General features: G+C 45.3%; 62 protein-coding genes and 1 tRNA gene. 53 read left to right on the forward strand and 10 right to left on the reverse strand.

What is annotated here, in order from left to right; genetic code table 11:
* The 4 genes from LBL30_03435 to LBL30_03450 all read right to left on the reverse strand — a co-directional run.
* Positions 1–1,255 (reverse strand): hypothetical protein (locus LBL30_03435; protein ID MDR1032142.1); only part of this gene is annotated, 1,255 nt, incomplete at its 3' end.
* A 15-nt stretch (positions 1,256–1,270) separates the two neighbouring features.
* Positions 1,271–1,765: a hypothetical protein gene (locus LBL30_03440; GenBank protein MDR1032143.1), complete on the reverse strand. Its 495-nt coding sequence runs from the start codon at positions 1,763–1,765 to the stop codon at positions 1,271–1,273.
* Between the two features lie 451 nt (positions 1,766–2,216).
* The gene (locus LBL30_03445; protein MDR1032144.1) at positions 2,217–2,798 is read right to left on the reverse strand and encodes a hypothetical protein; all 582 of its coding nucleotides are present in this window, start codon (positions 2,796–2,798) and stop codon (positions 2,217–2,219) included.
* Positions 2,770–3,126, reverse strand: coding sequence for a hypothetical protein (locus tag LBL30_03450; protein MDR1032145.1), 357 nt, complete (start codon positions 3,124–3,126; stop codon positions 2,770–2,772). Before LBL30_03450 ends, LBL30_03445 begins: the two co-directional genes overlap by 29 nt.
* Before the next feature lie 370 nt (positions 3,127–3,496).
* Here LBL30_03450 and LBL30_03455 point away from each other — a divergent pair, with 370 nt between their 5' ends.
* From LBL30_03455 to LBL30_03490, 8 genes are all read left to right on the forward strand, one after another.
* Positions 3,497–4,690, forward strand: a complete 1,194-nt coding sequence (locus LBL30_03455) for a phage portal protein (GenBank protein ID MDR1032146.1) — start codon at positions 3,497–3,499, stop codon at positions 4,688–4,690.
* Between the two features lie 26 nt (positions 4,691–4,716).
* Complete coding sequence (locus LBL30_03460) at positions 4,717–5,331, forward strand: HK97 family phage prohead protease (GenBank protein ID MDR1032147.1); 615 nt, start codon at positions 4,717–4,719, stop codon at positions 5,329–5,331.
* Positions 5,315–6,544 carry a phage major capsid protein gene (locus LBL30_03465; GenBank protein MDR1032148.1) on the forward strand — a complete coding sequence of 410 codons (1,230 nt, stop codon included), beginning with the start codon at positions 5,315–5,317 and terminating at the stop codon, positions 6,542–6,544. Before LBL30_03460 ends, LBL30_03465 begins: the two co-directional genes overlap by 17 nt.
* 88 nt (positions 6,545–6,632) lie before the next feature.
* Positions 6,633–7,232, forward strand: a complete 600-nt coding sequence (locus LBL30_03470; protein MDR1032149.1) for a head-tail connector protein — start codon at positions 6,633–6,635, stop codon at positions 7,230–7,232.
* Between the two features lie 20 nt (positions 7,233–7,252).
* Complete coding sequence (locus tag LBL30_03475) at positions 7,253–7,567, forward strand: hypothetical protein (protein MDR1032150.1); 315 nt, start codon at positions 7,253–7,255, stop codon at positions 7,565–7,567.
* A complete protein-coding gene (locus tag LBL30_03480; protein MDR1032151.1) occupies positions 7,554–7,934 on the forward strand; it encodes a hypothetical protein in 381 nt (126 codons plus the stop codon). Before LBL30_03475 ends, LBL30_03480 begins: the two co-directional genes overlap by 14 nt.
* A gap of 6 nt (positions 7,935–7,940) precedes the next feature.
* A complete protein-coding gene (locus LBL30_03485) occupies positions 7,941–8,096 on the forward strand; it encodes a hypothetical protein (GenBank protein ID MDR1032152.1) in 156 nt (51 codons plus the stop codon).
* A gap of 4 nt (positions 8,097–8,100) precedes the next feature.
* Positions 8,101–8,610: a hypothetical protein gene (locus tag LBL30_03490; protein MDR1032153.1), complete on the forward strand. Its 510-nt coding sequence runs from the start codon at positions 8,101–8,103 to the stop codon at positions 8,608–8,610.
* Positions 8,611–8,621: 11 nt separating this feature from the next.
* Here LBL30_03490 and LBL30_03495 read toward each other — a convergent pair whose 3' ends face one another.
* Positions 8,622–9,512, reverse strand: coding sequence for a DMT family transporter (locus LBL30_03495; GenBank protein ID MDR1032154.1), 891 nt, complete (start codon positions 9,510–9,512; stop codon positions 8,622–8,624).
* An 81-nt stretch (positions 9,513–9,593) separates the two neighbouring features.
* Between LBL30_03495 and LBL30_03500 the strand changes: the two genes are divergently transcribed.
* From LBL30_03500 to clpX, 10 genes are all read left to right on the forward strand, one after another.
* A complete protein-coding gene (locus tag LBL30_03500; GenBank protein ID MDR1032155.1) occupies positions 9,594–11,378 on the forward strand; it encodes a hypothetical protein in 1,785 nt (594 codons plus the stop codon).
* A gap of 113 nt (positions 11,379–11,491) precedes the next feature.
* Entirely contained in the window at positions 11,492–12,460 is a 969-nt protein-coding gene (locus tag LBL30_03505) for a hypothetical protein (GenBank protein ID MDR1032156.1), read from the forward strand.
* A gap of 1 nt (position 12,461) precedes the next feature.
* Entirely contained in the window at positions 12,462–12,857 is a 396-nt protein-coding gene (locus LBL30_03510) for a hypothetical protein (GenBank protein MDR1032157.1), read from the forward strand.
* On the forward strand, positions 12,854–13,282 hold the full coding sequence (locus LBL30_03515) for a cell wall hydrolase (protein ID MDR1032158.1): 429 nt from the start codon (positions 12,854–12,856) through the stop codon (positions 13,280–13,282). The genes LBL30_03510 and LBL30_03515 overlap by 4 nt, the downstream gene beginning before the upstream one ends.
* Before the next feature lie 32 nt (positions 13,283–13,314).
* Complete coding sequence (locus tag LBL30_03520) at positions 13,315–13,848, forward strand: hypothetical protein (protein ID MDR1032159.1); 534 nt, start codon at positions 13,315–13,317, stop codon at positions 13,846–13,848.
* Positions 13,849–13,914: 66 nt separating this feature from the next.
* Positions 13,915–15,048, forward strand: coding sequence for a phosphoserine transaminase (locus LBL30_03525; GenBank protein MDR1032160.1), 1,134 nt, complete (start codon positions 13,915–13,917; stop codon positions 15,046–15,048).
* Positions 15,049–15,210: 162 nt separating this feature from the next.
* A tRNA-Gly gene (locus LBL30_03530) sits at positions 15,211–15,284 on the forward strand.
* 37 nt (positions 15,285–15,321) lie between these two features.
* Complete coding sequence (gene dnaG / locus LBL30_03535; protein MDR1032161.1) at positions 15,322–17,094, forward strand: DNA primase; 1,773 nt, start codon at positions 15,322–15,324, stop codon at positions 17,092–17,094.
* 1 nt (position 17,095) lies between these two features.
* Complete coding sequence (gene rpoD / locus LBL30_03540) at positions 17,096–19,024, forward strand: RNA polymerase sigma factor RpoD (GenBank protein MDR1032162.1); 1,929 nt, start codon at positions 17,096–17,098, stop codon at positions 19,022–19,024.
* A 90-nt stretch (positions 19,025–19,114) separates the two neighbouring features.
* Positions 19,115–20,386, forward strand: a complete 1,272-nt coding sequence (clpX, locus tag LBL30_03545; protein MDR1032163.1) for an ATP-dependent Clp protease ATP-binding subunit ClpX — start codon at positions 19,115–19,117, stop codon at positions 20,384–20,386.
* A gap of 60 nt (positions 20,387–20,446) precedes the next feature.
* Here clpX and hflK read toward each other — a convergent pair whose 3' ends face one another.
* A complete protein-coding gene (gene hflK / locus LBL30_03550; GenBank protein MDR1032164.1) occupies positions 20,447–21,532 on the reverse strand; it encodes an FtsH protease activity modulator HflK in 1,086 nt (361 codons plus the stop codon).
* Positions 21,533–21,712: 180 nt separating this feature from the next.
* On the opposite strand from hflK, the gene LBL30_03555 reads away from it, so the two are divergent.
* Positions 21,713–22,921 carry a hypothetical protein gene (locus tag LBL30_03555; protein ID MDR1032165.1) on the forward strand — a complete coding sequence of 403 codons (1,209 nt, stop codon included), beginning with the start codon at positions 21,713–21,715 and terminating at the stop codon, positions 22,919–22,921.
* Positions 22,922–23,035: 114 nt separating this feature from the next.
* On the opposite strand, the gene secG is transcribed toward LBL30_03555, so the two are convergent.
* Positions 23,036–23,383, reverse strand: coding sequence for a preprotein translocase subunit SecG (gene secG / locus LBL30_03560; protein MDR1032166.1), 348 nt, complete (start codon positions 23,381–23,383; stop codon positions 23,036–23,038).
* A 189-nt stretch (positions 23,384–23,572) separates the two neighbouring features.
* On the opposite strand from secG, the gene LBL30_03565 reads away from it, so the two are divergent.
* Positions 23,573–24,040, forward strand: a complete 468-nt coding sequence (locus tag LBL30_03565; GenBank protein ID MDR1032167.1) for a GNAT family N-acetyltransferase — start codon at positions 23,573–23,575, stop codon at positions 24,038–24,040.
* Here LBL30_03565 and LBL30_03570 read toward each other — a convergent pair.
* Positions 24,033–25,172, reverse strand: a complete 1,140-nt coding sequence (locus tag LBL30_03570) for an ATP-binding protein (GenBank protein MDR1032168.1) — start codon at positions 25,170–25,172, stop codon at positions 24,033–24,035. The two genes, LBL30_03565 and LBL30_03570, sit on opposite strands and share 8 nt — an antisense overlap.
* A gap of 272 nt (positions 25,173–25,444) precedes the next feature.
* Between LBL30_03570 and rpsL the strand changes: the two genes are divergently transcribed.
* Genes rpsL through LBL30_03735 form a run of 33 tightly spaced genes read left to right on the forward strand, consistent with a single transcriptional unit; the run spans position 25,445 to position 45,054 of the window.
* A complete protein-coding gene (rpsL, locus tag LBL30_03575; GenBank protein MDR1032169.1) occupies positions 25,445–25,816 on the forward strand; it encodes a 30S ribosomal protein S12 in 372 nt (123 codons plus the stop codon).
* A gap of 18 nt (positions 25,817–25,834) precedes the next feature.
* Entirely contained in the window at positions 25,835–26,305 is a 471-nt protein-coding gene (gene rpsG / locus LBL30_03580) for a 30S ribosomal protein S7 (GenBank protein MDR1032170.1), read from the forward strand.
* Between the two features lie 6 nt (positions 26,306–26,311).
* Positions 26,312–28,393 (forward strand): elongation factor G, encoded by a 2,082-nt coding sequence (gene fusA / locus LBL30_03585; protein ID MDR1032171.1) that lies wholly within the window; start codon positions 26,312–26,314, stop codon positions 28,391–28,393.
* 38 nt (positions 28,394–28,431) lie between these two features.
* A complete protein-coding gene (tuf, locus tag LBL30_03590; protein ID MDR1032172.1) occupies positions 28,432–29,622 on the forward strand; it encodes an elongation factor Tu in 1,191 nt (396 codons plus the stop codon).
* Between the two features lie 6 nt (positions 29,623–29,628).
* Positions 29,629–29,943: a 30S ribosomal protein S10 gene (gene rpsJ, locus LBL30_03595; GenBank protein MDR1032173.1), complete on the forward strand. Its 315-nt coding sequence runs from the start codon at positions 29,629–29,631 to the stop codon at positions 29,941–29,943.
* Between the two features lie 6 nt (positions 29,944–29,949).
* Positions 29,950–30,618 (forward strand): 50S ribosomal protein L3, encoded by a 669-nt coding sequence (gene rplC, locus LBL30_03600; GenBank protein ID MDR1032174.1) that lies wholly within the window; start codon positions 29,950–29,952, stop codon positions 30,616–30,618.
* A 20-nt stretch (positions 30,619–30,638) separates the two neighbouring features.
* Positions 30,639–31,283 (forward strand): 50S ribosomal protein L4, encoded by a 645-nt coding sequence (gene rplD, locus LBL30_03605; GenBank protein MDR1032175.1) that lies wholly within the window; start codon positions 30,639–30,641, stop codon positions 31,281–31,283.
* A complete protein-coding gene (rplW, locus tag LBL30_03610; protein MDR1032176.1) occupies positions 31,267–31,551 on the forward strand; it encodes a 50S ribosomal protein L23 in 285 nt (94 codons plus the stop codon). Before rplD ends, rplW begins: the two co-directional genes overlap by 17 nt.
* Before the next feature lie 2 nt (positions 31,552–31,553).
* Positions 31,554–32,381, forward strand: a complete 828-nt coding sequence (gene rplB / locus LBL30_03615) for a 50S ribosomal protein L2 (protein MDR1032177.1) — start codon at positions 31,554–31,556, stop codon at positions 32,379–32,381.
* A 9-nt stretch (positions 32,382–32,390) separates the two neighbouring features.
* Positions 32,391–32,669 (forward strand): 30S ribosomal protein S19, encoded by a 279-nt coding sequence (rpsS, locus tag LBL30_03620; GenBank protein ID MDR1032178.1) that lies wholly within the window; start codon positions 32,391–32,393, stop codon positions 32,667–32,669.
* A 3-nt stretch (positions 32,670–32,672) separates the two neighbouring features.
* The gene (gene rplV / locus LBL30_03625) at positions 32,673–33,044 is read left to right on the forward strand and encodes a 50S ribosomal protein L22 (protein MDR1032179.1); all 372 of its coding nucleotides are present in this window, start codon (positions 32,673–32,675) and stop codon (positions 33,042–33,044) included.
* Between the two features lie 4 nt (positions 33,045–33,048).
* The gene (gene rpsC / locus LBL30_03630) at positions 33,049–33,711 is read left to right on the forward strand and encodes a 30S ribosomal protein S3 (protein MDR1032180.1); all 663 of its coding nucleotides are present in this window, start codon (positions 33,049–33,051) and stop codon (positions 33,709–33,711) included.
* An 18-nt stretch (positions 33,712–33,729) separates the two neighbouring features.
* A complete protein-coding gene (gene rplP, locus LBL30_03635) occupies positions 33,730–34,140 on the forward strand; it encodes a 50S ribosomal protein L16 (protein ID MDR1032181.1) in 411 nt (136 codons plus the stop codon).
* Between the two features lie 3 nt (positions 34,141–34,143).
* Positions 34,144–34,335, forward strand: coding sequence for a 50S ribosomal protein L29 (gene rpmC / locus LBL30_03640; protein MDR1032182.1), 192 nt, complete (start codon positions 34,144–34,146; stop codon positions 34,333–34,335).
* Positions 34,328–34,573, forward strand: a complete 246-nt coding sequence (gene rpsQ / locus LBL30_03645; GenBank protein ID MDR1032183.1) for a 30S ribosomal protein S17 — start codon at positions 34,328–34,330, stop codon at positions 34,571–34,573. The genes rpmC and rpsQ overlap by 8 nt, the downstream gene beginning before the upstream one ends.
* Complete coding sequence (gene rplN / locus LBL30_03650) at positions 34,570–34,938, forward strand: 50S ribosomal protein L14 (protein ID MDR1032184.1); 369 nt, start codon at positions 34,570–34,572, stop codon at positions 34,936–34,938. The genes rpsQ and rplN overlap by 4 nt, the downstream gene beginning before the upstream one ends.
* Positions 34,938–35,258, forward strand: coding sequence for a 50S ribosomal protein L24 (gene rplX / locus LBL30_03655; protein ID MDR1032185.1), 321 nt, complete (start codon positions 34,938–34,940; stop codon positions 35,256–35,258). Before rplN ends, rplX begins: the two co-directional genes overlap by 1 nt.
* A 14-nt stretch (positions 35,259–35,272) precedes the next feature.
* Entirely contained in the window at positions 35,273–35,815 is a 543-nt protein-coding gene (rplE, locus tag LBL30_03660) for a 50S ribosomal protein L5 (protein MDR1032186.1), read from the forward strand.
* A 3-nt stretch (positions 35,816–35,818) separates the two neighbouring features.
* Positions 35,819–36,124 (forward strand): 30S ribosomal protein S14, encoded by a 306-nt coding sequence (gene rpsN, locus LBL30_03665; GenBank protein MDR1032187.1) that lies wholly within the window; start codon positions 35,819–35,821, stop codon positions 36,122–36,124.
* Positions 36,125–36,146: 22 nt separating this feature from the next.
* The gene (gene rpsH / locus LBL30_03670) at positions 36,147–36,536 is read left to right on the forward strand and encodes a 30S ribosomal protein S8 (protein ID MDR1032188.1); all 390 of its coding nucleotides are present in this window, start codon (positions 36,147–36,149) and stop codon (positions 36,534–36,536) included.
* A 17-nt stretch (positions 36,537–36,553) separates the two neighbouring features.
* Positions 36,554–37,087 carry a 50S ribosomal protein L6 gene (rplF, locus tag LBL30_03675; protein ID MDR1032189.1) on the forward strand — a complete coding sequence of 178 codons (534 nt, stop codon included), beginning with the start codon at positions 36,554–36,556 and terminating at the stop codon, positions 37,085–37,087.
* A 2-nt stretch (positions 37,088–37,089) separates the two neighbouring features.
* Positions 37,090–37,458, forward strand: coding sequence for a 50S ribosomal protein L18 (rplR, locus tag LBL30_03680; GenBank protein ID MDR1032190.1), 369 nt, complete (start codon positions 37,090–37,092; stop codon positions 37,456–37,458).
* 12 nt (positions 37,459–37,470) lie between these two features.
* Positions 37,471–37,998, forward strand: a complete 528-nt coding sequence (rpsE, locus tag LBL30_03685) for a 30S ribosomal protein S5 (protein MDR1032191.1) — start codon at positions 37,471–37,473, stop codon at positions 37,996–37,998.
* A gap of 8 nt (positions 37,999–38,006) precedes the next feature.
* Positions 38,007–38,366: a 50S ribosomal protein L30 gene (gene rpmD / locus LBL30_03690; protein ID MDR1032192.1), complete on the forward strand. Its 360-nt coding sequence runs from the start codon at positions 38,007–38,009 to the stop codon at positions 38,364–38,366.
* The gene (gene rplO / locus LBL30_03695; protein ID MDR1032193.1) at positions 38,363–38,851 is read left to right on the forward strand and encodes a 50S ribosomal protein L15; all 489 of its coding nucleotides are present in this window, start codon (positions 38,363–38,365) and stop codon (positions 38,849–38,851) included. The genes rpmD and rplO overlap by 4 nt, the downstream gene beginning before the upstream one ends.
* Positions 38,841–40,181 (forward strand): preprotein translocase subunit SecY, encoded by a 1,341-nt coding sequence (secY, locus tag LBL30_03700; protein ID MDR1032194.1) that lies wholly within the window; start codon positions 38,841–38,843, stop codon positions 40,179–40,181. Before rplO ends, secY begins: the two co-directional genes overlap by 11 nt.
* Positions 40,178–40,861 carry a nucleoside monophosphate kinase gene (locus LBL30_03705; protein MDR1032195.1) on the forward strand — a complete coding sequence of 228 codons (684 nt, stop codon included), beginning with the start codon at positions 40,178–40,180 and terminating at the stop codon, positions 40,859–40,861. Before secY ends, LBL30_03705 begins: the two co-directional genes overlap by 4 nt.
* 2 nt (positions 40,862–40,863) lie before the next feature.
* Positions 40,864–41,241, forward strand: a complete 378-nt coding sequence (rpsM, locus tag LBL30_03710) for a 30S ribosomal protein S13 (GenBank protein ID MDR1032196.1) — start codon at positions 40,864–40,866, stop codon at positions 41,239–41,241.
* Positions 41,242–41,265: 24 nt separating this feature from the next.
* Positions 41,266–41,658 (forward strand): 30S ribosomal protein S11, encoded by a 393-nt coding sequence (gene rpsK / locus LBL30_03715; GenBank protein ID MDR1032197.1) that lies wholly within the window; start codon positions 41,266–41,268, stop codon positions 41,656–41,658.
* Between the two features lie 24 nt (positions 41,659–41,682).
* Complete coding sequence (locus tag LBL30_03720) at positions 41,683–42,702, forward strand: DNA-directed RNA polymerase subunit alpha (GenBank protein ID MDR1032198.1); 1,020 nt, start codon at positions 41,683–41,685, stop codon at positions 42,700–42,702.
* An 18-nt stretch (positions 42,703–42,720) separates the two neighbouring features.
* A complete protein-coding gene (rplQ, locus tag LBL30_03725; GenBank protein ID MDR1032199.1) occupies positions 42,721–43,143 on the forward strand; it encodes a 50S ribosomal protein L17 in 423 nt (140 codons plus the stop codon).
* 26 nt (positions 43,144–43,169) lie between these two features.
* Positions 43,170–44,465: a TIGR04372 family glycosyltransferase gene (locus LBL30_03730; protein MDR1032200.1), complete on the forward strand. Its 1,296-nt coding sequence runs from the start codon at positions 43,170–43,172 to the stop codon at positions 44,463–44,465.
* Positions 44,446–45,054 (forward strand): SIS domain-containing protein, encoded by a 609-nt coding sequence (locus LBL30_03735; GenBank protein ID MDR1032201.1) that lies wholly within the window; start codon positions 44,446–44,448, stop codon positions 45,052–45,054. The genes LBL30_03730 and LBL30_03735 overlap by 20 nt, the downstream gene beginning before the upstream one ends.
* A 102-nt stretch (positions 45,055–45,156) precedes the next feature.
* On the opposite strand, the gene LBL30_03740 is transcribed toward LBL30_03735, so the two are convergent.
* Positions 45,157–45,597, reverse strand: a complete 441-nt coding sequence (locus LBL30_03740; protein ID MDR1032202.1) for a hypothetical protein — start codon at positions 45,595–45,597, stop codon at positions 45,157–45,159.
* A gap of 5 nt (positions 45,598–45,602) precedes the next feature.
* Positions 45,603–46,136: hypothetical protein (locus tag LBL30_03745; GenBank protein MDR1032203.1), on the reverse strand; the 534-nt coding region annotated here is incomplete at its 5' end.

Genomic DNA, 46,136 nt, shown 5'->3' on the forward strand with positions numbered 1-46,136 from the left:
CAGCAGTTGAGATTATGCTTTGTGGGGTTTTTGCTGGAGCTCCAAGCAAAGTCTGAGCACTTGTTAAGTCTCCATCCGAGATTCCAGCCACAGCTTCAAGCACCCCTGGGATGTTGTGAGTTACTCCATCCCCAATGCCCAGCACAGTAAGTGAGGTGTTTAAGTGAGTTCCAACGCCTGTGCCATTCAAAGTGACGAGAAGCGCATGAATGGTGTTTGTGCTACTGCCCATCCGAGGCACAATATTACCAACATTAAATCCAGCTGATATATCAACTACACTGACGATTGTTGTTGCACCTGCGCCAAGGCGAGCTTGGGCAGCAGATAGATTGGTTATACCAACAAGCGCATCACGAACTTCAGGAACAGTAGCCGGTACTCCTGCATTAATGAGGGCGGCAGCTGCGGTTAGGTCTATACCTGCAGCAGTTGAGATTATGCTTGGGATTGACGTAGAATCCGAGCCAACCAAGATGGCCGCTTGGGCTAATAAGGGTGGGAATTCGTCTAAGTCGATAGAATTAAGCAGCGCAGGATAAGTGGCTGGGGGCTCTACTGCAAAGAAAATGGCAAATCTCCTCAATGAATCTGAAGTCTGGATGATTGCGTCAAAGAAGGCTGTAAGCGGGCTATTATTAGGTAGGCTAAACATGCTGGCAGCTTGGTTAAGCAATGCAAGATCTTGGTCTGAGACTACGATTCTTCCTGCGTCTTTCAACGTTTGGATTTGCCCTAAAATGTCCGTGAAAGTAGATGGAGTTCCCAGATCTGCACCTAATTGAAGGACTATGCCAGACTGGGCAGCGCGTCTAGCATTATCATTCAAGCCATTTTGGTCTCCCATATTAGTACCAAAGGCATTGTACACAGAGGCTGCTTGACCCGCAAAGCACAGAGCCGCAGCCACAGCAGCAAAGGCGGCCTTGAAGCTCCTCAGGCTCCAGATGTGACGTTTTGAAAACTGCGCTGATTTATTTTTACTCATGTTACCCTCCATTAACGAAACTGTTTTAAGTCGATAAAGTTTGTCTGATGTAGAATAATATCCATCGAGCAGGTCCTGCTGACCTGCGAGCCGCAGCTTCTGCTGCGTATTCTCGGACTTTGCTACAAGTGCTTTGATGATTGTTCTAAGCTTGCCTAAGCGATTAATTAGCGTGTTCATATTTACCTCTTTAACTGAACTGTTCGATGTGTGTTTATTCATGTTGACCGCCCTAACTGAATTGTTGAATGCTTGAATCAAAAACATGTCTATGCCTCTCCTTTAACCAAAAATATTAGATGTTTGCATTGCCAACTGTGTACAGTTGGCTAATTCTCTAAATTGCTGTATTAACTGCGTGTTATTAAATTTCTTAGTTAACCCGCTTAGATATTTAACGAACCGTGGCAACGTCTTATCATATGCGCTTGCAAGCCGCAGCTCCCGCTGCGCCTTATTAGACTGAGCGCTAAATTTACTTAGACGTTTATAAGATTTAGGTAAATTGACTTGATCTGAGCGAGTTGATAGAGAGGACTTTTGCCTTAAAAATGATTTGTTATTGATTATATGATGAACGGGAAGGATGCTAACCTCACAATTGGCGGAATTACTGGCTTTGATCACGGTTTTATTCGTTGTCTTATTTGCAATATCTTGCTTGTTAATATCTATAGTTAGAGCATCTATTGCTTCAGTCTGTCCTTCAGTGAAGGATATACATAATGCTTCGCAGTCTTTTCTCTCACGACTACTTGAAATCTCTGCTCCAGCCATTGCAGTAACTCCTCGCTAAACATCTAGTGCCCAGAGTTTTGCAATAAAGTATTAATTTTTCATTAAGATGACGTGTTTTTTTGAGATGGGCCCTTAGGCTTATCTTTGAAGCCATTTGTGATTTAAAAATATTATTAGCGCTCTACGAAACTAAAAGGGTTTTAGCAAAACCATCTGCTATGTATGAAAGAGGCAAGCTGTAACTGTAAATTAAGCTCTTATTTGAATAAGCTTTACAATTTTAAATTAAAAGAATTTTGATTAAAAGAACTAACAATCGAGAAAGATGTAAAGACTCTCGAGCCGTTATCTTAGCGATGTGCTATCAGATTTACTTAATCATCTGAAAAGTCTTCCTAAAGATAAAGCTATGCCCCCCCCAAAAAAAGGGGGGGGGGGAATAGTAAATACACTTCAGGCGACGAGCCCGACAGCTGAATTTTTGAATACCTCAGCGCACTTGCCGATAAGTGACCCCACAAAATCTCTCTGTAGTGCCTACATCAATAGATTCCCACGACATTCCTCTTTGGCCGGTTAACACTATTCCATACTCACCAACTGCTACAAACGTCCCCGCATTATCACCAGCTACTCCGTAAAGATCAGGATTACCCCTATCTGCTCGCCGCATCACATTAAAGTGTGTGCCATCGTTGGAGTTAAGTGCCCTGCCTTTGTCTCCCACAATAACAAGTGTATCGCCTACACAAGCGACAAAGTTATACGTAGCTTTACGGTTAATAATTTTCTTTTCCCAACCGTTACCATCCACGCTGGTGAATATTGCGCCATGATTTCCTACAGCAACAAATTTTCCCGCTGCCTCAAACCAAGCGACCTGATTAAGATGAGTACCATCAGTTTTAGCGTTTTCTGAATACCGCACTGTCCAAACTTCCCCATCTGGGCCGGCGGCCATAATCTTTTTACCCATCTCATTCCCCCTTGCTCCTACAGCGACGAATTGCCCTGCCCCACAAGCAGCTCCGTAAACATGGAAATCACCTAAGGCTCGTGATATCCAGGTCACCCCCCCCGTCTCGACTGATTAAAATTCCACCATCGTTACCGCTAGTACTCGACATCTCTGGGGCAATATGTACCCCATTGCCATATGCAGTTCCAAAAGGGAATTGAAGCGTATACGCAAAATCAGGGCTGTTTGATGGCACAACCTCCCATGTTCTGCCATCTGAGCTTTTTAGTACCGCCCCCGTCTGATCTTCGCTTGGGCTTCTCTCCATTAAAGCAAAGAAAGCACTAGGCCTAGAAAGAGTCGCATGAGATAAAGAGTTAGTACACAGGCCCAAAACGATAAACGATGAGCAATAAAAAGTACTTTTCAGAAAAGTAAGCATGATTTACCTCGTTATTAAAACAATTAACCAGAATTTAGTTTACGGCACCAAATTTAATTTGCAAAGTTATTTATTAAATAAATCTAAATTCTGATGAAGACAGGCAAATTCTGCAGTTGCGTTCAAATATCCCCAAATTCCGCATCACTAGTCAGCATCATAATTCGCCCCCCCCCCTTCTTCTGTAAAAATTAGAAAGTGAGATTGTCTGGTCAATTTTTTCTAAAATCTTGCCGCTTTCACCACAATTTTCCATTAGAAAAAGTTTATAATTAATTGATTTTTAATGTATTATTAAAAATTGCTTTAATTTTAATGTAAATTTTATTAAAATGCATTATCGATTGATTGTAACAACAGTATAAAACTGATGAACAAATTTACAAAAAGCTTATTGAAGCTAAAGGCAGGATTCAGAAAGTCAAATAGTACAAGCGTTTTGGCTTTTAGCGACGGCATGCCGCCAGTATGGACGCCGCGGGCCTATAAAAATTTAGCCAATGAGGGTTATAAAAAGAACGTGATAGTCTACAGAGCCATCAACCTAATATCCCGCGGTATGGCCGTCGTGCCTTTGAAGCTGTTCAGCTTTGGAACTGCACTGGCAAGCAGTGAACATATTGTGGCTAACCTTTTGGATCATCCCAACAGCGATCAAACCAGGTCAGAGTTCATGGAAACCTTGGCTTGCCACCTGTTGATGTCTGGTAATGCATATATTTATTTGCACTATGAAGACGAGGAATTACCGATAACCATGCATTTGCTTAGGCCTGACAGAGTGAAGGTTAAAGCAGATAAAATGGGCAAGGTGACCGGATATGATTATGGTCAAAATAGACAAATTCCTGCCTATTCAACCAAATTTAAGAGAAAGCAAGTTTTGCACCTTAAATTCTTTAACCCGCTGGATGATTTCTATGGATTGAGTCCCATTGAGGCCGCTGCAATAGCGATAGATCAATATAATGCCGTGTCGTCACATAATTTATCGCTGCTTCAAAATGGGGGGCGGCCATCTGGCTGCCTCATTCTGAAAAACAAAGAGTTTATGACAGAGCAGCAAAAGCAGGCTTTAAGAGCCAGTATAAAGAAGTCGTATGAAGGGGCGCTGAATGCTGGAAAGACAATGGTCCTTGAGGGAGATTTTGAGTTGAAAGAAATGGGCTTGTCGCCTAAAGATCTGGATTTTGTGACCGGGAAAACTTTTTCTGCGCGAGAAATATCGCAAGCCTTTGGGGTTCCGCCTATGTTGGTTGGCGTGCCTGGGGACGCGACTTTCTCAAACTATCGCGAGGCGAGATACCACCTTTGGGAAGATACAATCCTGCCGCTGTTGGATTACGTCCTGAGTCAGCTGAGCGAGGCCCTGATAGATACAGACGATCGCAGCAATCTGGTTATCAGTTACAACGAGGACGAGGTTTACGCCCTTTCGCTAAAGCGAGACAGCGTATGGAAGCGCATTTCGGAAGCAGAATTCTTAACCATTAACGAAAAGCGGCAAGCTTTGGGATTTGGCCCCATCGATGGCGGCGACAGTTTAGGAAAAATGCCAGATTAGGCACAATTTTTAGAAGGAGAAGCTCTATGAAAACATATTTATCACCTAGTACCAACAAGTTTACCTGTGCTCAGGGGCAATTTGCCGTCAAAAGCCTGTCTGCGTCCGGTGAATTTCAAGGATATGCAAGTGTGTTCGATGTAGTAGATCAGCAAGGCGACATAGTTGAAAAGGGTGCCTTCAAAAACTGCCTTGAAAAAGCCAAGGTTCTTGGAAGCTATCCGAAGCTTCTTTGGCAGCATGACCAAAAGAAGCCAATCGGGCGCATTTTAGAGCTTAGGGAAGACGGGCATGGGCTGTTCATTCGCGCTCAGCTTCTGTTGGAGGTAAAGCAGGCAAAGGAAGCTTACGCCTTGCTAAAAAGCAAAGCCATAGAGGGCATGTCCATAGGGTACAGAGTGATCAGGTCGATTAGAGATTCAAAGGTAAGCTCGGTAAGGCGCTTGCTTAAGCTGGATCTTTTGGAAGTGTCGCTTGTAACTTTTGCAGCCAATCCCAGGGCATGCATAACAGATGTGAAGTCCGCTGAGATCAGCGAGGCTGAAGCATGGTTGGCCGCCGATATACATCGCTTAGCGGCCATCATAAGGGGACTGACGTTTAATTCTGATAAGGAGGAAAGACATGAAATCGAATGTTAGCGAGGCGCTGGACGGTCTGTATAGCGCGTTTCATGAGTTTAAAAGCTCAAACAGTGACAGACTTAATGAACTAGAGGAAAAGATAGCCGTCAAAGATCAAGCGGGCGGCCAAATGACAGATAAGACTAAAAAGCTTGACGCTGTCATCAACAAGGCAGAGGCCAAATTACGCGAAATAAGCATGAAACAAAGCGATAGGGAGGAGATCGTCATGAAGCAACAAACCGACAACAACCAAGAACACAAGCAAGCAATAGCAAATTACCTTCGTAAAGGCGACGATGTATGTATAAGGGAAGTCTGCACGAAAGCGGCGCTAAGCTCTGCTACGGACAATATAGGCGGCTTTATTATGCCTGCTGAAATCGTTCATCGAATGAACAAGGCTTTGCTGACAACCTCATCAATGCGGTCAATCGCACGGGTAACAACGATATCGACCAGCGCGCTGGAAGTGCTTATTGAGAAACAGCTGCCAAATACCGGATGGGCAAATGAAACCGACGCCAGGGATCAAACGGATGCCGCTGAACTAGAAAAGATAAGCATAGACGTTCACGCAATTTACGCCAGACCTAAGGCCAGTCAGCAGCTTTTGGACGACAGTAAGATAGACATAGAAGAATGGCTTATGACAACCATTGCCGAAAAAATTGCTGTCATTGAAAACCAGGCATTTGTCAATGGAGACGGTAACAATAAGCCCAAAGGCTTTTTGACTTATGATGGTGTGGATAAAGAATCGTGGGAATGGGGCAAGATTGAGGTCGTTAAGTCAGGCGCCAACGGAACCTTCGGCGATGATCCAGCAGGGCTTATAATTGACGTGCTGGGATCGCTTAAGTCACAGTACTTACAAGGGGCCGTATGGGTTATGCCAAGATCCACGCTGTCCGAGGTTCGCAAAATCAGGGACAGAGATTCTGGCCGCTATCTTTGGACGCCAAATCTAGAGCAAGCTTCGCCTTCCACCCTACTTGGCTATCCGGTTGTGATTATGGACGATATGCCTGCGCTTGCCGGCGGAACCGCAAGTAAATCCATGGCGTTTGGCAACTTTAAATCTGGGTACCAGATTGTCGACAGGCAAGAATTGCAGATCATTCGTGACCCATTCTCAGCCAAACCTTTTGTCGAGTTCTATGTGACAAAGCGCGTAGGCGGCGCAGTTGTTGACTTTGATGCAATCAAGGTCGTGAATTTTTCAGAGTAGTGTTTTTACAGCGGTGTATTCGGCGTTCTGTGAACGCTTAGGGCGCGGATACACCCTTTGTTAACCATGTTTGAGAAGGAGGATGACCGTGTCATTAAAATTGCTGCAAAAGCCAGAGTTAGAACCAATCAGATTGGATGACATAAAAAGCTTCCTGCATCTTGAACATGACCTGGATGACAACTTGCTGAATGTGCTGATAACAACGGCAAGAGAGCTGGTAGAGAAGTTCCTCGGCAGATCTTTGATAACTCAAAAATGGCAATACCAAAATCGGATGGATATTTGCGCTGAGCCAGCCCGGCCTTTGAACGTAGCGGAGGTTTATCCTTTTGGTATGAATGTGAATATAGCGCTTCCTAACGCCCCGATTATCGAGGTTACCAACCTGATGTGTAATAGGGTAAGGGTCGAGGAGCCTGATTTTAAACTGACAACAGTTGACGGCAGGGAAGTTCTATCGCTACAGGCCAAAAAATGTACAGGCCAGTCTTTGGATATCTCGGCAGAATATACTGCCGGTTACGGTGATCAGGCCGAGGATGTGCCGTCAACCATTCGACTGGCGATTATGCTGGTTGTCGGCCGTATATACAAAGATCGCGACTTAATGTCAAATGGGCAAGAAAATTTATTAGACGGCGTTAAACACTTGCTTTGCGCCTATCGGATCAATCAGGACATCTAGGTGAAATAAGGGGTTGAGCCATGAAAAGAAAAATATACTCGCCAAATGAAAAGGTGAAAATAGAGGTATATCAGCTAACACCAGATGGTCTGGGTGGTTTTAAAAAGTCATGGCAGCTGTGGCGAGAAACGACTTGCCGCATGCAACAGGTTTTTAGCAGATCAAAGCGAAAAATAGATTTTATGTTGAGCTTCAGCTGGACGCCAAACTTCCCGAGCAACATCAGGATTGTTAACAAAAAGGGTGAGCCGCTTTATCCAATAACAATGCCTTTGGAAAACGGCTTCGAGTCAATATCAATCACAGTAAGGAAAGGCGGCAATGAGCAACTGTAACTGGCCATTGGTTATAACGAAATTTATTGTCGAACAGCTGCGTGAGGCCTGTGAGGTTTTTACGTGTCGTCTGGGTAGTGACAAAACGACGCCCTACGCAATGTTGGAAATAGACGAAATAACGCCAGCGATTCCTGTAGACCGCGCCAAAGTGTCATTCAGGCTGCACATACATAACAACTATATAGGCAATCAAGAAGCCTTCAGTACTTCGCAGAAAATAATAAGCATTTTGACTGGTAGGGTTTTTGATTTAATCGACGATGAAACGAGCATCCGCGCTCGCGTACGTTTCAAATACGCTGGAAAAGAGCGCGGCGAGCATATCTACAAATTCGACGGCTTAATAAAGCAAATAGGAGGATAGTCGAACATGATGAATTTAGCCAACTTAATACCCACTCCGGATTTAGAAGAGTACAGCATATACACCGAGGAAAGCGCGATAGACGTCGTACAAGAGCTTGAATCATATTTGCGTGAAAACTCTCGCGTCAGATTTTGTATAGACCCCAGCTGGATGAGTTAATCAAATGAAAGAAAGCGAATTAATAATGAGCGTTGGGGGACTGCCGCCTATGAGCGCTCATGGCTGTAAACAAAGCCTGTTTCCAGCCGAAATTGGGGAAGTACTGAGGGACATAAATGGTGAGCTTGTCTGCTTGGGTAACAACGCTCGTAAATACCGAAGCGTCATAACCGGACAAGACACTAACTCTTTGGCGCTTGACGGCCTTTGGATTGGCGCACAAATACAGATAGGTTGTATTCAGATGCTCTGGATCTGTCTGGATAAGGACATACAAAGCCTGCATATCAGTCGCCCGGCCGTAGAAGGCTCGGTAGTGGCCGTAGATGGATCGGGCAACAGGCTGGAGATTGAAAGCGTAGATGGAACTTCTTTGAAGCTTCGTTCTGCTACTACAGAAAAATCCTTTGTCGGTTTTCGTCCATGGCTAACCATGCAGGTAGTTAACTTCATCATGCAGACCGACGAGTGGGGAAACGCCTGCGCCTGGAAGATTATATTGGAAGAGGTGTGAAGATGAATATCTTATGCCGCTTCGGACAGTTTATGCTTTTTGCTGCTTTCGTTGTACACAAGATACAGTGTACTTGGCGCAATGATTGCGGCCGCGATGTACAGATTCATACCGGGTACGTCACCAAAAAATATAAATCCGAAAGCTGCAGATACGATAAATTCGCAGTATCTGAAGGGCGCTAAGGCCGATAACTCGGCGGCGGCATAGGCTTTAAATATGAAATATTGGATTAAGTTTCCTCCGGCACCGAGGACAAACAGCCAAGCTAGCTCGTTACCGGTAGGGCAAGTCCAATCGCACAGCGCTGGTATCAGGCTTAAGGCAGTTGTGCCCAGGGAGAAGTAAAAAAGCATCGTGAAGCGGTCTTCATCATCGACCATTTTCTTTATGAGGATATCTTGAATGGCAAACAAAATAGCAGAAGCAACAGGAATCAGTACGACTAGTCGCAACGACACCCCATCCGGGTTCATAAGGAAATACAGGCCGCTGAAACCTATTAACGTAGCGACCCACCTGCTGGCGGAAACGCGTTCTTTCAAAAATATGGCCGATAGGACGAGTACGAACAGAGGTAGTGTCCAGAATACCGTGGTTACTTCGGCCAGCGGCATTTTAATAACCGAATAGACGCACAGCAAAACCGACAAAAAGCCCAGCACAGAGCGCAATATGTTCAGCCCCAAGTACTTGGTAACAAAAATTGACCGGCCGCGCTTGATAATAAAAGGAAGCAAAGTAATGAATCCGAAAAAGAACCTGAAAAAAGCAACTTCCAACTCGGAAAGCCGCTGTCCAACGAATTTCATAACAGTATCGTTGGTTGAGCTGACCAAAAAGACCAGAAGCGAGAAAAAGATACCTTGCAGATAGCCTGAGCGATTAAACCAACTTTGCATAACGTTCCTCGGAATTTCGGCGGAGCTTAGCAAAAAATTAAAGAAAAATTAAGTCTGTATTTTATGGCTTGACAGGAAATTATGAAATTTCTTTTAGATTGGATTGATTCATTTGACGAGCGCGCCACAGCCTGGCGAGGCGATGAGCACGTTTTTCATTTAACCTTGCAGCATCAAGAAAACTGCTTTGCTGCTGCGAGGGTGACGCTTGTTAACTCACGCTTGAGTCAGCTGGATTGCGTACGAAAACGCTATGCCCGTATTGGCATACAACGGGACGACAGTTCGGATATTGAGCCAATCTTTTTCGGATGCGTAACCGAGGTTCCTGCCAGAGTAGGAAAAAACCTTACTGTGCTAGAGCTGTTATCGCGGCCAGATGATGCTTTTGAAAAATTTGAAAGGCTCAAAGCCGGCCTGAAGAATTCACCAGTATGGGACGAACTGTTTGTCCCAGAAAGCCGTCAGGACGACCCAACCTACTTTCTGGAAGGAATCTCTGGGTTATATTATTGGGACAAGGTTACCGGCGAACTTAGTGTATCGGACATAAATTTTGGCCGTGAACATAGAGTGGTAAATAAAACGACCTCTACTGACATAGATTTCAAATTTTGCTCTGATCCGATTGATTCAATAAACATAAAAGTACAAGTCGAGTGGATCCAAAAAGCCCAGGGTATTCTTGACCTTTCAAGGTTTATAGCCAAAAGTTTCGCTGATGGAATTATAAATTCGTTTACAGGAAATGACCTCAAGCGGTGCTTTAAACACCTGTATTACGGAATAAAAAACAGCGCTTATAAACTTCTTCGCTGCGATATTAGGGAATCGGATGTTAAAGGCGCGCCGAGTTTTTACCCAGAATATTCCAGGTTGTTTGAAGTTACAGATGGAACCAACGGCAAACGTTCCGTAAGGTTCAGAAGGCACTGGTTTGATTGTGACTGCCTTTTATACTGGAAATACAGGCAAAAGCGCCGTGAAACAGCAAATATTACCTTAGAAAATTCGTTTCAACGAATCAGAAACGCTTGCCCAAACAAAAAAACGATTAATATCAAGCTGCGCAGTATTGCTCTGCGATCAGATGTTTTGCCCTGGATGGGGCATACTTTCTACGTCGCAGATTCTCAGGTAATATTTGGCGGGTGCGTGTACGTGTGTATACAGACTCACCGTTCTGGCAGTGGGTTTATACCTGATCAGGATAAATGGCACTGTACGGGCAAAATCCCAAATGCCATGCCAGACGCCTCTTCCGCAAGCTTTTTCTTGACCTCAAGGGGGCAACAGGCAGTAATGCATGCGGTTATGATGGCAAGGGCCCATCTTGCCTGGTCGACCAGATGTGTAGAGGCAACTTTCCGCGGCTCTGTTGAGGATTTTGCCTCAATAATGCTTGATATGCATGTGACGCTGAATTGCCAGGATCTCCCTGGCGGGTCGGTAACCGGCAAAGTCATAAAAACTTTGCTTTTGGCCGATGGTAAAACCGGCCGACAGTATATCGACGTCACGATTGCTTGTTCTGTAGGTAAAGCCCAGCATAAATCCTATTTAGAACTGGGTAGGCACACCGAGCCGCTGGTTAACTATGCAGACCAAAGCTATGCCAGGGCTGAGACGTTTGCCCAGGGCGACAGATTGGATGTGCAGGATATCAGCATTCCGGATTTTACCTCAACATCCAAAATCGACGGCATATTGACCCCTGGCCTTATGGACATTGTCGACTTGGTTGAGGATATAAAAATTGTCAATCCGCCGGAAGAACAAGAATCCGTCATGAACTCTGTCATGCACTTGCGTTCGGCAGATGCGCTTAAACAAGCGCTTAATCACAGCAAAACGAAATATACCTGAAGCTAAGGCACATAAATCACAAAATGACTTTAGAGCATGAAGTGAACGTGACGGCGCAAACACCGTGGAGCGCGCCCAAAGGCATCAATATCAGCTGAAAAAGGAGAAACTTTATGCAAATAAACAGAAGCATACGTCAGGCCTTGTTTGCGCCGGAAGTACAAACCGAACCGCCTGAAGATTTTGTTGAATACATCAATATAAATCCATGTTTGGATACGCGCTTGTTTACTTCGCAAGCAGAAGCGTGCGCTTTGGTAGAGTTGGGCCCTTCCACAAAATGGCCTGATAAAATTCTTCTGCATGTAAATGTTATGGGTATTCCGATTGACGCAGAAGCCACGGTTTCAAGAATTGATGGCAACCGCTCAATCGGCATGGTCCCGCTCTACTCGCCAGAGTCGGCCTACGACCGCGAGGGGACCGAGCTTATAAAGATTGCTTTGTATAAAGCGCTAGAGGTCACCTATGCCGGCAATGGAAGCGCAATGTTTCTAACCGCCGACCAGCATCAGGAGCTTTCAATCGAGGCCGACCTAATCGCCAATAATTCAGGTAAAGTTCTGATTCCGTCAAATAACATCATATATACAAAGCCATTTGCCCATCAATCAGCAACCCGTGTAGAAGAAAAATGGCGCAGGGATGCGTCATTCTGGGCACTGGATTTTCCGTTATTTGAAGGCGCCAATGGCGCACCAATCTTGGCATCACTGCATGCTTTTGGCGGGATATGGCACAGCGAGCTTAGCCCCGCAGAGATGGAGCAGGTTTATTTTCAAATAACTAATAATGGAGGGAAAACGCGTGTGCACCCGACCAAAACCAGCTCTTGGCAAACGGACAGTATCGACCCGCACGCTAAGTTCAGTAATGTAGACGGCACGGGCGTTGTCTGCTGGGACGATGTAAGCGATGAGCAACATTTTTCGCTTGAGCAAGCTGTTGCAAACGGTTTTGCACGCATATCTCTTGCTGGAGAAAGTGGGCAGACCTGCATGTACAAGTCGTCCCAAATCTTAAGATCAGTTATCGATACGAAAACATTCGATATGTACTTTTTGCGTATGGAGGAGATTTAACATGTCAATTACCTACAGGAATATCAAAGGCATACCGCTTACTTCCGATGAAGTGGATGATAATTTCAGAAACCTGGATGTCCGCTTAGCCAGGCTGGAAAGCAGCCAGGGCGGTACAGAAACGGTATGCCGTATTGAGCAGGAGTTTAATGTGCTGAAGTTTTTTACCGATCATGGGCGTGAGGTTGGAAGCGCCACAATTCCACCCTTCCAACTAAACCCTCAGGGTGAATGGAGGGCCGGAACTAGGTACGTTATGAACGACCTGGTTGCCAACGGTAATGGTCAAATCTGGATTTGCCTGAACCCGCATACAGCCGAGGATTGGGAAAGGGACAGAAACAAATGGGCCTTATTTTTGCAATATTTTTGCAATTCAATGGAGCATGATTTATGAAGCAAATTTCATACACCCATGAAGACGCAGACGTTCTTGCCAGAACCATATTTGGTGAGGCTAGGGGCGAATATCATAAAGTTGGCATCAACGCCCTCGTGGCAATTGGCAATGTTGTGCTAAATCGAACAAGCATTGGCGGATTTTTCGGCAACAGCATTGCTGAAGTATGTAAAAAGCCTTGGCAGTTTTCTTGCTGGAACGCCGGCGATCCGAATTTGCCGATAATCAGCAAAGCCAATAAGTCCGATTTTTTATTTGAGGTTTGCCTTGGAGTAGCTTCGGCTCTCTTGCAAGGCAAATGGCCAGATTTAACCAAGGGCAGTGATCACTATCACTCGCGTGACATTCGGCCACATTGGGCCAAAAACGTCATTCCTAGGTTAAAGCTGGGATCGCATGTTTTCTATAAACTGCAATCGTAATGTGTCTGTAAAATTTTAGGGAGAAAAAAACTATGAGTAAGCAATTGATATCGTTCGCTTTTGGTCTAAGTGAGTTTGCACCTGTCATAAAAAGATGGTTGGAGAGTGAGAATGCCAAAAAGAATGCGCAAACCATAAAGGATTTGGCCATTTCTGTCACAAACGCAAAAAGTGAGGCAGGGGTGTTCCAAATCCTTACGTCTGATAAAGACGCCGCTGTGAGATTTCAGTGCGAAGTTGTAAAGCTTGTCGATGAGATGGAAAGAAGCCTGCAAAAAGAACATCATAAAAAATTTATACAAAGGGTGGTTTCTAGCAGCGACAGATGCGGTCGATCAAAAGCCGGAATTATGGCTTTATGCGCTGTGCTGGGACTGACGTTTTGTCTTGGGATTTTGTCTTTGCAAAGGAAATCTTTGTCCGGAGAAGTCGTTGGCATCATATCGACCATTGCCGGCATTTTTGGCTCGTGCTTAAAAGACGTATACAGCGCTGAATTTGGTGCCAGAGATCGCCCAATCTCCCTGATTCAGGAAGATGCGACGGAGCCGAAAAAAGCAAAATGAGCGAGCTGCGTTCCTGGCTGACTTGATTTTGATTCAAAGATACGCGGCTTTGTGCTAGCATATGGCATGCTTAAGAAGCCAAATAGGGGAAATTTTTCGCCAGGTCCGTGCGCTAAAAGACCTGGATGGAATGTTTCTGATTTGCAAAATGCGCTTGTAGGCAGATCTCACAGATCAAAAGACGGAATTGCCAAAATTAACCAGCTGATTAATTTGCTGCGTGAGGTTTTGCTGATTCCTGATGATTACTTGGTAGGAATTATCTCAGGGTCTGCGACTGGATCCGTTGAGTGCGCCATGTGGAATTTGCTTGGCCCGTGCGGAGTTGACGCCATTTGCACCGATGTGTTTAGCCAAACATGGGGTAGCGAGATCGAGCGTCAGCTGAAAATAACCGACTTGCGAATCTTTTCTTCTGACGGCGGCGATTTGCCTGACCTTCAGGCATGCTCGACTGATCGAGATATAGTATTTGCTTCAGGGGGAACAACCAGCGGCATAACCATATCCAATTTCGACTGGATCAGCGATTCTAGATCGGCCTTGGTGATCTGCGACGCTACATCGTACGTATTTTCGTACGATGTCCCGTGGCACAAGCTGGACGCAGTGGCTTTTTCTTGGCAAAAAGGTCTGGGCGGCGAGGCTGGGCATGGTGTGCTTGTCTTAAGCCCTCTATCCGTTCAAAGGATTACAGATTTCACGCCATCGTGGCCTATACCCAGGATTTACAACCTCAAGAAATTTGGAAAACTTCACCAATCGATATTTGAGGGGCATACGATAAACACACCTTCACTGCTGATAATCGAAGACTTTATCGGCGCTCTAAACTGGTCCAAATCAATCGGCGGTATCAGCGCTTTAATGGCACGCGTTGATAAAAATTACATGGCAATAAAAAGCTGGGTCAATCAAAGCCGGTTTTTTGAATTTTTAATCTCGGATGAATCCATTAGGTCGAAAAATATCAGCTGCCTGAAAATAAAATCAACCAGCCTAAACGCTCAAGATCAGTGGTCGGTCATAAATAATATAGCGCTGTGGCTGGAAGAAAATGCAGATATTTACGACGTAGCTGGGCATCCCAACTCTTTCTATCCTAACATAAGGATATGGCATGGGCCTACTGTGGAGTGCTCGGACCTTGAAGCCGCTCTCCCGTGGCTTGATTTGGCGTTTTCAAAGATTTCTAGATAGCTTAAGCAAATGCCACTTGATTGCAATGAAGTAGAGGATATAGGATAGAGCGTCGTTGCAGTCACAAAAAGCCGTTAAAAGCGGCGGCTTGCTATACAGAAGATTTTGATCTCCTCCTTCTAATCAACTGGGACAGGAAGTAATTTTGGACTGCAGCGATCTGCGGGTGTAGCTTAATGGTAAAGCTTCGGCCTTCCAAGCCGATGACGTGGGTTCGATTCCCATCACCCGCTCCAGGTGCGTTGTAACAGTTTACTGCGAAGCTAGTCGGCGATGACGGGTCTTTTTTATTCTCAAGACTTCCTGGACGCCTTGCGCGACCGAGCGACAATCTCGCAATTATTCTCACAGAAAACAACCGTAAAAAGACACGGGCGAGATGTGTTCGCCATATGTCCGTTTCATCAGGAAAAGACTCCGTCTTGTAAGGTTGATGACGGGAAGGGTTTTTTCTATTGCTTTGGGTGTGGAGCTTCTGGCGATGCGATAGAATTTGTTCGCAAAGCCGAAAACCTTTCATTCCAAGAAGCTATAGAGAAGCTGGCAACACAGTTCGGGATGGAGCTGCCAACTCTGCAGACAGACAAAGCTAACTCGCATATCAAAAAAGCATATTCACTGATCGAACACGTGGCCGTTTGGTATCACAACAATCTTAAATCCAAGGCCGGCGAGCGAGCGATGGAATATTTGCTAGGCAGAGGGGTTTCGGAAGAGCTTATTAACAAATTCCGTTTGGGTTATGCGCCGATGTCACGCGATCTGACGTTTAGGCATCTTAAAGCCCTTGAGCCAGATACTAAGCTGCTGCAGGATTTTGGTCCAATTACCCAAAACTTAAGGGACAGATTCAGCGGACGCATCATCTTCCCCATAGAAGACGATAAAGGCAGAGTAGTTGGCTTTGGCGGGCGTGTTTTTGAGGATGAAGATCGTCCAAGCGCAAAGTACATAAATTCGCAAGAATCACCGCTTTTTCATAAAAAATTATTACTTTACAACTTATATAATGCTAGGCAGATGTCGCAAGACTCTCCGCTTATTCTATGCGAAGGATATATGGATGTTTTGGCGCTTTATAAGGCCAATATAGGCCGAGTAGTTGCCCCTTTGGGGACCGCAATCAGTGAAGAACAGATCATAAGCTGCTGGAAAATCTGCCAAGAGCCCACCATCATGCTGGACGGCGATAATGCCGGAATAAGGGCGGCAGAGCGCTTGATGGAAAGGATTGTTCCTTATTTGCGCTCGGGTTGTTCGCTGAAGTTTTGCATGCTGCCAAAAGATGAAGATCCGGATTCGCTGGTAGCATCAGGAAAAACCAGCCTGATCTCAAATCTGATAAAAGAGCCCAAAAGCATCCTGGAAATGCTGTGGTCAACGCATGTGTCAAAGATCGCAAAGCACACCCCGGAAAGCGCGGCCAGCCTGAAACGCAGCCTACGCAGCACAATTGGTAAGATAGTTGACGCAGACCTGAGGCAAACTTACGGCAAGGCTATGGCGGCTTTGCTTAAGGATTATACTGATACCGTTATACGCAATACGATTAGGCCTGCGAAAATTCAGCGCCTAAACATTGGAAATAAGCTGAAACAGCAGGATAAATCAGACCTGGCGGCGAAAATACTTGTTGCAACAATCTTGAATCATCCGCATTTATTAGGTAGAATAGAACAACAGTTTTTGGAGCTTATCGCCAATCGCTCAGACCTTAGTAGTCTTGGGGACGCTGTGCTATCTTTATGTCAGTCGGGCAGCTGTTCACGCGAACAGTTATTGGCGGGATTAGCCGAGCGCGGACATGACCTAAGTTGGTTGGGGGAAGATCTTTATAAACATGCTGGATTTGCCAGAGATACAGCAGATGATGACGCGGCCTATGACGGCTGGATAAGCGTATGGGAGACTTCGTTCATCAAAAAGAATGTAAATGAAGAGGCTAAGTTTTTGGCGAACAAGCTGAAGACCAGTTTCTCTGAATCTGATTGGATCAGGTTGCAAGCGCTAAAAAGCAGCGCACTTAAGGATAAAATGGAGGAATAACGTGGCTAAAAGCAGCATTTCGCAAAAAGATGTTGAAGACAGCAAAGTAAAAAGTACCGAAGAGGTTATTGAAAAGGCTGAAAACGCCCCGACCGTGAATCGCGCGGTTTTTCAGAGGCTGCTGGTCAAGGGAAAAGCGCGCGGGTTTATCACTTATGATGAGCTGGAACGAGCGCTTCCCAAAGATCAAGTTCCTGTTGAGGAAATCGAAGAGGCCATAGCACAAATTACGGCACTTAACATCTCTATAATGGAGACCGATAAGGCGGTCGATATATCCCCAGCGGTCGCAATAGACAGCGCCGAGGAGGTTGAGGAAGATGAAGAGCTAGAAGAAGAAACGACAGAAAGCGCCGGCGAGCCAGCTACCACAGAAGATCCTGTCCGGATGTATCTGCGTGAGATGGGCAATGTTGAGCTTTTGTCTCGCGAAGGCGAAGTGGTTCTGGCCAAGAAGATTGAGTCTGGCAAACTGACGGTCATTGAAGGACTTTGTCGAACATCCCTGACATTCGAAAAACTAAGCGGATGGCTAGAGGGCATCGAAAAAAAGATCATCTTACCAAGAGAAATTTTCCAAATTGATATTGGCAACGAAGATGACGAAGCGGTGGAAGACGTTAGCGATACGAGCGACGTAAGTGCTGCGGCGGATGAATCTGACGACAATACCCCCAAAAGCGCAGTTGACATCGCAGAAGCACAGCTTATGCCCCAGTTTATTGAGTCATTGAAAGAGATTTTGGCTCTGCGTAAAAAGCAGCTAGATATGCTTAAGAAGAGCTCAAGCGGCGTCCTCGACAAAACTCAGCAAAAAAAATACGACCGGCTAATATCCCAAATGGTTGCCGGTATCGACAAGCTTAAGTTGAACCAAGCCAAGGTGTCTGAGCTTATGACAGCTTTGTCCAGCCTGAATAAGCGCCTGATGCATAGTGAAGGGGCTTTGCTGCGCTTTGCCCATGACCTGAAGATTAATCGTGATGAATTCTTAAAACATTACTATGGCAACGAGACGAATCCAGACTGGATCTCTACCTTAAAATCGCTCAAAAAGAAAAGCTGGGTTGGCTTTATTGAAAAACATCTCATAAACCTTATGAACCATCAAAAAGAGGTCGAGAACATAGAAAAAATCAGCGGCTTGGTAGTAGCAGATTTTCGCGAAACCATCAAAAAGATTCAAAAAGGGGACGCGGAAGCTAATCAGGCTAAAAAAGATATGATTGAAGCTAACTTACGCTTAGTGATCTCAATTGCCAAAAAATACACCAACAGGGGGCTGCAGTTCTTGGACCTGATTCAGGAAGGCAACATCGGCCTGATGAAGGCGGTTGATAAGTTTGAGTATCAGCGAGGGTACAAATTCTCAACATATGCGACTTGGTGGATTAGGCAGGCGATCACTAGGTCAATCGCCGATCAGGCAAGGACCATACGTATACCTGTCCATATGATCGAAACGATTAACAAAATAGTACGCACCTCGCGCCAGATACTGAACGATACTGGAATGGAGGCTACGCCGGAAGAGCTGGCCGCTAGGCTTCGTATGCCAATCGACAAAGTGCGCAAGGTGCTGAAAATATCGAAAGAACCGGTCAGCCTTGAAACGCCGGTTGGAGACGAAGAAGATTCACATTTATATGATTTTATAGAAGATAAAAACGCGGTGATTCCCGTTGATGCGGCAATTAATTCCAAGCTGCGTGAGGCGGCCAATATGGCGCTTACAACATTGACTCCACGTGAGGAAAGGGTGCTTCGTATGCGCTTTGGCATAGGCATGAATACAGACCATACTCTTGAAGAAGTGGGGCAGCAGTTCTCTGTAACGCGTGAGCGAATCAGGCAGATTGAAGCCAAAGCGCTTAGGAAACTTAAGCACCCAAGTCGTTCCCGCAGATTAAGAAGTTTCTTGGATGCTTAAATCTTGTTGGGCAATAAAGGGAATCGCGGAAATTAACGGTTTTTAGGCGAATTTGTTGGAAAATTGCTTGTAACAAGAGACCGATTGCTTATGCCAAAAACTTCCGCTAGTGACAAAGAAAACAGCTTCCTGTGCTGCTCGTTTTGCGGCAAGAGCCAACAAGAGGTTAAAAGGCTTATTGCCGGCCCGGCTGTGTTTATATGTGACGAGTGCGTCGGCGTATGTAACGAGATCATGGCCGAGGTCAAAAAATCCTATATAGGAGAATTTGCTAAAGGCATAAAGAAGCCGCGCGAAATCAAAAACGTCCTTGATGAATATGTAATCGGCCAGGATCATGCAAAGATGATTTTGTCGGTTGCGGTTTATAATCACTATAAAAGGCTAGCATATAAAGACTCTGTTGGGGCCGGCAGCTTGGAGCTTACGAAATCCAACATCCTGCTGATTGGGCCGACAGGTACGGGTAAAACACTGCTGGCACAGACTTTGGCCAAAATTTTGGACGTGCCATTTACGATGGCGGATGCCACTACTTTGACTGAGGCCGGGTATGTCGGCGAAGACGTCGAAAATATCATCTTAAGGTTGCTGCAAGTCGCTGATTACAACGTTGAGAAAGCTCAACGCGGTATTGTATACATCGATGAGATCGACAAAATCTCTAGAAAATCTGAAAACCCTTCCATTACACGCGACGTATCTGGCGAAGGCGTGCAGCAAGCGCTTTTGAAGCTTATGGAGGGAACTGTTGCTTCAGTTCCACCGCAAGGTGGTCGCAAACATCCTCAGCAAGAGCTGCTGCAGGTAAACACTCATGACATTTTGTTTATATGCGGCGGTGCTTTTGACGGGCTTGAGAAGATCGTATCTCAGCGATACAACAGCTCGTCCATAGGCTTTGGCGCGCAAATAGGAAAACCAAGCAACGTAACCAGCCTAAAAGATCTGGGCAAAGTGGAGCCAGAGGATTTGCTTAAATACGGTTTGATTCCTGAATTTATTGGGCGCTTACCCGTGATTGCCGTGCTGTCCGAGCTTGATCAAAAGGCTTTGGTTGAGATACTTACTACACCAAAGAATGCCCTGGTTAAACAATATAAACAGCTGTTCAGCATGGAGAAAGCCGACCTAAGATTTACCGACGAAGCGCTAAAAACCATTGCCAACAGCGCGCTTAAAATTAAAACAGGCGCTAGAGGGCTTTCTTCGATCATGGAGGATGCGCTGCTGAAAACCATGTACGATCTGCCGTCGAAAAGTAACATAGAGCGTATCACCTTCACCAAAGAAGCGATTCTTGGGAAAAATCAGCCCAAAGTATTGCTTAAAAGAGTTCGTAAAGCCAACCAGAAACACTAGAGTTATTTTATCTCTATTAGTGCGTAAAGTTTGCGTACATCTAAATTTGATGGAGCTGTCTTATTGCTCTTTATTTTCCTTAAGCATTTCGTGAAGTGGCAGGTAAGATACTGTTCCGCCAGCACCAATTTTTTGACCTATCAAAATCTTTGTGGTGCGAGAAAGAATGTCCTCCATTGTTTCAAGATATATACGCTTGGCGGTTATATCGGGCGCGTGCCTGTACTGCTCAAAAACGTCGGTGAACCGCTGAGCCAATCCTTGTGCCGTTAAGACTAAGATGCTTTTTTTAGCTTGCGCCTCGTTAATGGTTTTACCTACCTTCCCTCGCGCTTCAGCCGCAACCCCACGAGCGTAAGCATCGGCCTGGTTAATTTCACGCTGTTGGTCGGCTTGGGCACGCTCTACGTCACGGAAAGAGTCGATAACCGAAGCAGGAGGCTCTACATTTTGAAGTTGAACCTGAACAATTTCAACGCCCATTTTATATAAGTCCATTATGCTCTGAAGGCGTTTTTGCGCCATAGCATTAACTTCGCCTCTACCTTCAGTTTGGGCAAATGCTATTGGCGTTTGGCCGATGATTTCCCTCATAATGCTTTCAGCTACGGCCCCAACTGTGACGTCAGGAGATCTGGCGTTGAACAAATACTTTTCAACGCCATCATCTTTTATGCGCCATAAGACCGTAAACGTGACATTGGCCAGGTTCGAGTCCCCGGTCAGCATACATCCTTCCTCGCTGGCGTTTTCCGGGTCAGAGCTGCGATTGCTTTTTCTGCCTCCTATGTCTATGCGGTTGACGGTTGTGATGCTTTGAACTATTACCTCTTCAAACGGGTAAGGCAGCCGATAATGCAGCCCTGGACCATCGGTATGAACCCAACGACCAAACCTAAGCACAACGCCGCGCTCGTCGGGACTTATTTGAAATATACCGCTAGCCAACCAAACCGAAGCGAAGATAATTAGAAGCAATCCAACGGATTTAAAAGTATTACCGGATCCTCCCTTAGATCCTCGCGCAGAGAAAAACTTTTTAAACCGCTCTTGCAGATCGTTTAAAGGATTGCCACCTTTTCCCCAGGGATTATTGTCTTGCCCCCAGGGGTTGTCGTCATCATTAAAAAGCAAAGTTCGATTCATTCGCCAGCGTCCAAAATTATCCCATTAAACCTAGCACTTTATTATGAAACATTGAAACTGCATTTAGCACATTTACAAAATTTTACCAATTAGTGGGCATAATTAAACTAATTGTTATGATTTGTAATGCATTTTTATAAACCAAAAAATTATCACAAAATCGCCTGCTTTTTGTCGATTATGCTTTTGCTTTCTTCATGTGGAGGGGTGAAAAAACGACAGACCAAAGATAATGATATTACCAGCAGGCAAGCGGCTGTATTGCTGAACCCAGATCTTGTGTCTTTTGGTGACCTGTTTGCTGTAGACGAGATTAAGTCTAAGACGACTGGGATATTGGGTAAAGCATTTGCCGCGGAGGAGCAGCATAGAATATCTACTCTTGAGGAGCCGGATTTTTTACTTAAAACGCTACAGGAGCGTTTTGTCCTGAGCAACATTTCTAAAAGTGATTTTAAACAGCGGGTTTACAAGCGCTTAGATCGGGATTTGGCAATCATCAACGATTTTAACAGTTATTTAGAAACGGCTAACAGCAACGACCGAGCGCTTTACCTGTGCAAAGAGAATAAGCTGTATCCAGTAATCTCCAGCGCGTATGACATTATTCAGAATCACTTTGACACTTTAATACAAGGTAAACTGCCGATTAGTTTTAAGAAATCTTTCTATAACATAACTACGCTTGAGATGGACAAGGGCAGTCGAATCCTTACAGGCTCATTCAAGACAACCTGTCTGAAAGGCGTAATAATAACTATGCTAGCAGAGCTTGCCGGAAGTGAGGCAAACGCATCCGATCTTGGGCTTCCTGCCCGCGGTGGTGAGAAATGGGCCGACTACAGCTGGGTTTTTCACAAAATCCCCATAGCGAAAAGTCTTGTGAAGGCGGGCGTGTATCCTAAGCTAAGGTCGTTTACGTATTTTTATAAAGACGGTAACAGCCCGCCTCAAGGTGAGCTGGGGTTCCCGCACAGCGGCTATTATTCAGGGGGCGGCTATGAAAGAGGGGGAAAGGACACGCCATCAAGGCCTGAGGACTGCTCATCCTGGGTGTCAAAAATTTTGGGAACCAGGCATGACATAACTACATTTGGTTTGATGCAATTTTTCAGAATCAAATCGAACTGTGGTTTGGCAGACAGGTCCTGGGCCAGTAGGCCAGAATTTCAACATATCTCAAATATACTAGAGCCAATTAACGCCGCCAACTTGAAAGAAGACATAAGGCCTGGGGATATCTTATGTATCAGAAGGGCTAAGCAAGGAAGGGTTAACCGGTATGCGAACTATGGCGACTCGGGGCATATGGCTGTGGCGCTGTTTGCCACTGATACGCACTTACTGGTGCTTGCCTGTACCCCGACGCGCCATTCATGGAGGGCATAGGCCTGCAGAAAATTAGCCTGCAAACCGAAGAAAACAGCGACTTAATGTTTTTAAGATATAAAAAAGGCCAACCTGTCGCCAGCTTGTGATAACGACCGCTTACAAAACGCCCAGCTATTTCTTTGGGGCTGTAGGTACTTTTGGCTTACTGTCCGCCGCTGGCGGTGGAGTATCCGCTTTGACCGGCGCATCGACAATCTGCTCTTGTGATGCTTGATCAATTACCGATACGCGCTTGTGCTCAGGCTTAGAAATTGAGGCCATTAATATGCAGTTGAGGATAAAAATCGTCGCCAGCCAGCCGGTAATTTTTGTCAGTAAATTGGCTTGCCCTCTGGCAGTCAGAAGCCCACCACTGGAATTACCGCCAATCCCTAAGGCAGTGTCGCCGCTCTTTTGCAAAAGGATAACCCCAACCAGCGAAAGTGTAACCAGAAAATGCAAAGCCAACAAAAACTTCATCTTACGCGGTATAATTAACTAAAAGTAGGATAAGTTTAGCATGAACCGTTCGCATATCTCAAGACGTTTTGGCATAGAGCGCTCTAAATAGTATAGCCAGGCTATATGCGGGCCACTTGATTAATATATGAAATAGAAGAACGCCTGAAAGAGCTGTATACTTGGGCTTTGGGCGAAAAACGAATCATTATGAAAATAGAGATAGTAGAGAACACTCCTCAAGAAATAAGTGAAAAAATGTGGCAAGATTTGGAGAATTATGACAAATCCAATGGCATTGATACAAACTATAAACGTTTTTCATTGATAGCGAAAAATGATAACGAAGAAGTTATTGGGGCGCTAGAAGGATATACTGTTTTTGCCGAGGTTTATGTAGGTGAACTGTGGGTCGATGCGGTTTACAGAGGAAAAGGATATGGGCGGAAATTGCTGCAAGAATTAGAGCGGCAATTCCAAGGAAAAGGGTTCTTGAACATCAGTCTGTGTACTTCGGAATTCCAAGCCCCGGGATTTTATAAAAAATGCGGATTTGAGCTGGAATTCGTTCGAAAAAATCATCAGTATCCTAAGCTTACAAAGTATTTTTTCATTAAATATTTTCACAATAATGAACAAGCTCAAGGAATACTGAAGGTGCCTGTCAAAGTTATATAACTTCGAGTTTCAAAAGCTCATACAGCCCGATAACCTTAATATTCTCTTTCAACGGATACGGCTCGCCTTTTGGAATAACGACGAAAAGTTGATCTAACTTTAAATCTTCAATTGCCGACAGCATCGACGGAGTAACCTTGGGAATAGATGTGTATTTAATTTCAAATCCCACTCTTTTGCTATTTTTGATAATTAATAAATCAAGTTCTGCGCCGGCGTTTGTCCGCCAAAAATATGCATCGTTCTTATCATTTGCCTGCTGTTTTATAATTTGTTGAATCGCAAAACTTTTCCACGATAAGCCGCACTTGGGATGCAATTCAATCGCATCGTTCACCCCAAGTAAATAGTGCAAAATTCCACTGTCTTTTATATAAATTTTTGGAGCCTTGATTTGTCGTTTAGAAATATTTTCAAACCACGGCTTTAAAAGTGTAATCACAAAAGCATTTTCTAAAATATCTATGTATTTTTTTATCGTGACATCAGACACTCCGATACTTTTTGAAATATCTGAATAGTTGATCGTATTGCCATGGCTTTGGGCAAGCATTATCAACAGCCTTCTTATGTTCTGCGGATCAAGATTAAACCCCAAAACTCGCAGATCTCTTTCCACAAAAGAAGATACATAGTCTTTTAGCCAAAAAAATGAGGTCGCCACATTCGGAGCCAAATAAGCCCTAGGAAACCCGCCCTGCAGCCAAAGTTTTTTATGATCGTCCACTTCCAAAAGTGTAAAAGGAGTTAGCTCTATATAAGAAACTCTTCCTGCGAGCGACTCGTTTGATTTTTCGAGCAAATCCCTTGACGAGCTTCCGAGAATGAGCAGTTTTATATCTTCTCGCCTATCAGCGATAACGCGTAAAAATGGAAATAGATCCGGCATACGCTGAATTTCGTCTATGATAACTAGTCCGCTTAAATCGTTAAATAGCAGCTTAGGATCCGACAACTTCTGAAAGTCTTGAGGATCCTCAAGATCAAAATGATAATATTTGTTATTTTGTTTTTTAGCGTATTCAAGAGCGAGCGTCGTTTTGCCGATTTGTCTGGCCCCTATTACACCGCAAATCGGGAAATACGAAAAAACGTTATTGATTTCTCTTAAAGCGCTATCTCTATGAATCATATTTACCTTGTATATTCTAACCCTATCTTTGAAATTACAATATAAGCTTAAAAATGTGAAGAAAATAATACGATAGACATCTGTCCGACCAGGGATTCTCTGTAATCTGTGAGTATTTCGAAATAGTGCTTGTGTGGACGCGATACTATTTTTGCGATCTGTTCAATAGACCGCGTCATCAAAATTTTAGTTTCGCGCCTGTTGACTTTAATGCAGGAGGGCATTAGGATACCGTTTCTTGGTTCTTGCTTTTGGTAGAGGAAAACGGGCGTATGCCTACGATAAATCAGCTGGTACGCAAACCCAGGCGCAGCGTCCTTAAAAGGAACAAAGTTCCGGCGCTGGAGTCTTGCCCCCAGAAAAGAGGGGTGTGTACCCGCGTAACCACGACTACACCTAAAAAGCCTAACTCGGCTTTGCGTAAGATCGCGCGTGTTCGCTTGACTAATGGGTTTGAGGTAACGGGATATATCCCTGGCGAGGGGCATAACCTCCAAGAGCACTCAGTCGTGCTGATTCGTGGAGGTCGTGTTAAAGACTTGCCGGGCGTGAGGTACCACATCATTCGCGGATCGCTTGATACTCAAGGGGTTAAGGATCGTCGTCAAGGTCGGTCAAAGTACGGAGCCAAACGGCCAAAGTAGAAATTTAGGAATTTAGTTATGTCGCGACGTCGTGCAGCGAATAAAAGAGAGGTCGTAGCGGATACCCGCTTCGGCAATGTTGTCATCACAAAGTTTATCAACACATTAATGTATGATGGCAAGCGTTCTATCGCCGAAAAAGTACTGTATTTTGCTTTGGGCGATGCGGAAAAAAAGACCAAAAAGCCGGCCGTGGATGTTTTTTCCGAAGCCATAGATAATGTAAAACCCAGCTTAGAAGTAAGGTCTAAACGAGTTGGTGGAGCTACTTATCAGGTTCCTTCTGAAGTAAGGCCATCCAGGTCGCAAGCTTTGGCTATACGCTGGATAATAAGCAGCGCAAGGGGGCGAGCCGAAAAAACTATGCAGGATCGGCTTTGCGCCGAGATTCTGGACGCCTGTAACGGGCGCGGTAATGCCATTAAAAAGCGTGACGATATGCACCGTATGGCGGAAGCTAACCGTGCGTTCGCTCATTACAGGTGGTGATGTAAAATGGCAGGCAGCTTTACTCTTGACAGGTGCCGTAATATTGGGATTATGGCGCATATCGACGCCGGCAAGACCACAACTACGGAAAGAATTCTGTTCTATACCGGCAGGTCTCATAAAATCGGTGAGGTTCATGAGGGTGCGGCCACTATGGACTGGATGGAGCAGGAGCAAGAGCGAGGGATAACCATCACCTCGGCGGCAACGACCTGCTTCTGGAAAGATCATCGCGTTAACATAATCGATACGCCTGGGCACGTAGATTTCACCATAGAAGTTGAGCGGTCTTTGCGAGTATTAGACGGTGCAGTGGCCGTGTTCGATGGGGTTGCCGGGGTTGAGCCGCAGTCCGAGACCGTATGGCGTCAGGCCGACAAATATTCAGTCCCGCGCATCTGCTTTGTCAATAAGATGGACCGCATAGGGGCCAACTTTTCCCGCTGTGTAGATATGATCAAGGACCGGCTTGGCGCGGTTCCTATGGTCATGCAGCTGCCCGTTGGGGCAGAAAGCGATTTTACAGGCGTTGTCGATTTAGTCGAAATGAAGTCTGTACGCTGGCTGGGGGACAGCCCAGGGTCAGAGTTTATTTACGAAGACATTCCGTCAGATCTGGTAAAAACTGCAGAAGACTACAAATCCAAGCTGGTAGAGCTGGCTGTTGAGCAGGATGACGGCATTCTGGAGGATTATTTGTCTGGGAAAATGCCATCAAAGGAACAGCTTGTCGCTTGTATCAGAAAAGGCACTATATCTGGCGCGTTTGTACCGATTTTTTGCGGTAGTGCATTCAAAAACAAAGGCGTGCAGTTGTTGCTTGATGGAGTGGTGTCGTACCTACCTTCTCCGCTTGATGTTGGCGACGTGAAAGGGGTTGAGATTGGTTCTGATAAAGTACTAACGAGGTCTCCGGCAGACAGTCAGCCGCTTTCGGCATTGGCGTTTAAGATTATGAACGATCCGTTTGTAGGCACGCTAACGTTTGTTCGGATTTATTCTGGCGTTATGCCGTCTGGTGGAAACGCGCTCAATTCTGTCAAAGATAACAAAGAAAGAATCGGGCGTATTTTACTTATGCATGCGAATAACCGCGAAGATATCAAAGAGGCGCGTTCGGGCGATATAGTCGCCATATGTGGCCTGAAAAACACTACTACAGGCGATACTCTTTGCTCTGTTGATCATCCGATTGTTCTTGAGCGAATGGAATTTCCAGACCCAGTTATCGAAGTGGCGGTTGAGCCAAAAACCAAGGCTGATCAAGAGAAAATGTCTCAGGCGCTTAATCGTCTGGCCGCCGAGGATCCATCATTTCGCGTGAGCATAAATCACGAAACTGGCCAGACAATAATAAAAGGTATGGGCGAGTTGCATCTTGAGATTATCGTCGACCGCATGTGTCGAGAATTTAAAGTCGATGCAAATGTTGGCGCTCCGCAGGTTGCTTACCGTGAGACTATTTCAAAAGCTGTTGAGATTGACTACGTTCACAAAAAGCAAACTGGCGGCGCGGGGCAGTTTGCTCGCGTCAAGATTGTGTTTGAACCAACCTGCTATGATCAAGGATTGGTGTTCGAAAGCAAGATTATTGGCGGCGCTGTTCCAAAAGAATACGTGCCGGGCGTTGATAAAGGGCTTAAGATTGCAAGCGACAGCGGGTATCTTATCGGGTTTCCCGTTGTAGGAATGAAGTGCGCGCTGATTGATGGGGCGTATCATGACGTTGACTCTAGCGTACTAGCCTTTGAAATTGCCGCAAGGGCCGCTTTCCGGGAAGCTATGGGGAAGGCAGGCGCTAGGCTGTTAGAGCCAATAATGGACGTAGAAGTCGTTACCCCTGAAGAATATATGGGCGATATAATCGGCGACCTGAACAGCAGGCGCGGTCAGGTGCTTGGCATGGATCAGCGAGGAAACGCCAGAGTGCTTAGTGCAATTGTGCCATTGGCAGAAATGTTTGGATATGTTAATAACCTAAGGTCTATGAGCCAGGGGCGTGCTCAGTATACTATGCAGTTTGCCCGTTATGACTTGGTTCCTCAGCAGGTTGCGGATCAGGTTATCGCTGGGCATAAGGCGGGATAGTTTGGGTTTTTGTTAATTTTAGGAAGGGAGTTTTTGATATGGCACAAGCAAAATTTGAGCGCAATAAGCCACATTGCAACATAGGAACTGTTGGTCACGTCGACCACGGTAAGACTACGCTGACGGCGGCTATTACTAAGGTTTTGTCCGAGGCGGGTGGGGCAAACTTCACCGCGTATGATCAGATTGATAACGCGCCTGAAGAAAAGGCTCGCGGTATTACTATTTCAACGTCTCACGTTGAGTACGAAACTGCCAAAAGGCATTATGCTCATGTAGACTGTCCTGGACACGCGGACTATGTAAAAAACATGATTACCGGGGCCGCTCAGATGGACGGCGGTATTCTTGTTGTATCTGCAACTGATGGCGTGATGCCTCAAACGCGTGAGCATATATTGCTTGCTCGCCAAGTTGGCGTACCAGCGTTGGTTGTTTTTGTTAACAAAGTAGATATGGTCGACGATCCAGAGATTCTTGAGCTGGTTGAGCTTGAAATTCGTGAAATTCTGTCCAAGTACGAGTTTCCTGGGGATTCGATTCCAATTATCAAAGGAAGCGCTCTCTGCGCCTTGGAAGGCAAAAATGACGAGCTTGGGAAAAATAAAGTATTAGAGCTTATGGACGCCGTCGACAACTATATCCCGCAGCCAGAGCGTCCAAAGGATCGTCCTTTCCTTATGCCAATAGAAGATGTATTTTCCATCGCTGGGCGTGGCACAGTTGTCACAGGTCGTATCGAACAAGGCATCCTGAAAGTTGGGGATGAAATTGAAATCGTTGGTATAAAGCCAACCGCCAAATCTGTCTGCACGGGCGTTGAGATGTTTAAGAAGCTTCTCGATCAAGGAGAGGCCGGGGATAACATTGGCTGCTTGTTGCGTGGTACTAAGCGTGAAGAGGTTGAAAGAGGGCAGGTTTTGGCCGCACCTGGGTTTATTACTCCGCATACTCACTTTAAGTGCGAAGCATATATTCTGACCAAGGAAGAAGGCGGGCGTCATACTCCGTTCTTCAATGGATACAGGCCGCAATTCTACTTCAGAACAACGGACGTTACGGGTACGGTTAAATTGCCGGACGGCGTAGAAATGGTTATGCCGGGCGATAATATTGCGGGTGAAGTTGAATTGATTGCGCCTATCGCTATGGACGAGGGGCTCAGGTTTGCTGTGCGTGAAGGCGGTCATACTGTCGGGGCTGGCGTGGTCTCAAAAATTATAAAATAGAGATCAATGAATACTCAGCGCATACGGATCTGTTTGCAGGCATATGACAACAGGATATTGGACTATTCTGCTGCGGAGATTGTTTCTACTGCAAAAAGGACTGGTGCGCTTATTAAGGGGCCGGTGCCGTTCCCCAGCAGGATTGAGCGGTTTACAGTGTTGCGCTCTCCGCATATTGACAGGAAGTCGCGCGAGCAGTTTGAGATAAGGACGTATAAGCGACTGATTGACATTTTGGATTGCCCGCCGCAGACCGTTGATGCCCTTATGAAGCTTGACTTGGCGGCTGGAGTCGATGTTGAAGTAAAGGTAATGGACTAAGAAGTTATGCAGGTTGGTTTGGTCGCGAAAAAAATAGGTATGAGCCAGGTTCTGTCAGATGATGGACGAAGCATTCCAGTTACGCTTCTGAAGCTTGAAAAGAACGTGGTGCTGGCGCATAAAACTGCTGACAAGCATGGATATGATGCCGTCGTGATTGGCGCGTTCCCTATTCATGAGCGCAAGCTTACCAAGCCGATGAAAAATTTTTTTTCTAAGCAAAATGCTGAGAATTTTGGAATTGTTAAAGAGTTTCGCTCAAGTGGAGAAAAAGTCGCAGTAGGTACCGAGCTTGGGCTGGATACTATCTCGGCAGGCGAAGTTATAGATGTTACCGGTATCTCTATCGGCAAGGGGTTTGCTGGCGGAATAAAAAGGCATGGCTTTGGCGGTTTACGGGCATCACATGGCGTTTCGATAACGCACAGATGCTTGGGGTCCACGGGTCAACGCCAAGAGCCTGCGAAGGTGTTTAAGGGTAAAAAAATGGCTGGGCATATGGGCGCAAGACAAGTTACTACGCTGAATTTGCTGGTGCAAAACGTAGATTCTTCCCTTGGGCTTATAGCTGTCAAAGGAAGCTTTCCCGGCGCAAAAAATGGCATAGTTTTTTTACGTAGTGCGGTAAAAGGCACAGCAACGGCCAAAGCGGCCAAGGACACTATAAGCGAATAAAATTGAAAGATTTTTGAAAAATGCAATTTAAGGTTGTTAATCTAAAAGGCGCAAGCGCAGGTGAGGTCGAATTAAGTCCAGACCTTTTCTCGGTTGAGCCACGTCTGGATATTATTTCCGAGGTCATTAGGTGGCAGCTGGCTGCTCGGCAGGCTGGCACTCATCAAGTTAAAAACAGATCTGCGGTACATGGAACGACTAAAAAGGCTTTCAAACAAAAAGGGACAGGACGGGCGCGTCGCGGTTCCTGGACCAGTAACGTATGCCGTGGCGGTGGAGTAGCGTTTGGTCCGGTTACGCGGTCCCATGCATTTAAGCTGAATAAAAAAGTCAGGCAACTGGCGTTGAAAAGTGCGCTGTCACTTAGGATGCAGCAAAATAATTTAGTGATAATGGGCGATTTGGAAAGCAGTCCATGCAAAGCCAAGGAAGTAAAGCAAAATTTGGCCAGGCTTGGAATAACTTCCGCTTTGTTTGTGTGTAGCGATGATAGCTCGATAAATAATTTTTCCAATTCGATTATGAATCTGCCTGAAACGGGTTTGACGCCAGTTAAGGGTTTGAATGTGTACGACATTATCAGCAAGGATAAGTTGGTGTTAACTAAAGATGCTTTGCTAGGTCTGCAAAAGCGTCTTGGGGGTGAAAATGCTAAACCAGTATGATTGCCTGATAAAACCGGTTGTTACCGAGAAATCCATGCTGAACACTTCTGGCGGTTCTTATACCTTTGTGGTCAACTACTGCGCTACTAAGCAGGATGTGAAATCGGCTGTGGAGTCGATTTTCAACGTTAAAGTTGACAGCGTAAGGCTGCTTAACCGTAAAGGCAAATCGCGGACCTTCAGGGGCAGGCAAGGAAAAAGATCAGATAGTAAAAGGGCGTTTGTTCACCTGAAAGACGGTACGATTAACTTTGAAGGCGGGTTTTAATTATGGCTTTAAGAAGTTTAAATCCAGTGACTTCCGCCTCCAGAGGCGTTGTTTTAGTGGACAGAAGCAGCCTTTGGCGCGGTGGGCCGCTTAAAGCCCTGACAACCGGCAAAAAAAGCTCTGGCGGGCGCAATGCGCGCGGCCGTATAACAGTCAGGCACAGAGGGGCTGGTCATAAAAAGCTTTACCGATTTATTGATTTTGTAAGGAATAAGGCGGGGATTTCGGCTGTCGTTGAGCGGATTGAGTACGATCCAAACAGGACTTCGTTTATAGCGCTTATAAAATATTCTGACGGTGAGTTTTCCTACATCATAGCCCCTCAGGGCCTTAATCCAGGCGACAGTGTTGAATCAGGTGAAGAGGCCGACGTAAAGGTTGGAAACTGCCTGTTTTTAAGGAGCATACCAGTCGGTACTTTTGTCCATAATATAGAGCTTAAAGTCGGTAAAGGCGGGCAAATGGCCAGATCCGCCGGGACCAGCGCTCAAATAGTCGGCCGCGACTCTGATAAAGTAATATTAAGGCTGTCTTCAGGCGAAATGCGGATGATTCCTGGAAATTGCCGAGCTACAATAGGGTCGGTCTCTAACCCTGATCAGAAAAACATAAGTCTTGGGAAAGCTGGCCGCAGCAGATGGCTTGGTGTAAGGCCGAGCGTAAGAGGCGTCGCGATGAACCCGATCGACCACCCTCATGGTGGAGGCGAGGGTAAAACTAAAGGCGGGCGTCATCCAGTCACTCCTTGGGGAATTCCGACTAAGGGGTACAAGACCCGCCGTAAGGCTAAACCGTCGGATCGTTTTATATTGTCAGGTAGGAAGAAGTAGGATATAAAGATGGCTCGTTCTGTCTGGAAAGGACCGTTTGTCGATGGATATCTGGTAAAAAAGGCCCAAAAAGTCATGGAGTCAGGACGTAAGGATGTAATTAAGACTTGGTCCAGGCGGTCTACGATTATACCGGATTTTGTTGGGGTGAACTTTGCCGTACATAATGGAAAGAAGTTTATTCCCGTTTATGTGACCGAGGATATGATAGGGCACAAATTGGGCGAGTTTGCCCCTACGCGTACTTTTTACGGTCACGCGGGCGATAAGAAAGCGAAGAAAGCATAAAAAATGTCTAAAAGATTGCATTTGGCACATAAATCTACTCAAGTTACCGCACGCAACAGGTTTGTGAAAAGCTCTCCACGAAAAGTCAACCTGGTTGCTTCGATGATTAGAGGCAAAACCGTCGCCAAAGCGTTGACTTCTTTGGCTTTCTGTGAGAAGCGTTCATCTGAGGACGTCTGTAAGACGCTTAAATCGGCGATTGCTAACGCCGAGAATAATCACGGTTTAGACGCCGATTCGCTTATCGTATTAGAAGCTTATGTGGGCAAGTCAAGTACGCTGCGCAGGTGGAAACCGGGTTCGTTTGGTAAAGCTCGGCCGATTTTAAAACGGTCTAGCAATTTAACAGTGGTGGTTAGCGAGGTTGAGGACTGAGGGTATGGGGCAAAAGATAAATCCACATTCGCTGCGCCTCGGTATCATCAGGAATTGGAATTCTTGTTGGTTTTCGAAAAGAGACTTTGCCGATCGCCTGCACGAAGACCACAAAGTACGGGCTTTTATAAAGAAAAAGCTTACGCAAGGCGCGGTATCCAAGGTTTCTATAGAGCGTATGGCAACGCGGGTAGTCGTGTCCATACATACTGCTAGGCCAGGGGTTGTGATAGGTAAAAAAGGCTCGGATATCGAAGCGCTTAAGAAGGAGATTTCGGGATTTGTTGGCGGGGATGTAGTTCTTAATATAGTTGAAATACGCAAGCCAGAAATTGACGCCGAGCTGGTTGCCGAAAATATTGCTTCTCAGATAGAAAAAAGGATTGGGTTCAGGCGAGCTATAAAGCGAGCTATGCAGAGCGCTTTGCGATTTGGCGCGCAGGGGATAAGGGTTAACTGCTCTGGACGCTTAGGCGGCGCTGAGATTGCCAGGATGGAATGGTATCGTGAAGGGCAAGTGCCATTGCATACTCTGCGTGCTGATATTGATTATGGGTTTAGGGATGCTTTTACAACTTATGGCTGCATAGGTGTGAAGGTGTGGATATATAAGGGAGAGAAATACGATGCGGACGCTGTATTCTTGCCCGGAAAGTTAAAATCCTGAAGATAAGGGCTGAGGCTTATGTTTTCTCCTAAAAAAACCAAGTTTCGTAAGCAGTTTAAGGGCCGTATCCATGGTGTTGTGTCTCGTGGTGCGTCGTTAAGCTTCGGCGCATATGGCCTTAAGGCTTTAGAGCCTATGAGGGTAACTGCCGCGCAAATAGAAGCGGCCAGGCGTGCCATAACCCGCCATATGAAAAGGGTTGGTAAGGTCTGGATCAGGATATTTCCAGACGTGCCTGTATCTAAACGGCCGGCCGAAGTTCGTATGGGCAGCGGGAAAGGAGCGCCTGAATATTGGGCTTGTCGTGTATATCCTGGTACAGTTATGTTTGAGCTGGATGGAGTAAGCGAAATGGTGGCTCGTGAGGCTTTGGGATTAGCGGCGGCCAAGTTGCCAATCTCTACAAAATTTATTGAAAGGGTTCTTTAGTTTATGGCGAAGAAAAAAGATCAAAAGCAAGCACCTGAGAAACTTGACGCGTTCGGGGCCAAGAAAGAAATCGCAAAAATGCGTTTTCGTAGAGCCATGGGCGAGTCGGTTGCTTCGCACCGCTTTCGCGAGCTGCGTCGATCGATCGCGGTTGAGCTAACGACAAATGCTAAGATGAAGGAACACAATGCCTAAGCGGATTCTTTCAGGAATTGTTGTTAGCAATGTGTGCGAAAAGACGGTAACAGTCAATGTTACCAGGCAGGTCAAGCATCCGCGCTATATGAAATATGTGCGTATTTCCAAGAAATATCTTGCGCATGACGCGGCCAATGCCTGTAAAATCGGTGAGGTCGTAAGCATTCAGGAATCTCGTCCGATTTCTAAACGCAAAAGCTGGGTCGTCCTTGGCGAAAGCGGAGGCGGGCAATGATTCAGATGCAAACCAGGCTTGAGGTAGCTGACAATTCCGGAGCCAAAGAGATTATGTGTATCAAGGTTTTGGGAGGGACTCATCGCAGAACCGCCAGCGTAGGGGATATAATTATCGCGTCTGTTAAGGATGCTATTCCAAGAGGAAAGGTCAAAAGCGGCGATGTAGTGCGCGCAATTATTGTAAGGACGGCTTTTCCGGTCAGGCGAGATGATGGATCAATAATTCGCTTTGACCGCAATGCGGCGGTGCTGCTGAACAAGCAGGATGAGCCAATAGGTACGCGTATCTTTGGCCCAGTAACCAGAGAGCTGCGTAGAGCCAAGATGACAAAGATTATATCGCTGGCTCCGGAGGTGTTGTGATGTGTGCGCAGCGTCTAAAGAAAGGTGATAAGGTTGTTGTTATTACCGGTAAGGACAAGGGCGTGAAGGGCGAGATTGAGCGCATTTTCACCAAAACGCATAAGGCCCTTGTTAAAGGGGTTAATGTGGCGACTCGCCATGTTAAACCGTCTCAAAATGATGCTGGTGGGTTGGTTAAGAAGGACAGGCCGGTGGATATTTCTAATCTGATGATTGTTGATCCTTCGTCAGACAAACCGACGAGAGTCGGGTTTAAGGTGGTCGATGGCCGCAAAGTGCGCTTTGCAAAGCGTTCTGGAACGGTTTTGGATTTAAAATAGGAAGTTTGACTTAAATGAGTAGGCTTTATAAAGAATACAGCGACGTGATAGTGCCAAAGCTTCAGACAGAGTTTGGTTACAAGAACAAATTCGAGGTTCCTAGGCTTGAAAAAATAATCCTGAACATGGGGGTAGGGGAAGCTTTAACAGACAGTAAACATATTAAGCAAGCCTCTGAAGAGCTTAGCTGGATATCTGGGCAGAAAGCAATTGTTACGGCGGCGCGTAAATCAATCGCGGGGTTTAAATTAAGGGCTGGTAACAAGGTTGGGGCTAAGGTAACGTTACGCGGAAGTCGTATGTATGAGTTTTTAGATAGACTTATTAACATTGCTTTGCCGCGGGTTAGGGATTTCAGGGGGTTGCCCACTCGCTCTTGTGACGGTAAAGGAAATTACTCTTTTGGTATAAAAGAACAGATAATTTTCCCTGAGGTTGCTACGCGTGAAGCTGATACTATACGCGGACTGGATGTGACTTTAGTAACTACGGCCAATAAAGACGAGGAGTGTGTTTTCTTGTTAAAAATGTTTAATTTTCCTTTCGCGAGGGCTTAGGGTATGGCAAAGAAAAGTTCTATGGAAAGGTGCTTGCATATCAGAAGCTTGGTTCGCCGTGCAAAAAATAAGCGGGGCGCGCTGAAGTCCGTTATATACAACCGAAAAGAGGAGCCGGCAGTTCGTTTTGCGGCTCAGATGAAGTTGGCGGCTTTGCCCAGAAACGGCTCTGCAACCAGAATAAGAAACCGTTGCGAGATTACAGGGCGGGCAAGGGGGTATTACCGTAAATTTAGGATTTCCAGGATCATGATAAGAGAAATGGCGGCACAAGGGATAATTCCCGGTATGCGCAAGGCAAGTTGGTGAGGGGCGGGGTGTTGATATGTGCATGACTGATCCAATATCCGATATGTTTGCCAGGATGAGGAACGCCGGCATGCGTGGCTATAAGACTGTGTCAGTTCCGGCTTCTAAACTTAAGGTCAGCATATTAGAGGCTTTGCTTAGGGAGGGGTATATAGGCGGATACTCTAAGGAAATAAAAGACCGGTTCCCAAGCATTTCTATAGACCTGAAATATCACGATGGAAAACCGGTGATATCCAGCATATCTAAGGTGTCGAAGCCAGGATGCAGGATTTATGCGAACGTAAAGTCTATTCCGCAGGTCAGTAACGGCCTTGGCATTTCGATAGTTTCTACGTCGTCTGGGGTGTTTTCTGATGCTGAGGCGCGCGAAAGAAAGCTCGGCGGCGAAGTCATTTGTAAGGTATTTTAAAAGGGAAAAGTGCGGACATGTCACGTGTAGGTAAACATCCGATAGCTGTGCCCGCCGGAGTTAAAGCTTCGATAGAGGGCGGGGTTCTTATCGCTCAGGCCGCTAAAGGTGAGTTTAGATTTCCTATTCCCGATGGCGTTAAAGTGTCGCTGGAAGATTCAAAAATATCCATCACTGGGATAAGCAAGGATAAGCGAGATCGGCAGATGTGGGGAACCGCTCGGGCTATTATAAATAATGGTGTCTCTGGGCTTGTTACGCCTTTCTGCAAAAAGGTTGAGTTGGTAGGGGTTGGCTATAGAGCATCAATGCAGGGTAACAACCTAGTGTTGCAATTGGGGTACAGCCATGATATAAATTTTGCCGTTCCAAATGGTATTTCGGTGAAGTGCGAGAAACCTACAACAATCTCGATTAACGGTCCTGATAAAAAGATGGTTGGGCAGGTGGTTAGAGAGCTGCAAAACCTAAGGAAGCCAGAGCCTTACAAGGGTAAGGGTGTTCTAAGAGAAGGGCAGTTCGTCATCAGGAAAGAAGGGAAGAAGAAATAGTCATGTCACGCTTTGACGAAGAATTTAAACGCAGAGAACGTCGGGTTCGCTATAAAGTGAAGAAACTTGCTTACGGGCGTAACAGGCTGTCTGTTTTTAGGTCTCAAAGGCATGTCTATGCGCAAATAATAGATGATGAAAAAGGGGTAACCTTGTGCTCGGCTTCTACGCTTTGTGAGGAGTTTTCGAAACTTAATAAAGCAAGCAAAACCAGCAATGTTGAGGCCGCTTCCTCTGTAGGCAAGCTGATTGCGCAGAGGGCTGTAGGGCAAGGTATACGCGATGTAGTATTTGATCGCGGTGGTTATGCTTATCACGGTCGCGTTAAGGCTTTTGCTGACGCGGCGCGTGAAGGCGGATTGGTGTTTTAGGGGATTTTTTATATGGCACGACAAGTGGCCGCAGAAACAGATTCACAAAGCGAAGCTCTGGTAGAGAAGCTGGTCGCGATCAACCGCGTTGCCAAGGTTGTGAAGGGAGGAAAAAAATTCTCTTTTGCGGCTTTGGTTGTGGTTGGCGACAGCCGCGGGCGTGTAGGATTTGGTACTGGCAAGGCGCGTGAAGTTTCAGACGCCGTAAAAAAGGCCTCGGATCAGGCAAAAAAGGGTATGATTCATGTGCCACTGAGAGAGTCTCGTACTTTGCATCATGACATAAAGTCCGGCTATGGGGCAGGGCTGGTTGTAATGCGCTCAGCGCCAGCAGGTACTGGCATAATCGCTGGCGGTGCTATGCGTGCGATTTTTGAGGCTTTGGGGGTGCAGGATGTGGTTAGCAAATGTGTGGGCACGGCGAATCCGCATAATATGGTACGCGCTACCTTTAAGGCTTTGAAGGGAATCGTTTCCCCGCGTAATATAGCGGCCAAACGGGGTAAAAAGGTTGGGGAATTAACCTCAAGAAGGGCTTAAGGTTTAAGATGGTAGATAAGAAATCTACTGATAGAAAAACAGCGGTCAAGAAACCTGCGGCAAAGGCCAAAGAGGCTAAGGCAAACGCTGCGGCTAAGGCAGATGTTGCTGCACCAATCGCTAAGCCTAAGAAGGCTGTCGCTGCTTCGGTATCATCTGAAGTCAAGTCGGTTGGTAAAGATCAATCTGGTGCTCGTGTAAAGGTTACGCAGGTTAAAAGCTTTATAGGCAGAAAAGAAAATCAAGCTTTATCCTTAAAAGCCTTAGGTTTAGGTAGAATTGGCAGAAGTAGGATTTTATTGGACAGCCCAGAAATCAGGGGGCTTTTGTGCCGAGTGAAACACTTGGTAACGGTAGAGGTTATATGACCGAAGAAAAGTTTTCCCTAAATAAATTGCTTCCGGCCAATAGGTCTGCACGTAAACGCAGAGGTAGAGGTATAGGATCCGGTCTTGGCAAAACCTGTGGTTATGGCCATAAAGGCGGCAAAGCAAGGGCAGGACGCGGAAAGGTACGGTTTTTTGAAGGAGGGCAGACGCCTCTTTACAGAAGGCTGCCAAAGCGCGGATTTACTCCTTTGCTGTCCAAAGACAAGGTTGCGTGTATTAATATTGGCTATATTCAATCGCTGATTGATTCGGGGAAAATTAAGCAGTCTGATGTGATTGATTTATCGTTGCTTCAGAAGTTGAATGTAATAAAAACCAGAAGCGTTTGCTTAAGGGTTTTGGGTAAAGGCGAACTGAGCAGTCCGGCGCAAGTATCCGCGGATCATTTTTCTGCTTCGGCCTTATCGGCGATTGAGCGAGCGGGCGGTAAGATTATTAAGGGGCCTGTTTTAAATGGCATTTGAGAATGATTCTTTCGGGCAGGGGCTGAATTGGGCTTCTTTTGCTCAGGCTACCGATCTTAAAAAGAGGTTGCTGTTTACGATTTTGGCGCTTTTGGTTTACCGCGTTGGAACCTATGTGCCATTGCCTGGGGTAAACCCCGAGATTATATCCGAGATTGGTCGCAGGAACATGGGCGGCATCCTTGGCATGTTCGACATGTTTTCTGGCGGCGCCTTAGGGCGTATGACTGTTTTCGCCTTAAACATTGTGCCTTACATATCCGCCAGCATTATTATACAGCTTTTCACAGTTATCTCCCCAACCCTCGAGGCTATGAAAAAGGAAGGCGAAGTTGGCCGCCGCAAGCTTAATCAATATACGCGTTATTTGACGGTTGGCATCGCCAGCGTTCAGGCCTATGGCCTGTCAATTGGGCTTATGAGCATGTCTTCCGGCGCGCAAACAGTTACCACCATAGGGGCTTTGTTTCCCTTGATAGCGGTTCCAACTTTGGTGGGAGGGACTGTATTTTTAATGTGGCTGGGTGAACAAATTACGTCCAGGGGTATAGGAAACGGCTCTTCCCTTATAATTTTCGCCGGCATCGTTGCAAACCTACCGCGAGCACTGATGAATGCGTTAGAGCTTGGCAAAAGCGGCGCTTTATCGCCAGGGGTTATGGTGTTTTTTGCACTCGTTATTGTTTCTGTTATTGCCCTTGTCGTATTTGTTGAACGAGCTCAGCGCAGGATAACAGTGCACTATCCTCAGCGGCATTTGGCCGTTGGTAAAAGCAATGTAGAATCGTCTCATTTGCCTTTAAAAATAAATACTTCTGGCGTCATTCCGCCGATATTTGCAAGCTCGCTTTTATTACTGCCTGCTACTTTGGTTGGCTTGGGCGCTGGGTCTGGGGCCGAGTGGGCGCAAACTTTGGCCAGATATTTATCTCATGGCCATCCGGTATATATCACAGTTTATGTAGGTCTTTTAGTATTCTTCTCTTTCTTCTATACCGCAGTTGTGTTTAATCCTGACGAGGTAGCCGACAATCTCAGGAAATCTGGTGGGTTTGTCCCAGGAATCAGGCCAGGAGAATTTACCTCAAAGTACTTATATTTTGTCTTGGAGCGTCTAACTGTAATCGGGGCGATATACCTATCGTTCATATGTATATTGCCAGAGCTGCTTATCGCAAAGCTGTCGGTACCATTTTTCTTTGGTGGAACTAATATATTGATTGTTGTCAGCGTGACCATAGATACAATCTCACAAATTTACACTCACCTGCTGGCTCATCAGTACAAAGGTGTGTTGAGGAAGGCTAAATCTCGCGGAGTGATAAAATGAGCGGCAATCTGTATCCAGTTGTTGCTCTGTTTGGGGCTCCGGGTGCTGGCAAAGGTACGCAGTCGGCGTTGTTGGCAGAAAAGCTTAAATTTAAGCACTTTTCAGTTGGCGATTTGCTTAGGGCAGAGGTTACAAAAGGCAGCAGTATCGGCGATCTAGCGTCCTCTTATATGAATCAGGGAAAGTTTGTGCCTGATTATGTGGTTAATGATGTTGTTAAGGCTTATTTTCTTGAAAATAAAGAGGACAGGGTGATTCTTGACGGTTTTCCAAGAACAGTTGGCCAGGCTAAAGAGTTGCGTACTTTACTAAAGCTTTTCCCTCAAATCCGCTTTCTTGCGATTCAAATCGACCTAAGCCCAAGCGAAATTAAAGAGCGCATAAAAAGTCGCTTCATGTGCGCCGGCTGTCAGTCTATTTATAGTAAGGATAATTTTAAGTCGCAGTTCGTTTGCCCAAAATGCAGTTCAAGCGAAGTAACGACTAGAAAAGACGATACCGAAGAGGTTGTACAAACCAGAATTGATGAGTACCAAACAAACGTGTCGGATTTGCTTGACTTTTATAAGTCAGAGGGCATACTGTCCGTGGTTGAGGGCTCTGGTTCTGCAGAGTCGGTTTACAAAAAGATTAGCTCTGTTATTGACGGGGCATTGGGATTTAGTTCGGGGAGAAGCTAACCGTGGCTCGTATATCAGGCGTCGATTTACCAAGCAAAAAACGCGTTGAGATAGCCTTGGCTTACCTCTATGGGATCGGCTTTACCAGGGCTAAGTATATTTGCCAGAAGTTAAGTATTGCCCCTGAGGTGCGGGTTTTTCAGCTTAATGAAGATCAAATTTCTAGGATACGTGGGGTAATTGATTCAGAATTCCATGTTGAAGGAGACCTGAGGCGCGAAGTCTCTATGAACATCAAAAGGCTGTTGGATCTTGGGTGCTACAGAGGATTGCGCCACAGAAAAAAACTGCCGGTACGTGGACAGAGGACGCATACCAATGCTCGTACCAGGAAAGGGCGTGCAATTGCCATTGCGGGCAAGAAGAAAGTTACTAGATAGATTGTTTTATAAGAGAATTTTTATATGGCTTATAAAGCCGGGCAGAGCGCTAGAAAAAAAGATAAAAGAAGCATCGTTGCTGCGGTTGCTCATGTGCATGCCTCTTTTAATAATACGATGATAACGATTACGGATATGCGTGGCGATACGGTCGCGTGGTCGTCGGCCGGCAATGCTGGGTTTAAAGGCGCCCGTAAGTCGACACCTTATGCGGCCCAGTTGGCGGCAGAGAAAGTTGGCAATTTGGCTAAGGAGTTCGGTATAAAAACGCTTGATGTGGAAATTTGTGGTCCTGGGTCTGGGCGAGAGTCGGCCTTGAGGGCTTTGCAGGCGGTAGGGTTTGCGATCAACTCGATAAAAGATGTGACCCCTATACCTCATAATGGTTGTCGTCCACCGAAGCGTAGGCGAGTCTAGCATTCTTTTTGGAGAATATGTTTTATGATTAACAAGCATTGGGAGAGCCTTATTCGTCCCTATAAAATGCAAACCTCAGAGGTAGAGGGGCAAAGCGATAGGGTTGGGTCTGTTGTGGCAGAACCCATGGAAAGAGGCTTTGGGTTAACTTTGGGCAATGCGCTCAGGCGCGTGCTATTGTCGTCTTTATCTGGCGCTGCCGTGACCTCAATCAAAATAGACGGCGTTTTGCACGAATTTTCCACAATTCCAGGGGTCATTGAGGACGTTACAGATATTGTTTTGAACGTAAAGTCTATGGCCATAACTATGGACGGAACGTCAGAGAAAAAAATTAAGTTATCGGTAAAAGGTCCATGTAAGGTAACGGCCGGAATGTTTGAGGCTGGGTATGGCATAAAAATCCTGGACCCAGATCATCATATATGCACCGTTGGCGAAGGTGGGCAGTTTTCTATGGAAGCAACAGTAGCATCGGGCAGGGGGTATGTGCCGGCTAATGAGAACAAGTCAGAAGATATGCCTATTGGCCATATAGCCATCGATGCTTTGTACAGTCCTGTTAAAAGAGTTGTTTACAAGGTGGAAAATGCTCGTGTTGGACAGGTAACTGACTATGATCGGCTGATTATGAAGGTTGAAACTAATGGCTCGATCAAGCCAATTGATGCGGTTGCGGTGGCGGCAAGGATTCTTCAAGATCAGTTGAAGCGGTTTGTTAACTTTAACGATCCTATGATCGATGACCGAGAGGAAAAGTCCGCTGAGGATCGGCTTAATCCGAATTTGCTGCGTTTGATTGACGAATTAGAGCTTTCTGTTCGGTCTATGAATTGCCTTAAAAGCGATAACGTTGTGTATATCGGCGATTTGGTGCATAAGACAGAAGGTGAGATGTTGAAAACACCTAATTTTGGCCGCAAATCGTTAAATGAAATAAAAGATACCCTCTCACAAATGGGTCTGCATCTTGGTATGGAAGTGCCTGGCTGGCCTCCTGAAAATATTGAGGAAGCGGTCAAGAAGTCGAATAGTGGTTATTAGGTTGTAAGAGTATTTGTTATGCGACATGGCATAAGTGGCAGAAAGTTTAATCGCAAAGTTGCTCATAACAGAGCGTTGCTAGTTAATTTGGCTAAATCTTTGATCAAATACGAGCAGATTGCTACTACTTTACCTAAGGCTAAGGAGCTGCGGCCTTTTGTTGAAAAAACTATTACTCTTGGGAAAATGGGCGGCCTACAAAAGCGTCGTCAGGTAATTTCTTTGTTTGGAGCCGATGATTTAGTTACCAAGATTATGGGTCCTTTGTCCGAACGGTATAACAGCAGACCTGGCGGATATACTAGAATACTGCACAATGGCTTTCGCAAGGGGGATCGTACTCCTATGGCGGTAATCGAGCTTATTGATAGAGATGAAAACGCGAAGGCGGCTGTCGTGCAGACTAACAATTCTGATACAGTTGCTACTGAGAAAGAGTAGCTCTGTTTGTTTTTTAGACTGAAGCAATGCGTTTTTTAACCAAAATCAAAAAAGGTTGTGTAATTGCCTGCATGATGCCGCTTATGTGTTTTTTAAGGCTTATCAGACCGTTAATTAGAGTTAGATTTATAGAATTTCCTCAAGAATCTCCATCTATTATTTATAGCTTTTATCGTTATTTTGAGGAGAAGAGTTGGGATTATCTACCTAAAAAAAATGTTTTGCCATTAGATGTAGTTATTGTTTTTGGTAGTGGAGTTAACGCGCTAATTATAATCAACAAATTTGTTGTAAAACTAGAAAAAAGAGTATGTTTTTCTCTGCGATTTTATTGGTTTACATACAGGTTCGCCCATAAATTTATATGTTATCTTACGGATTTCGAGAAAGTATTTGGGGAAGGGTGGATTATTAGGCGAGATATTGCCCTCCCAGATCCGTTTTGCAGTGTAAAATATCCTCCAATATTTCATTTCCGTTCTAAAGAAGTTCGTGAGGGTGAGAAATATTTAGAAAAGTTTTTTCAGTACAAAAATGATATGCCTATTGCTACGTTTTCTAATAGGGATAAAGCTTTTTATACAAAGTATATTAAAGTTCTTGAAGTTACTACTGCTTTAGCCAATAATTGTAGAGATTCTTCAATAAAAGACTTTTATGAAGCTATAATAAAAACATCGGAAAAGTATTTTTGCTTTAGGATGGGTAAACTTGCATTAGAACCCTTGGGAATTGAAAAAGAAAACGTAATAGATTATCCCAATTCAAAATTCAAAAGCGATTTTCTAGATTTTTATATTTTTGCAAGAACTAAGTTTTATATAGGGGATGACTCTGGGATTAATTACATTCCTTATGCGTTTAGAAGAAAAATGGGGATAGTAAATTGTCCAGTTTTTACAGTGTACAGTGTAAACGCATATAAATTTTATTCTCATCTATTGAATAATTCATGTATAATAAAAAAATATTATTCAATTAAGGAAAATAGGCTGCTAAATTTATCTGAAATAGTATCTATTTTTATAAAAAATGACAAATTTGATATATATAGTGGTTTAGCATTTGAAGATTATGGCCGAGATTATATTTACGAAACGCTTGGGGTTAAAGTTATCGGCAACACCCCCCAGGAAATACTGGACTTAACGTTAGAGGTTGAAAAGAGAGCCAGTGACGAATGGGAGGAGGACTATGACCACTTTAAACGGGAAGATGAGTTTTGGAAAATTATGGGTGCTCCGTATAAAAGCAAAGATAGATTCCTCTTCCCAAGAATCGGCTACCAGTATTTGAAAGAAAATGAGTGGTTGCTGCAGTAAAAATCCTCCTATCTCTAAGATTTTTTTGCAAGGACTTATTCAGGTAATTGATCAGGTTGATGTATCTGCTATAGAGGCCCTAGTCGATGAATTACTGAGCCTGCGAGAATGTAGCGGGAGGCTGTTTGTTCTTGGGGTTGGTGGAAGCGCAGCCAGTGCATCGCATGCCGTATGTGACTTTAGGAAATTGTGTGGTATCGAGGCCTATGCTGCCACGGATAATATTGCTGAGCTTAGTGCAAGGACAAACGATGAAGGTTGGGATAGTGTTTTCTGCGAATGGCTTAAAGTCAGCAAATTATCCACTAAAGACGCTTTATTAATATTTTCAGTGGGCGGAGGATCGCTAGAAAAGAATGTAAGTGTTAATTTAGTCCGGGCAATTGATTTAGCCAAAGAAACAGGGGCCAAAGTATTTGGGATAGTCGGTCGAGACGGCGGCTATACCAAAATTAAGGGAGATTGCGTAGTGTTAACTCCTAATACAGACTCCGGCATGGTAACACCCTATACAGAGGCATTTCATGGCATTATATGGCACTGCCTCGTAAGTCATCCAAAGCTGCAGTTAAATAAAACTAAATGGTAAATGAGCCTTCGTGTTCTATTCGCACCGCGACCGAATCAATTAAAATTGAGAGTTAATTAAAACCCAACTTTTCTATTTAAGAGCATTTTTTATTACCTCCCTCTATTTCGAGAACATCATTTCAGTGCATGGGATGGTGATGTTGACGGGGTGTTTTCCTTTGCAGGTGATGGAGATGTCTGTAAGCCTAGGTAGACGAAGATTTATCATGTTGCCTGGTATTGCCAGAAACTGCAACTTCACTGAATTACCCAAATCCAAGTCTGAAAACTTAGAGTCTCCTACATCTAACGTGATCAGTCCTGTCAACTCTGAACAACCTCGTATTTCCGACAGTTCCATACAACCAGAGGCATTAAGCGCAGCAAGATCTGCGCATCCTTCAAACTCTAGCATACTCAACATAGCTAACCCACTAATGTTTATGCCGTTTACACCATTTAGGTCGCTTAACTTCAGATACCTCAATCCCACACATCCTCTAAGGTCAAGAAGGTATTTATGCCCGCCACTGATGGTCAAACTAGTTATACCTCCAGCCATAGCGGCTAGCTTGCCATCCGAACCAGTTGTCCAACGCTTAACCTAACTTCCACTGCTTGAAATAGAGATAAAAGATTAAGCTTTGACAGTTCATCCCCAGATTTCAAACCATAATTGCCTGGAGATAAATCTAATGTAAGCAACTGGGTGTCTGAAACGAACATAGTCTCCGGCCTCTCGTTTATAAGTAAAGGTACAGCCGTCAACTCTGATCTAGTCCAATTTTGGACATCTGTCGCGCACTCGACTTTAGTGACCAAGGGAAGACCAAATATTTCCTGATGAGAGAACGTTCTAGGTTTATTGTAGAGGTCTACAACTGCTTGAAAGATTGATTTCAAATCAGGCGGACAACCTAGCTTCCCTACAGCCTCCTGCACTGATTCATCATTATTAAAATCTACAATCGCTTGACTGTAGGCATCCGTTGCGCATTCGACCTTAGCGATCGAAGGAAGATCGAGTATCTCCTGATGAGAAAACGTTCTAGGTTTGTTGCAGCGATCTACGACTGCTTGGCAGATTGATTTCACATCAGG

It is taken from the genome of Holosporales bacterium, assembly GCA_031263535.1.
Taxonomy (GTDB): Bacteria; Pseudomonadota; Alphaproteobacteria; order UBA3830; family JAIRWN01; genus JAIRWN01.

What these genes read in the sequence shown, in the direction of transcription:
- rplP (MDR1032181.1), top strand. Translation starts at nt 33,730, where the DNA reads ATGTTTTCTCCTAAAAAAACCAAGTTTCGTAAGCAGTTTAAGGGCCGT.
- rpsH (MDR1032188.1), top strand. Translation starts at nt 36,147, where the DNA reads ATGACTGATCCAATATCCGATATGTTTGCCAGGATGAGGAACGCCGGC.
- rplW (MDR1032176.1), top strand. Translation starts at nt 31,267, where the DNA reads ATGCTAAACCAGTATGATTGCCTGATAAAACCGGTTGTTACCGAGAAA.
- LBL30_03480 (MDR1032151.1), top strand. Translation starts at nt 7,554, where the DNA reads ATGAGCAACTGTAACTGGCCATTGGTTATAACGAAATTTATTGTCGAA.
- LBL30_03450 (MDR1032145.1), bottom strand. Translation starts at nt 3,126, where the DNA reads ATGCTTACTTTTCTGAAAAGTACTTTTTATTGCTCATCGTTTATCGTT.
- LBL30_03440 (MDR1032143.1), bottom strand. Translation starts at nt 1,765, where the DNA reads ATGGCTGGAGCAGAGATTTCAAGTAGTCGTGAGAGAAAAGACTGCGAA.
- LBL30_03485 (MDR1032152.1), top strand. Translation starts at nt 7,941, where the DNA reads ATGATGAATTTAGCCAACTTAATACCCACTCCGGATTTAGAAGAGTAC.
- LBL30_03465 (MDR1032148.1), top strand. Translation starts at nt 5,315, where the DNA reads ATGAAATCGAATGTTAGCGAGGCGCTGGACGGTCTGTATAGCGCGTTT.
- rpsS (MDR1032178.1), top strand. Translation starts at nt 32,391, where the DNA reads ATGGCTCGTTCTGTCTGGAAAGGACCGTTTGTCGATGGATATCTGGTA.
- rpmD (MDR1032192.1), top strand. Translation starts at nt 38,007, where the DNA reads ATGGTAGATAAGAAATCTACTGATAGAAAAACAGCGGTCAAGAAACCT.
- rplQ (MDR1032199.1), top strand. Translation starts at nt 42,721, where the DNA reads ATGCGACATGGCATAAGTGGCAGAAAGTTTAATCGCAAAGTTGCTCAT.
- rplE (MDR1032186.1), top strand. Translation starts at nt 35,273, where the DNA reads ATGAGTAGGCTTTATAAAGAATACAGCGACGTGATAGTGCCAAAGCTT.
- LBL30_03730 (MDR1032200.1), top strand. Translation starts at nt 43,170, where the DNA reads ATGCGTTTTTTAACCAAAATCAAAAAAGGTTGTGTAATTGCCTGCATG.
- LBL30_03740 (MDR1032202.1), bottom strand. Translation starts at nt 45,597, where the DNA reads ATGGCTGGAGGTATAACTAGTTTGACCATCAGTGGCGGGCATAAATAC.
- LBL30_03515 (MDR1032158.1), top strand. Translation starts at nt 12,854, where the DNA reads ATGAAGCAAATTTCATACACCCATGAAGACGCAGACGTTCTTGCCAGA.
- rpsN (MDR1032187.1), top strand. Translation starts at nt 35,819, where the DNA reads ATGGCAAAGAAAAGTTCTATGGAAAGGTGCTTGCATATCAGAAGCTTG.
- rpsJ (MDR1032173.1), top strand. Translation starts at nt 29,629, where the DNA reads ATGAATACTCAGCGCATACGGATCTGTTTGCAGGCATATGACAACAGG.
- rpsK (MDR1032197.1), top strand. Translation starts at nt 41,266, where the DNA reads ATGGCTTATAAAGCCGGGCAGAGCGCTAGAAAAAAAGATAAAAGAAGC.
- hflK (MDR1032164.1), bottom strand. Translation starts at nt 21,532, where the DNA reads ATGAATCGAACTTTGCTTTTTAATGATGACGACAACCCCTGGGGGCAA.
- rpmC (MDR1032182.1), top strand. Translation starts at nt 34,144, where the DNA reads ATGGCGAAGAAAAAAGATCAAAAGCAAGCACCTGAGAAACTTGACGCG.
- rplV (MDR1032179.1), top strand. Translation starts at nt 32,673, where the DNA reads ATGTCTAAAAGATTGCATTTGGCACATAAATCTACTCAAGTTACCGCA.
- LBL30_03520 (MDR1032159.1), top strand. Translation starts at nt 13,315, where the DNA reads ATGAGTAAGCAATTGATATCGTTCGCTTTTGGTCTAAGTGAGTTTGCA.
- dnaG (MDR1032161.1), top strand. Translation starts at nt 15,322, where the DNA reads ATGACGGGTCTTTTTTATTCTCAAGACTTCCTGGACGCCTTGCGCGAC.
- rpsE (MDR1032191.1), top strand. Translation starts at nt 37,471, where the DNA reads ATGGCACGACAAGTGGCCGCAGAAACAGATTCACAAAGCGAAGCTCTG.
- LBL30_03455 (MDR1032146.1), top strand. Translation starts at nt 3,497, where the DNA reads ATGAACAAATTTACAAAAAGCTTATTGAAGCTAAAGGCAGGATTCAGA.
- rplD (MDR1032175.1), top strand. Translation starts at nt 30,639, where the DNA reads ATGCAATTTAAGGTTGTTAATCTAAAAGGCGCAAGCGCAGGTGAGGTC.
- LBL30_03460 (MDR1032147.1), top strand. Translation starts at nt 4,717, where the DNA reads ATGAAAACATATTTATCACCTAGTACCAACAAGTTTACCTGTGCTCAG.
- rplB (MDR1032177.1), top strand. Translation starts at nt 31,554, where the DNA reads ATGGCTTTAAGAAGTTTAAATCCAGTGACTTCCGCCTCCAGAGGCGTT.
- tuf (MDR1032172.1), top strand. Translation starts at nt 28,432, where the DNA reads ATGGCACAAGCAAAATTTGAGCGCAATAAGCCACATTGCAACATAGGA.
- secG (MDR1032166.1), bottom strand. Translation starts at nt 23,383, where the DNA reads ATGAAGTTTTTGTTGGCTTTGCATTTTCTGGTTACACTTTCGCTGGTT.
- LBL30_03505 (MDR1032156.1), top strand. Translation starts at nt 11,492, where the DNA reads ATGCAAATAAACAGAAGCATACGTCAGGCCTTGTTTGCGCCGGAAGTA.
- rplC (MDR1032174.1), top strand. Translation starts at nt 29,950, where the DNA reads ATGCAGGTTGGTTTGGTCGCGAAAAAAATAGGTATGAGCCAGGTTCTG.
- rplF (MDR1032189.1), top strand. Translation starts at nt 36,554, where the DNA reads ATGTCACGTGTAGGTAAACATCCGATAGCTGTGCCCGCCGGAGTTAAA.
- LBL30_03475 (MDR1032150.1), top strand. Translation starts at nt 7,253, where the DNA reads ATGAAAAGAAAAATATACTCGCCAAATGAAAAGGTGAAAATAGAGGTA.
- LBL30_03570 (MDR1032168.1), bottom strand. Translation starts at nt 25,172, where the DNA reads ATGATTCATAGAGATAGCGCTTTAAGAGAAATCAATAACGTTTTTTCG.
- rpsL (MDR1032169.1), top strand. Translation starts at nt 25,445, where the DNA reads ATGCCTACGATAAATCAGCTGGTACGCAAACCCAGGCGCAGCGTCCTT.
- LBL30_03565 (MDR1032167.1), top strand. Translation starts at nt 23,573, where the DNA reads ATGAAAATAGAGATAGTAGAGAACACTCCTCAAGAAATAAGTGAAAAA.
- rpsQ (MDR1032183.1), top strand. Translation starts at nt 34,328, where the DNA reads ATGCCTAAGCGGATTCTTTCAGGAATTGTTGTTAGCAATGTGTGCGAA.
- LBL30_03490 (MDR1032153.1), top strand. Translation starts at nt 8,101, where the DNA reads ATGAAAGAAAGCGAATTAATAATGAGCGTTGGGGGACTGCCGCCTATG.
- LBL30_03495 (MDR1032154.1), bottom strand. Translation starts at nt 9,512, where the DNA reads ATGCAAAGTTGGTTTAATCGCTCAGGCTATCTGCAAGGTATCTTTTTC.
- LBL30_03525 (MDR1032160.1), top strand. Translation starts at nt 13,915, where the DNA reads ATGCTTAAGAAGCCAAATAGGGGAAATTTTTCGCCAGGTCCGTGCGCT.
- rplO (MDR1032193.1), top strand. Translation starts at nt 38,363, where the DNA reads ATGACCGAAGAAAAGTTTTCCCTAAATAAATTGCTTCCGGCCAATAGG.
- secY (MDR1032194.1), top strand. Translation starts at nt 38,841, where the DNA reads ATGGCATTTGAGAATGATTCTTTCGGGCAGGGGCTGAATTGGGCTTCT.
- rpsG (MDR1032170.1), top strand. Translation starts at nt 25,835, where the DNA reads ATGTCGCGACGTCGTGCAGCGAATAAAAGAGAGGTCGTAGCGGATACC.
- LBL30_03510 (MDR1032157.1), top strand. Translation starts at nt 12,462, where the DNA reads ATGTCAATTACCTACAGGAATATCAAAGGCATACCGCTTACTTCCGAT.
- LBL30_03705 (MDR1032195.1), top strand. Translation starts at nt 40,178, where the DNA reads ATGAGCGGCAATCTGTATCCAGTTGTTGCTCTGTTTGGGGCTCCGGGT.
- LBL30_03500 (MDR1032155.1), top strand. Translation starts at nt 9,594, where the DNA reads ATGAAATTTCTTTTAGATTGGATTGATTCATTTGACGAGCGCGCCACA.
- rplX (MDR1032185.1), top strand. Translation starts at nt 34,938, where the DNA reads ATGTGTGCGCAGCGTCTAAAGAAAGGTGATAAGGTTGTTGTTATTACC.
- LBL30_03735 (MDR1032201.1), top strand. Translation starts at nt 44,446, where the DNA reads ATGAGTGGTTGCTGCAGTAAAAATCCTCCTATCTCTAAGATTTTTTTG.
- clpX (MDR1032163.1), top strand. Translation starts at nt 19,115, where the DNA reads ATGCCAAAAACTTCCGCTAGTGACAAAGAAAACAGCTTCCTGTGCTGC.
- rplR (MDR1032190.1), top strand. Translation starts at nt 37,090, where the DNA reads ATGTCACGCTTTGACGAAGAATTTAAACGCAGAGAACGTCGGGTTCGC.
- rpsC (MDR1032180.1), top strand. Translation starts at nt 33,049, where the DNA reads ATGGGGCAAAAGATAAATCCACATTCGCTGCGCCTCGGTATCATCAGG.
- rplN (MDR1032184.1), top strand. Translation starts at nt 34,570, where the DNA reads ATGATTCAGATGCAAACCAGGCTTGAGGTAGCTGACAATTCCGGAGCC.
- fusA (MDR1032171.1), top strand. Translation starts at nt 26,312, where the DNA reads ATGGCAGGCAGCTTTACTCTTGACAGGTGCCGTAATATTGGGATTATG.
- LBL30_03720 (MDR1032198.1), top strand. Translation starts at nt 41,683, where the DNA reads ATGATTAACAAGCATTGGGAGAGCCTTATTCGTCCCTATAAAATGCAA.
- LBL30_03555 (MDR1032165.1), top strand. Translation starts at nt 21,713, where the DNA reads ATGCTTTTGCTTTCTTCATGTGGAGGGGTGAAAAAACGACAGACCAAA.